Genomic DNA, 51,390 nt, shown 5'->3' with positions numbered 1-51,390 from the left:
CTATCGGTGTTTCGTCCTCCCCCGCCGGGGGAGGTGTCCCGCAGGGACGGAGGGGGATGGTGCAGGATGAAACGCCGAATACCCCCATCGACCCGCGGCTTTGCCGCGGCCCACTTCCCCCGGCGGGGGAAGACGATATTGTCCGAAACAGAATCGCTTTCGTGCACCAATGCCAGAAGGAAACCCGACATGTCCCTTCCCCTTGCCGGAAAACGCGCCCTGATCACCGGATCGAGCCATGGGGTGGGTCTCGCCGCCGCGCACACTTTCGCGGCCCAGGGCGCGGAGGTGATCCTTCACGGCAATCAGAACATGGTCGATGCCGACACAGCGGTGCGGGAAATCGGGCCGAAGGCACTTGGCGCGGTGCAGGCCGACCTGTCGCAGCCCGGTGCCGGCCGCGAGCTCTACGACAAGGCGCTCCATCTGGCCGGCGGACGGCTGGACGTCGTCATCAATAATGCGGGCATTCACTGGGCCAGCCCGCTGAACGCCTCGGACGCGGAGTGGGAACAGGCCTGGGCAAGCGTATTACAGGTCAACCTCATGGCGGTGGCGGACATCTGCCGTGCTGCAATTCCGGAAATGGCGGCCTCGGGCGGCGGCTCCATCATCAATATCGCCAGCCGCGCGGGCTATCGCGGCGAGGACCGCGAACACATGGCCTACGGTGCCTCCAAGGGCGCCGTCCTGTCGCTGACCAAGACGATCGCGCGGCAATGGGGCAATGAAGGCATCTATGCCTATGCCCTCACCCCGGGCTGGATCGACACCCGGATGGGGCCGCAGCACGAGGAAGACCGGGCCCGCGCCAAGGCGGAAATCCCGATCGGCGACCTCGCCCAGCCGGAAGAGATCGCGGCCATGTGCGCCTTCCTCGCCTCCGGCGCCTGCCGCAGCGCGACCGGTTCCTGCATCGACATCAACGGCGCCAGCTACGTCCGCTAGGCGTCCGTTTTTCCGGCATCCAGCATGGAGTCGGGATCAATGCCCATCGCACTCATGCGGTCGCGCCAGCGCTGACGCGCAAGCGCCTGCATGTCCTCGGCCGTGTCGGCTTCATCCGTGATCTCAAGGCCCAGCAGGGTCTCGACCACGTCTTCCATGGTCACGAGACCGCGCAGGGAGCCGTATTCATCCACCACGATGGCCAGATGGCCTTTCGACCGCGTCAGGCGGTCATAGGCGGCAGAGGCGCTGATATCGTCGCGCAGGGTCATGACCTCGCGCCTGAACTCGCCGATGGTGCGGTCGAACTCGTCCCGCGCCTGCGCCAGGAGAAGATCCGACTTGAGAACATAGCCGGTGATCTGGTGCGCATTCTCCGCAAACACCGGCAGCCGCGAGAACGGCACCTGGGCGTGCGTATCGAAGAATTCGCGCACGGTCTCCGCCTCGCCGATCGCCACCATGACGGAGGCCGGCGTCATGATGTCCTCGACCTTGAGCCGGTGCAGGCGCATCAGGTTCGAGACGATGGCAAGTTCCTTGTCTTCAAGGACGCCTTCCCGGGCCCCGATTTCCGCCATGGCGCGCATCTCGTCGCGCGACACCGTGCTGGCGCCCTCATCGGATCGGGCGAGCAGTCGGGTCAGCCGTTCCGAGAGCCAGACGAAAGGCGTCATGGCCCGCGTAAGCCAGAGCACGATCCGCCCCAAAGCCGGAGCCAGGGTCTGCCAGTGCACCGCGCCGAGCGTCTTCGGAATGATCTCCGAAAACACCAGAATCAGGAGGGTCAGGACCGCGGACGCAATGCCGAGATATTCGCTCCCGAAGACGACGGCCGCCTGCGCACCGACACCGGCCGCGCCGACCGTATGAGCCACCGTGTTGAGCGTCAGGATCGCAGCCAGAGGCCGGTCGAGATTGCCCTGCAATATCCGCAATGCCTTCGCCGAACGCGGTCGCTTGCGATGCAGCGCTTCGACATAGGCCGGACGCACCGAGAGGATCACGGCCTCGGCGATCGAACAGAAGAACGAAACGAACAATGCGAGAGCCAGAAAGGCGAGAAGGAGGGTCATCTAGGTCTTTTCAATCAGCACCATGCAGTATCGCAGCCCGGTCTAGCGCGTTTCCCGCCCTATGCCGAGGAAATCCGGACTTTCGGCAATACGCCTGGCCGCCGGCAGCATCAGCAAAGAAACACCGGATTATTCCCCGTCGTGGTCATGATCGCTCTCGCGGTCTTTCTGCATCCGTACGGCCATGAAATCACCTGCGACGATAACCAGGACGAAGACAATGCTGACCAGCGACCGGCCATTCGTCTCCGCCCCGATCCAGCCCGCGGCTTCGGCGATGCGCGTACCGAGGGCGGAGATCAAAAGCGCGCCGCCGCCCACCAATGAGGCACGGACCGCCGCATTGCTGCGCGGTGTTCCCCGCATCCTGACCATGCGGCCGGTGGTCCGGAGGATAAAACCGGCCAGAGGCAGAAAGGCCAGGGCAACCAGTGCGACGGGCCAGCTCGAAGGGTCGAGGAAAAGCAGGACAAGCGCCAGCGCCGTGATCGTCAAGACCACCCAGAGCACGAGCCCGGAGAAAATGCGCATGCCCTACTCCGCCGCGATCTTCGCGTCCTGGCCGGCACGGTATACCCGCCCCGGCATGGCGCCGGTCAGCCTGCCTTCCTCCATCACCACTTCGCCGGAAACGATCGTGGCTACGTAACCGCGCGCGCCCTGCAGCAGTCGCTGCCCGCCCGCCGGCAGGTCCTGCTCCATGTGCGGAGGCTCGGCCTGGAGCCGGTCGAGATCGATTATGTTGATATCGGCCTTGAGGCCTTCGCGCAGATAACCGCGATCACGCATGCCGAGATAATCGGCCTGCGCTCCGGTCAGCATCCGCACCACTTTGGAAAGGTCGAGCTTGCGGCCGCGTTTGCGGTCGCGGGTCCAGTGGGTGAGCATGTAGGTCGGCATGGAGGCGTCGCACACCGTGCCGACATGGGCACCGCCGTCGGACAGGCCGTAAAGCGCCTGGGGATGCTCCATCATCTTGAGCACATTGTCGTAATTGAGCTCGGTATAATTATAAAGCGGCAGATAGATGAGCTCGTGCCCGTCTCGCTCAAGCAGCGTATCGTAGACCATTTCCATCAGGGACACGCCTTTCTCGCGCGCCCTCGCCGCGAGCGAGTTTTCCGGCGGCTGCTCGTAATCCGGCGGATCGCCGAGCTGGAAGAATTTCTCCGCCACGAATTCGATATGCTCCATGAGGAGATCCGCCAGCGGCGGAACGGAGGAACCGGGCCCGGAAAGCTTGTCGGTCTTTTCCGACAGGATCTGCGCCTTGAATTCCGGCGCCTTCATCTTCGCCACACGTTCCTCAAGCGGCAGATGGGCGATGGTCTTGTAGCTCGGATAGCCCATGAAGGGATGGAAGGTGCAGTTAAAGCCGAGGAAGACCCCGATGGCGCGAGGGGCAACCTGCATACGGGCATCCACCCCCTCTTCCTTCAGCTTCTCGGAAAGCCCGATCAGCTTGAGCCATTGATCCGGCGCGAAGTCGCGCTGCATGAGCGAGAAAGAGAATGGCCGTCCGGACGCCTTGGCATAGTCCGCGATGATGTCCCATTCCTCGTCGAAATCCTCCTCGCCGCGCTCCAGGTTAAAATCGGACACGGCCTGGACAACCCCATGGTCGAGGCCATCGAAGGCTTTTGCGATGCCCGTGAGTTCGTCGCGGGTCGCTTCAGAGGAAGGAGTCCAGTCGCCATCGGCCGTCTTGTGGACATCGGACCGTCCGGTCGCGAAGCCGATCGCGCCCGCTTCGAGCGCTTCGCGCGTGAGGCGGCGCATTTCGGCGATATCATCGTCATTGGCCGGCTCGGAATGCACCGCCCGGTCTCCCATCACATAGACCCGCAGCGGATCGTGGGGGAGCATGGCGGCGATATCGATCGTGCGCGGAATCCTCGCCAGCGCGTCGAGATATTCCGGAAAGCTCTCCCACTCCCAGGTCAGCCCTTCATGCAGAGCCGTACCTGGAATGTCCTCGACGCCTTCCATCAGCTTGATCAGCTTTTCATGATCGTTTTCTCGCACGGGCGCAAAGCCGACCCCGCAATTGCCCATCACTGCGGTGGTGACGCCGTGATCGATCGAGGGTCGCAGTTCGCCATCCCAGCTCGCCTGGCCATCGTAATGGGTGTGAATGTCGATGAAGCCCGGCGTCACGAGCTTGCCGCGCGCATCGATTACGCGCGTCGCCTCGCCGAGATCCCTGCCGATCGCAGCAATGCGACCGTCCTTGATGGCAATATCGGCACTCCGCGATGCGCCGCCATCCCCGTCCTGGAGCGTACCGCCGGTAATCTTGAGATCGTACATGGATCGACTCCCCGTGTTCGGGCGCCGGTCCAAGGCGAAGAGCCCCTACTCTCCCGCCGGCACCTCTTTACGGCGCAGTTTCAGCCAATCGAGACCGCGGAACAAGCCAGCCAGTGCGCTCCCGCCGATCAAATGCCAGATACTCCACATGCCGATGATAGCCGCCGCGCCGCCGACGCCGTCGAACTGGCTGAGAAGAAGCAGAAGCCCGAGTCCGGAATTCTGGATGCCGACCTCGAAAGCCAGCGAACGCCGCCGGGCCGCTTCCATGCGCATGGCTCGCCCCGACAAAGATCCGAGAGCGAAAGCGGCTGCATTATGAATCACCACGATCGGGATCACGACACTGCCCGCCGTCAGAATGACGTCCCAGTTCTGCGCTGCGCCGACGATGACGAGCACGGCGATGGAGCCGAGCGAGATCGGCGCCAGCACGCGGCGCATCGCGGCGGCCGAACGCGGAAATCGCGTCGCGACAAACATCCCCGCGGCCAGCGGCAAGGCGAGCAGCACGATCGTCTGCGAGATGAAGGGCAACGGATCCACATCCAGCCGCGTCACGAGTTCGGCGGTCGGCGTGTAGAGCGAGGACCAGAGAAGGATCGAGATCGGAGTGGTGAGCGCGGCCGAAACGCTGGAAATCGTCGTGAGCGATACCGAATAGGCCGTATTGCCTCGCGCGAAATGGGTGAGAAGATTGGAGACATTCCCGCCCGGACAGGAGGCCACGATCAGCATTCCGAGCGCGATACTGGCCGGCGGACCGATCAGAAAAATGAGTATCAATGTGAGAAGCGGAAGGCCGACCAGTTGTGCCAGAACGCCGCCGAGCACCCTGTAAGGCTCCGCTTTCACAGCCCTGAAATCCTCGAATCGGAGCGCCAGAGCGACCGTGAACATCATCACGACGAGCAGGATTGCCATGCCCAGCCGCGTTTGGTCATCAACTATTACCTCGAGGGCGTCGATCGCTGCTGCGTCCATTTTCATTTACCCGTCAAACACTTAAAAACATCACCTTGGCAGCATACGCGATTCTCGAAGCTGCAATTCGCTTTCATTTGTTCAAACGGGCTCGCCAAGGAGTGTGCTTTCTGCAACTAATGCACACCTCACTCGACGAAATTACCACTTGGCCGAGCGGTTCCGTTTGATCGAAGTGGTATGTTGGTTGCAAGACGAACCGAACGGTCGCTGGGACCGTATAAAGGTACGTTCATACGTTTGTAGCATTGGTCACGAGGGCGGTGGCCAATAGTTTGGGGGACCGAGAATGGGTCGGAAACGTTTCGATGAAATGTCTTGCGCGATTGCGCAAACACTCAATCAGGTTGGTGACTGGTGGACCTTGCTCATCGTCCGCGATGCCATGAAAGGTGCGCGCCGGTTCAGCGACTTCCACGAGAGCACCGGTATCGCGAAGAACATCCTTACGGATCGTCTCAACAAGCTTGTCGACAACGGCATCATGGTTCGCGAAGAAGTCGGAGTGCGCGGCCAGCGCCAGGAATACGTTCTCACCGAACGTGGCGAGGCTCTCTTCCCGATTCTCATGGCCATGCAGCAATGGGGCGACAAGTGGATCTATGGCGAGGACGAAGCGCCGGTCGACATGCTCGACGCGCGCACCGGTGTCCCTCTGGCACCGATCTCGGTCGCGAACGAACGCGGTGAAACGGTCACCCACCGCGATGTCGTCACTCGCGAACGCGACGGCAAGACGGTCCGGGAAGCCAGCTAGCGCTTACCCGCACACCTCCAATGCAAGACGGCCGGGGCATGACCGCCCTGGCCGTTTGCGTTTGGACCCGGCTCTACCGCTCGACGGGATGCGGGAGCTTTCCAGTCTCCCCGGAAAATTTCACCTTGCACGCGAAAAAATCGAAATCATGCATTGAGACGCGCGAAGCGTATGGTTAACATCATACCGGGCTTTGGAACGGACCGTATCGCGGTCCGTTTCGTGTGTCTTGCAACAGCCCGATCAAATCTATGGGGGAGACCGAAACCATGATTTCCACGCTTATCGCTGCCATCGTCCTGCAGGCCTCGCCTGTCGACACGCTCGTCGAGAACGCCCTGCAGGTCACGACGTCGCAAGGCAGCTATGTCACTTATTTCAACGCCGACGGCACCTACACGACCAATGTCGGCATCGCCGGAACCTGGACCGTCAATGGCGACCAGATCTGCGTCCAGCGGAGCACCGGCGAAAGCGGTTGCGCACCGATCGCGCAGGACCTTTCGGTGGGCTCGTCCTGGCAAGGCCAGAATGCGGCGACCGGAGAAATGGTGACCTACACCATCGTCTCGCGCTGATCGCGCATCCCTTTTTGTTTTCTGGATGCCCGCGACCACCCGGTCGCGGGCATTTTTCTGTCCGTCAAGCATAAGGCCGGACCCGTCGGGCCCGGCCTTCAAAATCAGCCAGTGCTGGAATGCCTCGGCTCTATTCGCCAAAGGACCCGGCCGGCCCCGGGAAGACAACCGGAGTTTCCGATCCGTCGAGCGCGACCGCGGAGACACCGAAATAGTAATTGTCGATCACGACATTCTCGAGCGTGTAGGTGTCGACCTGCCCGACGAAACGGCTCCATTGCCATTGCGGCTGATCGGTCAGGCGCCAGTAGACGCGATAGCCAGCGAGGTTTTCGGCGGCCTCGCCTTCGGCAGCGGTCCAGCTCAGCGTCGTGGAGGGCTGAACGGCCCCCTCGATCTCCACATTGGCCGGGAAAGGCGGCGCACCGGCAATCTGGGCCATGACGGCGACATTGAGCGAGGTGAGCTTGGCCGCATGATCGAAATCGACACCCTCAAGCGTGTCGCCATAGACGCGCCCGTCCTCTGTTCTCAGATCCTGGTGCTGACGGTCATAGTGTTCATTCGTCTCCATTATGCGGACGCCGGGGATACCGACCTCGTTGAACGGCCGGTGGTGACCGCCGCGTCCGAAACGGTCGAGGCGATAGACCATCATCACGTCGAGATTCGGGACATACCGATCCGCCGTCCGGTCGACGAAGCGCGCCAGATTGCGCGACGGACTGTCGACCTCACCGCCAGTGAAGCGGCGCAGGCGCGCTTCTTCAGCCGTCTCGACATAGCGCGTCCCTTCCGAGAAGACGCGCGCGGTCGTGTTGTCGGTTACGCCGTTGATGCCGGAAATATTGCCGATCATGTCGTTATTGAGGACGGCCTTGATGCGCCAGCCCTCCTCGAGCGCATGGGCCGCGACGATCCGGCCACCGAAGAGACCCTGTTCCTCGCCCGACAAGCCGGCATAGATGATGGAGCCGTCGAAATCGTGCTGGCTGAGAACCCGGGCCGCCTCGATCACGCCGGCCATGCCGGATGCGTTATCATTCGCGCCGGGACTGTCTGAGGTTCCGTCGAGCGGGTCGGTCACGCGGCTGTCGATATCGCCGCTCATCATGACGTAGCGATCGGGGTCGAGCCGGCCGCGCTGGATGGCGATCACCGAGACCACCTCGGTCGGCTCGGGAATGCGGCGCTCACCGGAGATCGTATCGGAAACGTACATCACTTCGAGACAGCCGCCGCAGGCTTCCGAGATGCGTTCGAACTCGTCATGTATCCAGCGCCTCGCCGCGCCGATACCACGCGTATCGCTTTCGGTTTCCGACAGGGTGTGCCGCGTTCCGAACCCGACAAGCGTGCGGATGTCGGCCTCGATGCGATCTGCCGAAACGGCCTCGACATAGTCGTGAACGGCCAGGACTTCGGCAGGCGGTGCCTGCTCCTGGGCCAGCACGCCGGACGTCAGACTGGCGCTCGCCATGAGTGCGGTCGTGACCGCTGCGTTACGAAACATCCTCATCCCCTTTGTCTCCAATTCCTGCAAATATGGTCTCGCGTTTTCCAACGGCAAGCAAATCCGCTCTCCAGTCATGCCGTCAGCTCGAAGCCTTCACGTTTTCCCCATCTTATTTCACCGAAGGATTGAAACACCCGAAGCGTTGGGAAACCCTGTCATGCAACCGAAATCCCGAGGGAGGGGAAAATGGGGTTCATCGAAGCCGTCAGAACATGTTTTTCCAAATATGTGGACTTCCAGGGACGGGCTCGACGTAGCGAGTACTGGTTCTGGGTCCTGTTCGTGATCATCGGTTACGTCATCGCGGTCTCGATCGACCTTATGGTCTTCGGACCGGTAAGCAGTGACGGATTGACCTTCGGTGTCATCACGTCGCTTTTCTGGCTGGCAATCCTACTGCCGAACCTCGCCGTCACCATTCGACGCCTCCACGATTCCGGCAAAAGCGGCTGGTGGATCCTGATCAGCCTTGTCCCGCTGGTCGGTGGTATCGTCCTGCTGATCTTCACCCTGATGCCGAGCGAAGCGGGTGCAAACAAGTACGGCCCCAACCCGATAACGGGCGCGGCCAACCCGGAAGTCTTCAGCTGAAGTCCGCTGGGAGTGTCTCACAAGAAAGGGCAGAGCCGACCGGCTCCGCCCTTTGTCTTTTGCGGCCGGCTCCCGCCCCTACGGCACGAGCACGACCTTGCCGATGGCCTTGCGGCCGGAGAGCTCGTTGAAGGCGTCGAGGAAGTTCGCGAACTTGAAGGTCCCCGCCACGTGCGGCTTGATCTTGCCGGCCTCGAACATGTCGAACAGCTCTTCCATGTTCTGCTTGTGCTCGTCGGGGAAACGGCCCGCCCAGGCCCCCCAGAAGACGCCGACGACATTGGCGCCTTTCAGGAGCGGCAGGTTGAGCGGGAGTTTCGGGATGTCCCCGGCCGCAAAGCCGATCACGAGATGTTTGCCGTCCCAGGCGATGCCCCGGAATGCCGCTTCGGCATAATCGCCACCGACAGGGTCGTAGATCACGTCGACGCCCTGCCCGCCCGTCAATTCCTTGATCCGGGCCTTGAGATCTTCGGTCGAGTAATTGATCAGCTCGTCGGCGCCATGCTCCTTGCAGACCGCCAGCTTCTCATCGCTCGACGCCGCCGCAATCACCTTGGCGCCCATGGCCTTGCCGAGTTCGACCGTTGCGAGACCGACGCCGCCGGCCGCCCCCAGCACGAGCAGGGTCTGACCGGGCTTGAGTTGCGCGCGCTGTTTCAGCGCGTGATAGGACGTGCCGTAGACGACCGTCAGTCCGGCCGCCGCCTCGAAAGGCATGCTCTGCGGGATGGGCGTCACCGAGGCAGCCGGCACGACCGCCTTTTCCGCAAACGCGCCGGTCGGCGCGTTGAACAGGACCTTGACGCCCCTTTTGAGACCTTCGACGCCCTCGCCCACCTCGGCGATCAGTCCGGCACCTTCCGTACCCGGCACGAAGGGCAGTTCAGGCTTGAACTGATACTGGCCTCGCACGCAGAGCAGGTCCGGGAAGTTGAGCCCGCCCGCCTTGACGTCGATCAGAACATGTCCCGGCTTGAGCGCCGGGGCGTCGATCTCGTCGACCGTCATGTTCTCTTCCGGGCCGAATTCGCGGCAAAGAAGCGCTTTCATGGGTATCTCCCCGATCCTGGTTTGACTGCCGCGCCAAAAAGCGCGGCTTTGCTCTAGCCGATCTTCACGCCGAGATGCGTGGCGGCCTTGGTGAGGAATTTGATGGACTGTTCGCCCCCGGCCTTCAGCTCCTTCTGCCCGCTCTCCTCGGCGATCTCGTCGAAACGGGCTGCGACATTCTCCGGCGTCTGCTCTTCCGGAGGCAGATAGATCCCGTCCGTCTCGAAGACCTTGGCGACGGCATAACCGCCGGCGCCAGCGCACAGGATGGTGCGCGACGGCGCTGCGTCGCTGACCAGGAAGACCAGGCCGGTCGAGACCGCTTCCGGCTTTAGAAGGTCGAGCGCCGCAGGCGGCATCAGGCCCTCGGTCATCCGCGTCGCGGCAGTCGGAGCCAGCGAATTGACGTGGATGCCGTATTTCGCGCCTTCCAGGTGCAGCGTGTTCATCAGGCCGACCACACCCATCTTGGCGGCGCCGTAATTGGTCTGGCCAAAATTGCCGTAGAGCCCCGAGGACGAGGTCGTCATGACGATGCGGCCATATTCCTGCTCCCGCATGATCGGCCAGACCGCCTTCGTACACACCGTCGAACCCATGAGGTGAACGTCGACGACGAGACCGAAATCCTCGATCTCCATCTTGGCGAAGCTTTTGTCACGCAAGATGCCGGCATTATTGACCAGAATATCTATCCGGCCCCAGGCGTCCATGGTTTGCTTGACCATGTCCGCGACTTCCTCGGGCTTGGTGACATTGGCCCTGTGTGACAGGGCCTCCCCGCCCGCAGCGCGAATTTCTTCGGCGACGTCCTCGGCGGCGGAGCCGGAGCCCTCACCGGTGACGGACCCGCCGAGATCATTGACCATCACTTTCGCGCCGCGAGCCGCGAGGGCGAGCGCATGACAACGGCCCAGCCCGTGCCCGGCACCGGTTACGATCGCGACACGGCCGTCAAAACGAATTTCACTCATTGCAACTGTCTTTCCTCTTCGGTGCTGCCAGCCGGACCGCCGGGGCCGGTTCAGCCAACGATCTGGAGCGTGAGCCAGTGCGCCATAAGCGCCGGCTTTTCTTCGCCCTCGATTTCCACGGTAACGTCATAGCGCAGCATCCACTGGCCGGGATTACGCTCGACGGCATCGCCCAGCTTGAAGTGCCCGCGAACCTTGCGGCCGGACCGGACCGGCTGCAGGAAGCGCACCTTGTCGAAGCCGTAATTGATGCCCATCGCCAGGCCGTCGAGGCGGAAATCCACCTCGCCGGCCATCTGCGACAGCAGAGACAGCGTCAGGAAACCGTGGGCGATCGTGCCGCCGAACGGCGTTTCCGATTTCGCCCGCTCCGGGTCGATATGGATGAACTGGTGATCGCCGGTGACGTCCGCGAACTGGTTGATCCGCGCCTGATCCACCTCGATCCAGTCGGACAGCCCGATCTCGGAGCCGATATGGCTCGGCAAATCACTGGGTTTGACGGCAGTCATCAGGCGGTCTCCGTGTTCTTGAGCAGCATCTTGCGAAGACCCGGCTTGTCGATCTTGCCGGTGCCGCCGCGCGGCAGAGGACCATCCATCCGCCAATAGGTATCAGGCCGCTTGAAGGCGGCGAGGTGCGGTTCGAGGAAGGCCGTGATGTCCTCGTCTGTCAACGCAGACCCGGGCTTCAGATAAATGGCGGCCCCGACACGCTCACCCAGACGCTCGTCCGGAATGCCGATGACGGCCGCCTCGATGATCTCATCATGCTTGGCCAGCGCACCCTCGACTTCGAGACAGGAAACATTCTCACCACCCCGGATCACCATGTCCTTGATCCGGTCGACGATGAACAGAAAACCGTCCTCGTCGAGAATTCCGACATCACCGGTCTTGAACCAGCGGTCCTCGGTGAGGACCTCCGCGGTCGCGTCCGGCTGATTGAGATAGCCCCGGAACACGGCCGGCGACTTGATCCACACCTCGCCCGGCTCGCCGCGCGGCGTATCATTGCCTTGCGGGTCGACCGTCTTGATGAAGGTCACGGCCGGCAGCGGCAGGCCACAGGAGCCCGGCTTGGACTGGTATTCCGAATAGCCGTTAAAGGTACCCAGCGCGTTCGTCTCGGTCAGTCCGTAGCCAGAAGAGGACCAGGCTTGCGGGAGCACCTCGTTGAGCTTGTCGACATGCGCCTCGGGACGCTTCGCGCCACCCGTGCCCATGCTCTGCAGGCTGTCCAGCTTGACCCCGCGTCGCTCGGCCTCGAGTGCGATCTCGTGCGACATGGTCGGAACGCCAACCACATCCGTGATGTTTTCGGCCTGGATGAGATCCACAGCCGTGCCGGCATCCCATTTGCGCATCAGGACCATTTTCCGACCGGAAAAGAGCGACATCATGAAGACGGCGTGCGAGCCGGTGCAGTGGAAGAGCGGCAGGCAGACCAGAACTGCCGGCTCGCCTTCCGTGAAGTCTTCGTCGCCATTGGCCAAGCGCAGAGCTGCGCCCAGCAATGCAAAGGACAACACGGTCGTGACCGCTCCGCGCTGGGTCAGAACGGCTCCCTTCGGCTTGCCGGTCGATCCCGAAGTGTAGAAGATCGCAAAATCGCTGTCCGGATCGATCGCGATCTCCGGTGCCGGCTTGCCGGCCCCCGCTTGTACAAGGGCATCGAAACTGTCATCGACATTCTCGATCTCGCCGCGGCCGGCGATCAGCGTCAGACCGAGTCGGTTCTTGTGCGGGCGAATGCGCTCGATCTGGCGGGCACCGGCGATTATCAGCTTGGCCTGGCAATCCTCGAGGCCATACGCCATTTCCTCACTCGTCCACCAGCCATTGAGCGGAACGATCACACCGCCCGCTGCGATGACGCCGAGAAAGCAGGCCATCCATTCCGGTGAATTACGCAGCGCCAGCGCTATGCGCGTTCCCGGCGTGACGCCGTGGCGCTCGATCAGACCATTGGCCACGGCAAGCGACTTGCCGACCAGCTCCTGGAAGGTCCAGCGTTGATCCTCGAACACGACGCCGGTTTTCTCGGCATGCTCCATCGCCTTCATGAGCAGGAAGCGAAGGTCGCTGGGCGCGTTCACATAGGCCAGCTGCTCGATGCCGAGCACCTCCGTTTCGCCCACATTGAGGACTTCCTCCTGGGCGGTGATCAGCTTGGCGATCTCTTCGATCTTGGCCCGCGGCGGGGCAGGTTTGCGTTGAGCCATGGACCGTCAGCCCTCCAGACTCTCATTGAGGTATTGCTTGAGCTCCTTGCGCGCGATCACCATGCGGTGCACCGCGTCCGGACCGTCGGCAAAGCGCAGCGTACGCAGGCCGGTCCACATTGAGGCCAGCGGAGTGTCCTGCGAGACGCCGACACCGCCATGCATCTGCATGGCCTCATCGACCGTGTCGAGCGCAACGCGCGGCGCGATGACCTTGATCTGCGAAATCCACGGCGCGGCGGCGCGCGGATCGCCCTGATCCATCATCCAGGCGGCCTTGAGGCAGAGAAGACGCGCCTGCTCGATCGCCATGCGGCGCTCCGCGACGATATCGTAATTGGCGCCCAGCTTGGCCAGCGGCTTGCCGAAAGCGGTCCGGGACACGGCCCGGCGGCACATCAGCTCAAGCGCCCGCTCTGCCTGCCCGATCGCCCGCATGCAGTGATGGATACGGCCCGGCCCGAGGCGCCCCTGGGAAATCTCGAAACCGCGGCCACGACCGAGGATCAGGGCATCCTTGGGAACCCGCACATCGGTGAAACGGATATGCATATGACCGTGCGGGGCATCGTCATGCCCGAACACCATCATCGGACGCAGGATTTCGATACCCGGCGTCTTGGCGTCAATCAGGAATTGGGAGTGACGGCTGTGGCGCGGCGCATCGTCGTCCTCGGTCTTGGCCATGAGGACGTACACAGAGCACCGCGGATCGCCTGCACCGGACGACCAGTATTTCTCGCCATTGAGCACCCACTCATCGCCGTCGAGCTTCGCCTCGAAGGCGATATTCGTCGCGTCCGAGGATGCGACGTCGGGCTCGGTCATCAGGTAGGCGGAGCGGATTTTGCCGTCGAGGAGCGGCTTGAGCCATTTCTCCTTCTGCTCGGCATTTCCGTACCGCTCGATGACTTCCATATTGCCGGTGTCCGGGGCGGCGCAGTTGAAGACTTCCGGCGCCAGCGGAGACCAGCCCATTTCCTCGGCGAGATAGGCGTACTCGACCGTGCTCAGCCCATAGCCGCGCTCGCTGTCGGTCAGCCAGAAATTCCACAGCCCGCGCTTGCGTGCCTCGGACTTGAGGCCTTCCAGGATCTCGGTCTGTCGTTCGGTGTAAGCCCAGCGATTGCCCTCGCGCCCGATTTCGGCGTGATAGGATTCTTCCATCGGCATGATCTCGTCGCGCACCATGGCGCGAACCTGTTCGATCAGCGGTTTGACATTTTCCGTTATTCCAAGATCCATCATACTCCCCATGATGTGTTCGGCTTCACTCTCTCATTTAAATCAATATTTTACAGGCGCCATCAGACGGGCCGACCACGGGCCTCCACCATCTTCCGGCGGAATTTGCGCATTCCGCCCAGCCAGCGATCACGCTGGGTCGCGCGGGCCGCCTCGTAGCCGGCAACGCTGGCATGCGGCAGGGCCAGAAACCGGGACTCGTCAATGGCGGCCAGCGTTTCGTCCGCCACGTCCGACGGCTCCACGATGCCGTCAGCGCCGGCAATTCCCCCATCCTCGCTGTCGCCGATCATGTCCGTCCGGACCGCCTGCGGGCAAACGCAGACGACCTGCAGCCCTTCATCACCATGAGCGACCGCGAGGCTTTCCGCGAAAGAGACCGCCGCGTGCTTGGTCGCCGTGTATGAGGACGCACCGATCTGGGCGAGCAGGCCTGCAGCGGATGCGACGATGACAAAGACACCGCCGCCCCGGGGTTTCATGCGCGGCCAGACCTGGCGGGCACCGCGGACGGCCCCCATCACATTGACCTCGAAACTGTCCTGCCAGTCCGCATCGCTTGCACCGGCCGCATCCCAGCTGGGCGCATCCGTGCGCAGGATACCGGCATTGGACACATAGACATCGACCGGGCCGAGCCGGGTTTCGGTCTCGTCCAGGAATGCGGCGATATCCGCCTCCTTGGTCACATCGACCTTGCGGCCGAAAGCTCTGAGGCGTTTCGCAGCCTCCTCGGCCCCTTCAAGGTCGGCGAGCGCGACCCGCGCACCCTTTGCCTTGAAGGCTTCAGCCATCGCAAATCCGATACCGCGGGCGCCGCCGGTGATGGCGACGACCTTGCCTTTGTAATCCATACGGTCCTCCCCGGAGCCGACGATCAGAACTTGCGCAGACGGGCGTATTTGTCGGCGTGGTAATTGGCGTCGCCGAAAAGCGCTTCGGCGACCCGCACGCGCTTGATGAAGAAGCCGATATCGTACTCGTCCGTCATACCGATGCCACCATGCATCTGAATCGACTCGCGAGCGGCCAGCTGGGCGACCTGGCCGAGCTTGGACTTGGCGGCCGACACCATCAAAGCCGCATGATCCGGTGCCGCATCGAGCGTCTGGAGCGCCTTGAGCACGATCGACTTGCCCAGCTCGACCTCGGAATAGAGGTGTGCAGCCCGGTGCTGCAGTGCCTGAAACGTGCCGATGATCTGGCCGAACTGTTTGCGTTCCTTGAGATAATCGACCGTCGTTTCGAGGCATTGCTGCGCCGAACCGGACATTTCCGCGGACAGCCCCGCGCGTCCAGCGTCCAGCACGGCTTCGAGCGCGCCATAGCCGGCATCCACCTCGCCAAGTACGGCATCGGCAGTCACCTCGACATTATCCAGCGTCACCGATGCGAAATTCCGGCTGTCGACCGAATCCGTCCGCTTGACTGAGACGCCCGCAGCGTCGCGCGGAACGAGGAAGAGCGTCACGCCTGCCTCCTCGGCCTCGCCGCCCGCGGTCCGGGCCGATACGATCATCATGTCCGCCACATGCGCCTCGGCCACGAAGGTTTTGCTGCCGTTCAGCTTGAATCCGTTGCCCGACCGTTCCGCAGTCGTCGACACATCCGCGGGCGCATGCTTGCGGCCCTCGTCCACGGCGATGGCGGTGATCGCCTCGCCGGCGGCGATGCGCGGCAGCCATTCGGACTTCTGACCGTCGGAACCGAAGCGGGACAGCGCGGTCGCGCCCATGATCGCCGTGGACAAATAAGGCGATGCGGTCAGCGTGCGGCCCATCTCCTCTGCGATCACACCAGCGGCGACATGCCCCATCTCGACGCCGCCATGGGCTTCGGGAACCAGGACGCTGGTCCAGCCCATTTCGGCCATCGCCTTCCAGGTGGCGCGGTCGAAACCGTCCTTGTCTTCACTATCGCGCAGCTTGCGTAGCTGACTGATCGGCGCGCTATCCGCCAGGAAACCTCGGGCGGCGTCCTTGAGCATGCCGGCTTCTTCATTGAGCACCATGGCCATGATGTCGTCTCCCCTTCGATGCCCTAGGCGGTCGGCAATTCAAGAATGCGCTTGGCGATCACGTTGAGCTGGACTTCGGACGTCCCGCCTTCGATCGAGTTCGCCTTGGTGCGCAGCCACTGGCGGGCGACGTCTTCGTCGGCGCCCCATTCCAGCGACGTATGACCGGTCGCATCCATCATCAGTTCAAGACGGCGCTTGTTGAGCTCGGTGCCGTAGTATTTGAGCATCGAGGAATTGGCGCCTGTGCCCTGCCCGGCCTTGGCCTCGTCGGCGACGCGCTCCATCGTGCACATGAAGGCGAGCCCATCGATCTCGGCCCGCGCGATGTCCGTCCGCAGCATCGGATCCGCCAGCATGCCACGATCGTCCAGACCGATCGTCTGCACAGCGACATCTCCCATGGGGCGCATACCGCCCGACCCCATGCCGCCGATCATTTCGCGCTCATGGGTGAGCAGATATTTGGCGATCGACCAGCCCTTGTTCATTTCCCCGACGAGATTGTGTTTCTCGCAGCGGGCGTTGTCGAAGAAGGTCTCGCAGAAAGGCGAGCGGCCCGAGATCAGCTTGATCGGTTTCGTCGAGACGCCCGGCTGGTCCATGTCGACAAGCACGAAACTGATGCCCTCATGCTTGGGCGCCTGGAAATCGGTGCGCACGAGCACGAATATCCAGTCGGCCTGATCCGCATAGGAGGTCCAGACTTTCTGACCGTTGATCAGGAAGTGATCGCCCTGGTCTTCGCACTTCGTCATCAGCGAGGCGAGATCGGAACCGGCATTGGGTTCGGAATAGCCCTGCGCCCAGCGAATCTCGCCGCGGGCAATCTTGGGCAGGTGTTCCAGTTTCTGCTCTTCACTGCCGTATTTCAGAAGTGCCGGCCCGAGCATCCAGATGCCGAAGGACTGGAGCGGCGAGCGCGCCTTGATGCGCTGCATCTCCTCGCGGAGAATCTTGGCCTCCAGCTTGGACAGACCGCCCCCGCCATAGGCCTCGGGCCATTCAGGAACCGTCCAGCCTTTTGCGGCCATACGGTCCAGCCACAGTTTTTGCGGTTCGGTGAATTTGAAATTCTTGCCGCCCCAGACAGCGTCTGCCTCGCTCTCCATGGGTTGGCGCATTTCCTCGGGACAATTGGCATCCAGCCACTCCCGGACTTCCGCACGGAAGGCTTCAAGATCGGCCATGGTCTCCCCTTTATCGAACTTTATCGAGCATTCGGTATGATGCACTTGCGAAGACGCTAGCGCCGAACCGGGTCCGGGTCCATGGCCATGTGAAGCGATTTCAGTGAAAAATCGGAATGCAAAAATGTGTGCCCACCGCTGCCGCGGCAGCGGTGTAGCGAGACACACAAAAAACCCCGACCTTTCGGCCGGGGTCTTGTTGCATTGCACTTCTGCGAGACGTCAGGCGAATTGCGGCGCGATCTCGAGATTGCGCGCAAGGCCGAGGCGGCGCGCCACGAGAAGCATGGTCCCGTTATAGTCCACGATCCGGTTCCAGATGCCCTTCTTCGGAAGGTGCAGCGCCGAACGCGGGAAATCATGGTGATGGTCGTGCAGCGCTTCTCCGCCGGTCAGAAGCGCGAGCAGATAATCGAACCAAAGCGGCGTCTTCATGTGCCCGAATACGTTCACGCCGAGCGTCGTCGCATGGAACTGGATGCCGCGTCCGATGATGACGCTGGCATGAATCAGAGCGGTGAAAATCAATGACCCGCCTGCCAGTGCAACGATCAGGTAGATCGCGGCCGGCACGATCAGGTGCATGACGAGAGAGAGGGTGATGTGGAAACGGTCGGCAAAACGGACGACCGGATTTTCCTTCAGCCACATCGGCATCGGACGAGCCAGATCCTTCTCGTCGCGCCAGAGAATCCAACCGACCCAGGCCCAGACCTTGCTCTCGAACGGATTGTGCGGATCGCCCGGCTTGTCGGCGAAACGGTGGTGTTGCGAGTGATAGTTCACCCAGTCCTTCAGCGTTCCCTGCATGGCCAGGATGCAGTTGAACATGATGATGATCTGGGCGGGCCATTTGATCTCGCCGGCGCGGTGCTGCCAAATCCGGTGGAGCGGGCCGATGCCCTGGTTGCAGATGAAAATGGTCAGGGCGGTGACGCCAAGGCAGATCGGCGCGTACCACCAGTGAAGGGTCAACCCGCTCAGGACGAGACCAAGCACGACCATGGCCAGCAGGAGTGCCACCCCCAGTGCGGGATAGATGATCGCGGAGAAGGCGCTCGCCCAGTTGAGCGTTCTCCAGGATTTCAGGATCGCTTCGGAACGCGCAAGAATCCGGTTTTCAAGGGTCATATGGGCCAACTCGCTGCTTTGTCAGAATTTCGGGTACGCACTGCGCGCGACGGGAATCTCCGCGCAATCACTGCACAGGTCAAACGTAAAGTGTAGGTGGTTTCGTCAATCTTGAGCGCCAGTCATAAGTGAATACCGGTCGGCCGGCTCCTTCGGCAGGTCGATATGGAATACGGCCCCCTCCCCCGGCCTGCCCTCAGCCCAGATATGCCCGCCATGCCGCTCGACGATCCGGGTGCACAGCGCGAGCCCCAATCCGGTTCCCGGATAGGCATCCCGTGAATGCAGACGCTTGAACATGTCGAAAATCCGGGTCGCGAATTCCGGCTTGAAGCCGATCCCGTTATCCGCGACCGAAATACGCCAGCTATCATTGCCCGCCGCCGAATCCATCGAAACGACAATTCGCGGCGCAGCGTCTTCGCGTCGGTATTTCAGCGCATTGCCGATCAGATTTGTCATCACCTGCCGCAGAAGCGAGCGATCGCCCGTGATCACCTCCTGGCTTTCGCACGAGATGTCAGCCTCGCACTCGGCGGCGGCGATATCGAACTCCGAAGCCACGTCAGCCACGAGTTCGGCCAGATCGATCTCCGCGAACTTCATGGTCACATTGGAGGCGCGTGAGTAATCGAGCAGGTCCTCGATCAGAGCCCGCATCCTGGCGGCACCGTCGACCATCACATGAATGAAGCGGCGCCCGCGTTCGTCGAGCGCATCGCCATATCCCGCCTCCAGCCGCTCGCCGAACGCTGTGATCTTACGCAATGGTTCCTGGAGGTCGTGCGAGGCGACGTAGGCAAAACTTTCCAGCTCCGCATTCGAGCGCTTGAGCGCTTCGGCCTGATGGCGCAGGCGCAATTCGGCGGCGCGTTGCTCGGTCACGTCCTGCATGACGCCAAAATAACGCCAGCCTCCCTTGATCTCGCCAGGCACACATCGAAGTTTGGAATCGACCAGGCGGACCTCGCCATTGTCGGCCCTGATGATCCGGCGGGTCAGGGATTGGGTCTCGCCAGATTCCTGCGCGGCCTTGACGAAATCGGCAACCTGTTCGCGATCGTCCGGGTGAACGCTTTGCTCCATGAAAGCATCGAGGAGGCCGTCCGCGTCCGGCTCGAGGCCGTAGATCTCGAAGACTTCCTCGCTGCAATTCATTTCGCCGGTCGTCGTGTCGAAACTGAGATAACCCAGCTTCGCCATGTGTCCGGCCATTTCCATCAGATGAAGTCTGTTCCGTTCGCGAATCTCCGACTGCTTGCGCGCATCGATGTCATTGACCGATCCGGCCATGCGAACCGGCTTGCCGTCATCGTCCCAGATTGCCTGACCACGGGCATGAATCCAGATATAGCGGCCCTCGGAGGTCCGCAGACGGCATTCGATCTCATAAGGTTCACGGTATTTCAGATGCCGCTCCACGGCCGCGACCACGCGCGGCCGGTCATCGTCGTGGATGCGGGCCAGAAAGGCATCAAAACCCCGGTTATCCGCTTTCGGACCGACACCGGTGAGTTCGTAGACACGCGGCGACCAGTAGGTTTCGCCCGTCCGGATATTCCAGTCCCAGAGACCGACGCTCGCCCCCTCGACAGCAAGCTGAAAACGCTGATCGGCCTGGCGCAGCGCGATGTGCTGGCTGATCATGACGCCAGCCGTCTCGACCACACTTGTCTCGTCTGGCGAGAACGGCCGCCTGCGCGGCTCCGGCGAGGTCAGGTTGAGCGTACCGTAGAGCTGCTCGCCGAGCATCAGGCGCACGCCGATATAGGTCTCCAGCCCCGTCTCTTCATAACAGGGATGCCCCTTGAACAGACTGTCGCCGGCCCGTTCGACGAAGAGCGGAGACTCCAGCGCGATGACCCGTTCGCAATATGTGTCGGTCAACCGGAAGCGCTTGCCGCTGACCAGTTCTCCGCCCTGGTCGATGACCTGCTCCAAGACATAATCGTCGGCCACGATCCGGCTGACGATGGCGACGGGCAGGTCGAGAAAGGTTCTGACGGCTTCGAGCAGACCGCGAATGGCCGCATCATGGTCGTCGCCATGCTCGGTCGAAATCCGGACCATGTCGATCAGGACATCGTGCGACCGGCCTGCGCTCTTGCGCTCGGGGACGCTGTCGGAGGGCATTTTGTCTGTCATTCACTGGCCCACGGGGCCAGTCGCCAAATCGACCTGCCCCAAGGCTCCGACATTTCCAAATACCAGCGATTCCCACAAGTGCAGACATATCCGGCGACCGTCATGCGCGACAGACGCAAAGCAGGAAACACAACTCAGGCGGATTAGACGCACTTCATTTCTCCCGATTTTCGACCGAAAAAACGGCAATTTATCGACTATCGGGATGGACTGGTGAAGCGCATTACGTTTTCGTAACGATACCATCTACTCGATTCACGGCTGGGGAGGCGTGCATGAAGAATGGCGGACTGATTTTGGCGACCGCATTGGGGCTGAGCTGCTCATTCATCGCGGCGCCGAGTGCGGTAAAGGCGGAAATCGCGGAACGTGTCCCGGTACCCGAGCATGTCTATGTAGAGGCCGAGCGGCAGGTCACCCTGTTCGTGAACTGGGCGCGTAATGGCGACACGCACCACGACCGCGACCTCGACAGCCAAGACGCCCGCCGCTAGCGGGCCGCGGCGTCATTCCGGTCCGGAATCCCCTGTCCCGGTCTCTTCGATCGCAGCGCGGATTCGGGCCTCGACCATAGGCCGGTAGGAAGCATCCTCCGGCGCATCATCGAGCAGCGCTTGCCAGTCGGCGAGCGCTGTTTGCGTTTCGCCATCCTGGAAGCGCGCTTCCGCCATGAAGAAACGGGCTCGCGGATCGGTGGGGTCTATATCCAGCGCCCGGGCGAAGGCTTCGCGCGCCGGCGGGGTCATGTCGCCGCCTTCGCCGAACAGGTAGGCCTGCCCGAGCGAGGCAAAGAGATAGGACGAATCCGGCACTCCATCGATCGCGTTCTCGAATGCGATCGCGGCTTCGGCATAGCGGCCAAGAGCGAGATAGGACTCGCCGAGCACCGCCCAGCCGCGCGGATCGTCCGGATTGGCCATCAGTTCTGCCGCCAGTGAGTCGATCTGGTCGAGAACCTCCCGGACCTCCCGTGGCACCTCGGGCATTTGAGCGGCCTGGCGTTCCGGCGCTGGCCCCGCGAATTGCGGACTGCCAATCACCATGTAGAGCCCGACTGCGACCATCACCGTCACCGACGAGACGATGATGATCGCCTGGCGAAGAAATGGGCTGGCCTCCCCCTCTCCTTCGCTGCGCGCCTCGGCCTGGGCCTGGCGGCGGCGGATTTCCAGCTCGGCGGCGCGCGCCTCCTCCGGTGCGATCAGGCCGAGCTCGCGATCGCGGGACAATTCCTCGAGCTGACCGTCGAAGGCTCCGAGCCCGTCCAGAGAGACGTCGGTCCGACCGCGAATGACGGGCAGGACGAGCGCGGCTGCGACGAGCGTGGCGATGGCGGCGATCAGGACCCAGATCATTGCAGCCCCTCCTCGTCGCTCAGTTCGCCGGCACGAACGGCGTCGCTATCTTCAAGGCCATGGCCGGCTTCAGCCGTCCGTCTTTGTTGTCGAAGGAAAACGAGGATCAGACCGGCTCCGCCGAACAGGATGATGACGGGCATCAGCCACAAGCCCAGCGTATTGGCCTGCAGCGGCGGCATCATCAATACGTAATCGCCGTATCGCGCCTGCATGTAATCGCGAATGGCCGGATCGCTCTCGCCCAGCAAAAGCCGCTCGCGAACCACTTCGCGCATGCGACCGGCGATGAAGGCGTTCGACTCGTCTATGCTCTGGCTCTGGCATTCCACGCAGCGCAGTTCGCGATACAGGCCTCGCGCCCGCTCCTCGAGCACCGGATCGTCCATACGCTCGGACGGTGGCGGTGACGCCAGGGCACTGCCGGCTGTCAGCACGAACAGGACAAGGACGGTCAGGAAACGGATCATGAGCGCTCCAGCTCCTGGATCATCGGACGGATCGTCTCGCGCCAGTCTTCCTCGGTGATAACGCCGACATGGCGATATCGAACCCGGCCGTCGCGGTCGAGCAGGAAGGTTTCCGGTGCTCCGGTAATGCCGAGATCGACGGCAAGGCGGCCATCGGGATCGTCGCCGACCCGCGTATAAGGATTGCCATGACGCTCGAGCCAGGCGGCGCCGGCTCCGGGCGCGTCCCGCCAGTTGATGCCATAGATCGGAACGACCCCCGAGCGCGAGATCTGCATCAGCATGGGATGCTCGATGGCACAAGGCGGACACCAGGAGCCGAAGACGTTGACGAGGCTGACCTGCCCGACGAGATCGGCATTGGACAGACCGTCATACTCCGTGGCGATACCCGGCAGATCGAATTCCGGCATGGGCTGGTCGATCAGCTGCGACGGAATCTCCGAGGGGTCCTCGCGCAGTCCCATCCCGAAATAGACCGCCATGACCGCAAAGACGACGAGTGGCAGGAATAGCAGGAAACGCGGCATTCAGGCCTCCACCGGCTTGCTGCTGGCGTCTGGGTGCGCAGCGGGGGTTTTCTTGCGCGATGTCAGGCTGCGTCGCCCGCGGTCGGCGATCGACAGGATGCCGCCCAAGGCCAGAATGCCCGAACCGACCCAGAGCCACATGGCGAAGGGATAGATATAGACATGCACCGGCCACCCCCGTTCCGGATGGGGCTGCCCGATCGTCACGTAGAGGTCGCCGGTCGCAACGGTGCGAACCGCTGACTCCGTCGTCGACATGCTGCGCACCGGATAGAAGCGGCGCTCGGCGACCAGCTCGCCCAGTTGCTGCTGGTCGCGACTGACGGAAAAGCGGCCCTCCTGGCTGTCGTAATTGGCGCCGTCGAGCTCGCGTACTGTGTCGAGCTCAACCGTATAGCCGGCAATTTCCACGCTCTGGCCGGGAATGAGATAGGTGCTGGTCTCCTGCTTCCACGCACTCACGCCGGTGATGGCGAAAACGGTCACGGCCAGGCCGAAATGCGCGACCAGCATGCCCCAGATTCCCAGCGGCAAATTCGCCGCCCGTCGCATGGAGGTGCCGAAATCCGCGTCGAAAAGCTTGATGCGCTGGGCGAGATCGACCAGCACACCGATCCCGATCCAGACCGCCAAAGCAGCGCCGAGCGCACCCGCAATGCGGACCCGGTCGGCCAGCCAGAACGCCAGCAGCCCGCCGATCAGCGCCGCAATGGCCGCCGGAATCAGCTTCTTCAGCACCGGTTTCAGCTTGCCGCGCTTCCAGGCCAGCATGCCTGAGACGGGTACGAGAATCAGGAGAACGCCCATCAGCGGGTTGAAGGTCGCATTGTAGAAAGGCGCACCGACCGTGATCGTCTCGTCGCTGACCGTGGTGATGAAGAGCGGGTAGAAGGTCCCGAAGAACACCACCGCCGTCGCGGTGGCGATGAAGAGATTGTTCACGAGGAGCGTGCTCTCGCGGCTCACATCCGCGAAGGTCCCCGTCGGCTTGAGCAGGCCGGCCCGCAGCGCGAAGAGGGTGTAGGACCCGCCCACGACGGCAATCAGAATGCCCAGGATAAAAACGCCACGCGCCGGATCGACCGCGAAGGCGTGCACCGAGGTCAGGACGCCGGACCTGACGAGAAAAGCGCCGGCGAGGCTGAGCGAGAAGGTGATCAGCGCCAGTAGCATGGTCCAGGCCTTCAGCGTGTCCCGCTTTTCCATCACACGCAGGGAATGGATGAAGGCCGTACCGGCCAGCCAGGGCATGAGAGACGCGTTCTCGACCGGGTCCCAGGCCCACCAGCCGCCCCAGCCCAGCTCGAAATAGGCCCAGGCCGCGCCCAGTGCGATACCGATGGTCAGGAAGCTCCAGGCCGCCAGCGCCCAGGGCCGCACGATGCGGGCCCAGCGTGCATCCACCCGCCCCTCGATAAGGGCCGCGACCGCGAATGAGAAGGTGATCGAAAAGCCGACATAACCCGCATAGAGCATGGGCGGATGCGAAGCGAGACCGGGGTCCTGAAGCAGCGGGTTGAGGTCCTGCCCGTTCGCTGGCAGCGGAAACAGGCGGGTGAACGGGTTGGAGGTGAAGACGATGAACGCCGTGAAGGCCGCTGTGATGAGCGACTGAACCGCGAAGGTCAGCGTGATCAGCTTTGCCTCGACCGGTTTGGCGGTCCAGGCGAGCGCGCCGGTATAGGCTGTCAGCATCAGGGCCCAGAGCAGCATGGAGCCCTCGTGATTCCCCCACACGCCGGTCAGCTTGTAGATGAAGGGCTTGTCCGTGTGCGAGTTCTCGGCGACCACAAGCGTCGAGAAATCGGAGACGGCGAAGAGCACGGTGAGGCAGGCAAACGCCGCCAGCATCAGCACGAATTGCGCGATGGCGCCGGAGCGCGCCCAGGCATGCACGACCGGGTCGCCGGTGCGCAGGCCGAATATCGTCAGCCCCGCCTGGCTCAGCGCCACCAGGAAGGCAAGGATGAGGGCAAACTGCCCGAGCTCAGCAATCATTCCGCCGACTTGTTACGGGAATGCCCGCAGGTCAAGTCACACACTGTCGCACCTGGCACCGGAGAAGCCGCATGCCCGGGCGGGAGCATCGCCGGGCATGTCCCGAACAATGCTCCGCGCAGCAAGCCTGCTAGTCGGAACTGCTTTCCATGCTGGAAACGCCCTCGCTCGGCAGAGGCAGGCTGAAGTCCGGCGCATACCACATGTCGCGTTCGGACATTTCGCTGATGACGGCATTCGTCCGTGTCATCAGGTCCTGTATGTCATAAGCGGCTTCCACTCGGCCGCGCTCCGCGTGGCCGCGTCGACCGGGTTTTCAGAATAGGCGACCACGTAATAGCCGGGTACGTCGCCGATACCGCGGGAATAGACCCAGTAACCGCGCTCGATACCGGCCGCTTCGTGCGCCTCGCGCCATTCGGCCATGATGCCCTCGAGCTCATCGCCATAGCCCATGCGGGCGCTGATACCGAAGAGCTCCATATAGTTCTCGCCCTCCTCGCGGACATCGTCCGACCGATAGGACAGCTCAGGGTCGAAGGTCACGATCATGGAGCGGACCTCACGCCGCGCGGCACTATAGGTGTCCCAGGCGGTCTCGAAGGCCTCATTCCCCGAAATCGCCTCGCGGCGAGCGGCGAACATCGTGTCGAGACCGGCATAGTCCTCGCCGATCGGTGCCGAATACCAGCGCTCGGCGCCATCCTTGAAAACGTTCAGGGGGGCGTCATACCCGCCTGCCGTCGCTTCACGCATCATGTCCAGCCAGGCCGCATCGGCCTCCGCCATACTGGACGGCTCCAGCACGACCTGCGTCACGAGAAAGCGCGTGCTCGGCGTTTCCGTTTCCTGCGCCCATGCCGGCGCTCCGAAACAGACCGCAACACACAACACACCTGATGAAACCAGAATTCTCATCTCGTCCTCCCTGTCAGAGATCAGGAAGGCTGTGCGCCCCGTGGACAGCCTTCGGAACGACGCTTTCAACTCCGGGGCTTCGGGAGTGTTGCGCAACCTGATGTATATGTCACGGCCTCGTTTATGCATGCCGAAACCGCGGCACGGCATGTCCGCCGGGCGGTAAGGGAGGTGTGCAGGATGCCGGCAGATGCCGGATAACCGGTAGTTTTGAATAGCGTGACATCGGCGACATCCCGCACGCGGAGTTTTCCCGGACGCTCTCGCCCCCGTGTCCAATCCAGAAGGTACAGGCCGTCGGTCGTCTAGTGCAGCCCGGACCCAACTGGACGCCCTGCCAGCGCACGGGATGTCACCCCCTCGCCCGGACAGGCTCCGCTCGTAACCGGGCACAAGTGACTGAGCTCGCGCCTCCCGTCCCGGAAACCGTGGAGAAGTATGCATGGAGTTGAAGGGGTGAGGATAAGTCACCTGCCGCCGGCCCGAAACATCGTCATCCTGACGAAAGTCAGGATCCGGATCGCAAAGCGATATTCGGGATATCGAGGCTCAAACCGGGCCCTTGGGGTCCAGGCTGGATAGCGCAGCGTGGGCCGCCACGGCCGAGCTTTAAAAGCTGGGTTCCGGCATGCGCCGGAATGACGGTTTGAGATGATCAATCTCAACTCCCCGGGGCTTTTTCCGGGGGAATTAGCGATTGAACGACACGCGCGCCCTCACCGCTCGCGCCCGATCCAGAGCACCACCATCGCCGGCAACCAGGGCACAACGCGTTCGAACGGGTCGCCGGGCAGCCGCGCCCAATCGCCCAACACAGTGAAGAGACCGCCCAGATCCTCCGCGGGTATCTGGCCGAGCGCGTTGAACACGACTGTCAGCCCGAAGCCGAGACACATGGCAGTGCCGATCGCCCAGGCTTTCGGTTCGAGCTTCAGCACGCGCATGACCACGACCGGGCCGAAGGCTGCACCGAGGGCCGCCCAGGCGAAGAGAACGCGGGCGAAGATCGTCGACGGCAGGCTGAGCGTCATCCAGACGGCGATCGCAGCAATCCCGGCCATGACGATGCGAGAGACGAGGACCTCATGTCCCGGGAATCGCTTGGATATCCGTAGATCGTGCGCGACCGCCGCAGAGGCGACCAGGAGTATGGAGTCCACGGTCGACATGACGGCAGACAACACGGCAGCAATGACGAGACCGGCCAGAATGGGCGGAAGCAGCTCGCCCGCCAGCTGATAGAAGAGCGCCTCGCCGTCCGAGCCGCCGCCGACCAGCGCGCGTCCTGCAAGCGCAAGCACGGTCATCCCGGTGAAAACGACGACGCCCCAGGTGATGGCGATGGCGAAACCACGCATGCGGGAGGCCTCGTCCTTGACGGCCATGAGACGCGTGAGGAGCTGGGGCTGACCCATGGCGCCGATCCCGACGCCCCAGACACCGAGGACGAAACCGATCAGGATATGAAGGGCAAAGCCGCCGGTCGGATCGAGATAGTCCGCCGGCGCACTGGCCTGGAGACTGTCGGCGATCCCGCCGATACCGCCCGCCGCCATGAAGGCCGCGGCCGGGAGAGCGACGGCTATCACCGCCATGAGCGCGCCCTGCAGCATGTCGGTCACGCTGATCGCCCAGAACCCGCCGAGCAAGGCATAGACCAGCACGACCGCGGCACCGATCAGAACGGATTCGGTGATACCGAGTCCGAACTGGGTCTCGAAGGCCGCGGCGGCCGCGCCGAACTGGGCGGCGATGTAGAAGATGAAACAGAAGATGATGAAGAGCGCTGCCAGGGCCGCGATTGCGGCCGAGGCGCGACCGGACAGTTTCGCCGTGATGAAATCGGCCAGGGTGACATGGCCGCGCTCGGCGGTTTCCTCGCGCAGCTTGCGTCCGAAGAAGAGCCAGACAGCGACATAGCCGCCCCAGATACCCGGCACCATCCAGATGGCCGACAGACCGTTGGCGTAGACGAAGCCGGAAAATCCGAGAAGAACCCAGGCGGAGGAGGTCGAGGCCGCATAGGACAGGCCCGACACCCAGGCGCCGACGCCCTGCCCTGCAATGAAGAAATCGCTCTCGGTCTTGTTCAGGCGCGAGGCCCACACGCCCACGCCGACCAGGAGGAGCTTGTAGGCCACCAGCGTGGCCAGCACGATCATATTGTCCCCGTTCATGCGGCCCTCCCCGGCCAGCCGTGCGGCGCCCCTCGACAGCGGGCTGTCCTGCAGCGTTTCCGCCTTGATGCCCAAGCTTTAATCTGGTTTCCAGCAAAGCACCAACCCGCCCGCCAGCCCGGACAGATCGCCCCGTGTCGCACGCCGCCTCCGAACCGCTACAGCTCCACTACCGGGGCGAGATCGCCGAACTGGTGATCAACCGTCCGGACAAGCGCAATGCCTTCACCGAGGCGATGTGGGCCGCCCTGCCCGTCATGCTTGAGCCGGCGGCCGAGAAATGCCGCGTGCTCGTCGTACGGGGCGAAGGCGAGCATTTCGCCGCTGGAGCCGATATCGGCGAATTCGAGACGATCTACGCCACCAAGGAGCGCGGCGAGGCCTTCTCCGACATTTTCATCGCAGCGATGGATGCGCTGGCGAACTTTCCGCACCCGACCATCGCCATGGTCCGAGGAAGTGCGGTCGGCGGCGGGTGCGGGCTTACGCTGGCCTGCGATCTGCGCTTCGCCGATACGACAACCCGCATGGGGATCACGCCGGCCAAGCTGGGCCTGCTCTACCCGTTCAACGACACCAAGCGTCTGGTCGACACGGTCGGCGCCCCGACTGCCAAGGACCTCATGTTTTCGGCGCGCATCGTGGATGGCGAAGAAGCCCTGCGCGTCGGTCTTGTCGATCGACTGTGCGAACCGGGCGAGCTGGCCGGGCTTGTGCAGGCCTATTGCAACCGCCTGCTGGACATGTCCCCCAACTCGGCCACATACATCAAGCAGATGATCCGGCACGTCATGGACGGGCAGGATCGCGACACGGAAGAGACGCGGGCCCTGTTCGCCAGCGCCTTTTCCAGCGAGGACTTCCAGGAAGGCTATCGCGCCTTCCTCGAAAAACGCACGCCGGACTTTTCGCGCCCGCGTGCCGGAAAAACCAGGACGAGGAAAACAGAGTCATGACTGCCAAGCCGACCCTCAGAGACAAGGACGCCCCGGATCTCGGACGTTTCGACTGGCAGGACCCGTTCCGCCTCGAGGACCAGCTGACCGAGGAAGAGCGCCTGGTGCGGGATACCGCCCGCAATTATGCGCAGAACCATCTCCAGCCGCGCGTCATTGAGGCGTTCCGCGAGGAAAAGACCGATCCGGCCATCTTCCGCGAAATGGGCGATAACGGCCTTCTCGGATCCACCTTGCCGGAAGAGTATGGCGGCGCAGGCCTCGGCTATGTCGCCTACGGTCTGGTGGCCCGGGAAGTCGAGCGCGTCGATAGCGGCTATCGCTCCATGATGTCGGTCCAGTCCTCGCTCGTCATTTATCCGATCTACGCCTACGGCTCGGAGGAGCAGCGCCAGAAATACCTGCCCAAGCTGGCCTCGGGCGAGTGGATCGGCTGTTTCGGCCTGACCGAGCCGGATGCCGGCTCCGACCCGGCCGGCATGAAGACGCGCGCCGAGAAGACCGCCAGCGGCTACAAGCTGACCGGTTCGAAAATGTGGATCTCCAACTCGCCGATCGCCGACGTCTTCGTCGTCTGGGCCAAGTCCGATGCCCATGACGGCAAGATCCGCGGCTTCATCCTGGAAAAGGGCATGAAAGGCCTGTCCGCGCCGAAGATCGGCGGCAAACTCTCCCTGCGCGCCTCGATCACCGGCGAGATCGTGATGGACGGCGTCGAAGTGGGCGAGGACGCCCTCCTTCCCCACGTCTCCGGCCTGAAGGGCCCGTTCGGCTGCCTCAACCGGGCCCGCTACGGCATTTCCTGGGGCGTGATGGGATCGGCGGAATTCTGCTGGCACGCCGCGCGCCAGTACGGTCTCGACCGCAAGCAGTTCGACCGGCCCCTCGCCCAGACCCAGCTCTTCCAGAAGAAACTCGCCGACATGCAGACCGAGATCGCGCTCGGCCTGCAGGGCTCGCTCCAGGTCGGTCGCCTGATGGACCAGGCCAAGGCCGCGCCGGAGATGATCTCCATCGTGAAGCGGAACAATTGCGGCAAGGCCCTCGAGATCGCGCGCCACGCCCGCGACATGCATGGCGGCAACGGCATTTCCGAGGAATTCCAGGTCATCCGGCATATGGTCAATCTGGAAACGGTCAACACCTATGAAGGCGCCCACGACGTGCACGCCCTCATCCTCGGACGTGCCCAGACGGGTCTGCAGGCGTTTTTCTAGACGCCAGAAAATCGCGATACCGAGAGACGTCGGCGCCACCGCGCCGGCGTCTTTTTATTCTTGCGATCTACAACCTCTAGCCGTAATAGGAATTCGGGGAGATTCAGGCATTTCAGGGGGATAAGATGCCAATTCTGTTCGGCGCTCACATTCTGGTTGCACTTGTCTGCGCCGTGCATGTCATACGCACAGAACGCCAGATGTACTGGCTTTTCATTCTGTTCGTATTTCCCGGGCTCGGTTCCGCCGTCTACGTTATCGCCGAACTGCTGCCTTCCGTTTTCGGGTCCGCAACCGCTCGCAAAGCCGGACAGGCCGCACGAAAAGCCCTCGACCCGGGCCGCGAGGCACGCGAAGCCCTGACACAGCTGGAAATCAGCCGAACGCCCGGCAATCTGATGCGGGCAGCCAACGCTCTCGTCGCGATCGACCGGAATGAGGAGGCGCTTGTTCTCGCTCGCGAAGCCGCGACCGGACCTTTCGCCGAGGACGCCGCCATCATGTACGCACTCGCCAGGGCGCAATTCGCGAACGGCCTGTACGACGATGCGCGCCTCCAGCTGGAAGCGATGAAATCCGCCAATCCCGATTTGCGGCACCCGGACGGACACCTGCTCTACGCCCGCGCACTCGAGGCGCTCGGACACCGGAGCGAAGCGCTTGAGACCTACGCGCATGCTGCGGACTACTTTCCAGGACCGGAGGCGCGTGCACGCTGGGCCATCCTGCTCGAGGCCGAAGGCGAACGCGAGGCCGCCCGTGCCCGCTGGCAGGAAATCCTAACCAGTGCGAAACACGCACCGGCATTCGTCAAGCGCACCCATCGCAAATGGCTGGACATGGCCCGCGCCAAGGTCTGAGACAGCGGCACTCACAAAATGGCCGCCCCGAACTACCGGGGCGGCCCTTTTCGTTGGATTTCGTGCGGATCAGCTCTTTTCGATCGCGATCGCGTTGAGCATCCAGGCGGCTTCCTCGTGCACGCCGATGCGGGCGGTCAGAAGGTCGGCCGTGTAGACGTCGCTCGCCTTTTCCGCACGCTTCACCATGTCACGCATCTGGTCGGCCACGGTGAGGTGGTCGGCGGCGAGTTCCCTCACCATCTCGCCCGTCGCCGGGAAGTCCTCGATGTCCTCGACGACACTGGCCTTGGCGTAGGCCGCCAGCCCCATCGGCGCCGGCGCGCCCAGGGCGCGGATGCGCTCGGCGATATCGTCCACAGCCTCAGCGAGGTCCTGGTACTGGTCGTCGGTCAGCTTGTGAACGCTGTAGAAGAGCGGGCCCGTCACATTCCAGTGGAAGCCGTGCGTCTTGTGGTAAAGCACATAAGTGCTGGCAAGCGCTCTGCCGAGATCCTCGGCGATCGCCTTGCGATCGTCATCGCGCAGGCTCGTTTTCATCGGAATGTTTTCGGCACGAGCTTTCAGCGCAGTTGACATTGTTATCACCCTTGTTGCGACCACCGCCAATTGGTGGACGCCCATGACCTAGTGTCCGCATCCGGCGCTTCAAGCTTTCAAGTTGGTGTTTGCAAATATTTTGCAACATTGGTCAAGCAGATTGGATATCGGCAATAATATTGCGCATTAAATTGCGCTCTCCGACATTGCGCACACCATCAACACCGTCTTGCTTTTATTGCTTAAGGGCGCCAAATTCGCTAGCAGCTCTGGACAATCTTCACCCGGGCTCTAGCTGAACACTTGCCGGGAAACACCGGCCCCGCAATCCGGATGACGTTGGCCGTACAGTATCAGCAGAGGACATCATTATGACGACGACCGGGAAAACCACACGGCTCGGCTCCGAGGATGCACGCCAGGCCGAGAAGACAGGTACGCTGCGCTGGACCCTCGGCGTGTCCCTGCCCCTCGCCGTCCTCGCGCTGGGCGTCATCGCCCTCGCATTCATGGCCTGACGCTAACGAAGCGGCGCCGGGCTTTTCCGCTGTGCAATCCGTTGCGGATTAGCCGCAACTGAGACTTGAAGCCCCCGCCGCGCCATTCTAAACCCGCAGGTGGAGAGGTGGCCGAGTGGTCGAAGGCGCTCCCCTGCTAAGGGAGTAGGCGGTGTCCCCGTCTCGTGGGTTCGAATCCCATCCTCTCCGCCACTATCCCAACTCCACCCCACCCCGACTCCAGCAATACGCGCCGGGCGTGACTTCCCTCACCCTTCTGCACTTTTCGTCTGCACGATTGTGCTCGCCGGGCGAGTCTGATCCCATATCGGCCTAAACGCGATCCGGGTGACGGGGGATTGATGTGACGGGCGAGATTTCCAGACGGCAGGTCATGGGCTGGGGGTTGGCCACCGGCATGGCCGTAGCGGCTCCGGCCTGTGGGGCCGAGGCAGATCAATCCCTCAAAGCCCTGGCGCAAGCCCGGGGTTTGCGTTTCGGCAGTTCGATCGGCGCCGGTACGGCGAACAGTTTGGCCGGTTCTTTCCATGACCCCGCCTATCGGGACCTGATGCGCCGCGAATGCGGCGTCCTGGTGCATGAAAACGCACTGAAATGGTATGTGCTGCGCACCGGGCCCACCGGGTTCGACTTCGCCCCCGCCGACCGGATCATGCAGTTTGCCCGCGAGGCCGGTCTGGGCGTTCGCGGCCACACGCTTCTGTGGAACCGGGCCGAATTTACGCCGGCCTGGCTTGAGGAAGCCGACTTCGGATCGCGCCCGGCCAGCGCCGCCGAACAGCTGATCGTCGAACACATCCGAACGGTCGTCGAGCGCTATCGCGGGCAAATCTACTCCTGGGACGTGGTCAATGAGACGGTCGACCCGGAGACGGGCGAACTGCGCGACACCGTCTTCTCGCGCCTGCTGGGCGAACGGGTCACGGACATCGCCTTCCATGCCGCGCGCGAGGCAGATCCTGACGCGCAGCTTGTCTATAACGACTATATGGGCTGGGACACGGGCCAGTCGCGTCATCGCGACGGCGTCATGCGGCTTGTCGACGGCATGGTCGAGCGGGGCGTCCCGATCGATGCGCTGGGCGTGCAGAGCCATATCTGGGCTTCCCCCGGTGAGCGCAGTGACGGTTTCGATCCGGCGCGGGACGCGCGCTGGCACGACTTCCTCACCGCGATCACGCGGCTGGACCTCGATCTCGCGGTGACCGAGTTCGACGTCAACGACACACGTCTTGCCTACGAGATCGCCGAGCGGGACGCGGACATCTCAGCCCTGGCCGAGCACTATCTATCCCTGATGCTGTCCTATCCGCAGACCCGCGATGTGCTCGTCTGGGGTATGGCCGACCCCTATTCCTGGCTGCAGAATCTCTGGCCGCGCCCCGACGGCGAGGCCAAGCGCCCCTCGCCCTATGACGCGAATTTCCGCCCCAAACCGCTGCGCGCAGCAATCGCCCGCGCGTTGCAGAGCGCACCGGCTCGATAGTCGCGCGGCGATAAGCGGCGCGGATTGACGGGGATGCGGCTCCCGGAATTTGGTGTGTGTCCCGTTTTTTCTCAGCCTGTGTATTAGGCAGGAACCATCCCGTGACACTGCGGGATTGGACGCCCCCTTCGATCCGCCGCCGTTCTTTCGGTCCGTGTTTCTCCCGCTCTTCCCTACCGGGGCGTCGAGCACGCGATATCGGTATATGCAGAGACCTGTTCTGCCCTGTAGGCGCGCAAGCGGTAGCAATAGAGCGTTCCCGGCACCAGCCCGTCATCGATATCTGAGCGCGCGCCGGTATTGCGGACCCGGCTCTCGACCCGCTCCTCGCTGGAAAAGACGCGGCGCCAGTCATAGTTCACGCCGCCGCGCGCGCGGACCGGTGTCCCGCGCTCGACATGAACGCCCTGTTCCGAACCGGCATTGTCCTGCCAGCTGATCGCGATACTGGTCGGCGTGACCACGTTCAACACCAGTTCCGAAGGCGCCGGCAATTGCCCGCGCCGGGCAGAGACCGTTTCGCTTCGACGGGGCGGCGTACGCCCCGTGCGGTGGTCGACCGTCGCATCTCTTAGGTCCTCGTCCCCGGACGATCCGCCGAGCAGGTCGCCCAGTCCGTCTTCTATGCCTCCGATCGCATCCCCGATCGCATTGCCGGCCGGTGCCAGAGCATCCTCGATCGGATCGGTGACCGGGCTGACGGGATCGAAATTCGTCGTCTCCGGGGTTCCGCCGGATCCTGAGCCGCGACTGCCCGAGCCTGCGCTTTCAAGCTCCTCCAGCTGACGTTCCATGGCTTCCCGTTCGCGGCGCAATTGCTCGATTTCCCGGTTATCGGCCTCCGATTCCGAAGCCTCCGCCCGGCGCGTGCCGACGGTCCGGTCGGACTGGTCCGGCGCGGTCAGTATCGGTTGCGAGGCCTGGAGCGGCGGCGCGGACGACGTGGCAGGAGTCTGCCCCGCAAAGGCGCTGCCTGCCGGCAAGACCAGCAGCGAGATCAGCGTTGACTTCAACAACATGAGGCTTCCTCCAATAATGGGATCGTGCGCGGCCGGAGCGGCCGTCATCCTGGGGCCGCTTCGAGGGCATCCACCAGGGCCTGGTAGCGCTTGCGGTTCTCCGGCGACCAGGTCGTGGCAAGGTCGTAGAACGCCTCGACTGCGTAATGCTCGGCCGGGATCCGGTACCAGGGCATTTTCGTGGATGTGTAGATATGGACGTCCGGCGGCATCCGGTCCGGTTCATCCAGCGTGCCGACCCGCAGAAATCGCACGCGCTCCCGCAGTCCGCGGAAATCATAGCTGCTCCAGACGGCGACCTTGCAGTCCGGACAGCGTGCGATGACCTGCCCCTTGCCGCTCGGCGAAGGCGTGTCGATCTTCTCGATATCCCCGCGGGTCTGCAGGACGTGTTCCGCCTCGAACAGGGCGTTGATTACGTGCGGTCCGCCGGTTTGCCGCTGACACCAGCGGCAATGGCAGGCGTGAACGATCATCGGCGTGGCGGTGACTTCGTACCGCACCTGGCCGCAAGCGCAGCCTCCGGTGCATTTTTTGATGCTGTCAGTCATGCGCGTTTTCCCTCAAGCAATTTCAGGCTTCCACGATGTCGCGTTTCAGGGAATCGAGGAAGGCCATGACTTCGCCGCCCTCCGTGGCGCCAACACCGAGCTCGCCGGCGGTCCTGGAAACGAGTTCGACGAAACGCGACCAGTCGGCCTGCGTAATACCCATCCCCGTGTGAGCGAGTGCCATGTCGCGCCCGGTGTAGTGCATCTGGCCGCCGGTCTGGCGAACCAGATAATCGATCAGCAGCTGGAGTTCGCGCGCCTTGCGGTCTGTGCCGCGATTGTCCCAGAAGCGGCCCAGCAAATCGTCGGACTGGGCCCGGGCGACGAGACGGGTGGCGAATGTGGCGATCGCATCATAACCGCCCAGACGAGCATAAAGACTTGCGGGCACGAGCACGGCCTCCGTTTGATTTTCTGTTGTCATTCAGGATGCATGCACGCAGGGTTTTGAATATCCGCGCAAAATCGACACCGATTTTGCAGAAATGCACAGGGGCCTGCGAAGCTATGCAATGGGATGATGCGCGCGTATTTCTGGCGTTCGCTCGCGAAGGCTCCTTCACGGCGGCGGCGAGACGGCTGGGCGTGCAGCATTCGACCGTGTCACGCCGGATACATGCGCTCGAGGCCCAGGTGGGCACGCCCCTCGTCGAGCGGTGCGCCGCCGGATACTCGCTCACGCCTGCCGGCGAGGACTTGCGCCTCTCGGCCTACCGGATCGAGCAGGAATTATTGTCCTTCGAGGCGGCGAATGGCGGACAAAGCCAGGACGCAACCGGGGAGCTCCGCGTGAGTGCGATCGCCAATATGGCCTCGACCGTCCTGATGCCCATATTCGCCAGCTTCAGCGCCGCCCAGCCCGGCATAGACCTGCGGATCGAAGTCACCAATGATTCCGTCAGACTGGCCGAGCGCGATGCGGATATCGCGCTGCGCCAAACCAATAATCCTGGCGAAACGCTGATCGGAACCCGCCTCGCGACCATCGCCTCGGCGGTCTATGGCGAGACAGGCTATACAGCAGCCATAAAGGCCGGTGATGCCGAAGAAACATGGATCGGCGTCGACTGCTGCGACTTCCACCGTAGCTGGACGCGCGAAGCCAGGCCGGACGCGAACCATTCCTTCTGGGTTGATGAAACCTCCCTGACGCTTGCGGCGATCAAGGCAGGGCTGGGCGTAGGGTTCCTGCCCTGCTTTCTCGGCGACAGCATGGATGGCATTACCCGCTTCCGGGAGCCGGAAGCGCGCCATGAAATCGGATTATGGCTGCTCTATCATCGCGATCTGAGAAACACGAAGCGTGTCGCCCTGTTTCGCGAGCACATGCAGCGGGAAGTCCCCCGGATCGCCCACCTCTTCGCCGGCCAGCCGGCAGATGACGCCTAAAGCCCCTTTGGTCTGTCCATCAGAGACAGGCCGAAACCGCGACACTCGCGACCAGCTCGCCTTAGATCGCCACAACCCGCCCCCGATTGATCCGCGTCAATGCTCCCCGCGACGCTTCAGGCAAGCTTTCCCGTCAGGCCTACAAGTCCCGGGAGACCGCCATGAGCCATACGACATTCGAGCATTCCGTCCAGGACGCCAATATCTGGCTGAAGGGCATGATGGAAACGCTTCATTTCGGCGAGAAGCGGCATGCCTATTCGGCCCTGCGGGCGACGCTTCATGCGCTGCGCGACCGGCTTCCTCCGGACGGAGCGGTCCATTTCGGCGCCCAGCTGCCCATGCTCATCCGGGGCCTCTATTACGAAGGCTGGCGCATCGCGGGCAAACCGGTGGAAATCCACACCGCCGACGCCTTCGCCGACTATGTCGCGCGCGAACTGCCCCAGCAATTCCCCATGGACCCGCAAGCCGTCGCCCGCCGTACCTTCGCCTTCCTCGAAGGGCACATGGATGCTGGCGAAGTCCGCAAGGTCATCGGCCAGCTCCCCCAGCCCATCAAGGCACTCTGGCCACAATTCGAGACGGCGCTCTGAGACAGCGCCGCATGGGCGCACCTATCGTCGCACCTCCCTCCACAAGTCGCACTGCGAGGCGTAGACTGGGCCGAGAGCATATGCGCTCGGAGACGCCGCTGGAGGTGTGTCATGTCGCGCGTCAATGTGTTTCTGCCCGAACGACCCGTCCCGGCGCCATCCCCCACGGCATGCGCCCGCTGCCAGTCGCGTGCCTGCGCCGTCTGTGCGGATGCCGACACTGACTGCCTGACAGAACTCGACCGCATCGCACACCGGGCTTATCTCGCCGCCGGCGAAAGCTTCGTGCTGGAAGGCGAAGACGCCCGCTTCGCCGCCAATGTCATCAGCGGCGGTCTCAAGGTCCAGAAATCCCTCAGCGACGGCCGGACCCAGTCGGTCTGCTTTCTCTATCCCGGAGAATTCTTCGGGCTGCCCCTGCATCGACGGCAGGCCTTCTCGGCCACGGCTTTCGACGACACGGAACTCTGTCTCCTGCCCCGGCCTGCGCTCAACCGCATCATGGAGCGTCATCCCGATTTCGAGCGCCGGCTGTTTCGGGTCATCGAGGACCAGCTCGCTGCGGCGAGCGAACATCTGCTCCTGCTCGGCCGCAAATCGGCGATCGAGCGCGTGGCCAGCTTCCTGCTGGACCTGCAATTGCGCGCCACACGGCGCGGCGCGACGGACGGGCCGATCGGCCTTCCCCTGACGCGGCTGGAAATCGCGGACTATCTCGGCCTGACCATCGAAACGGTCAGCCGCTGCTTCACACGGCTCCGACAGAACGGCGTGGTGGAAACCCTGCCCGGGCATCCAGCCCGGGTCCATATCCTGGATCTGGCACGGCTGGCCGGCATTGCCAAATCCGAAGCCGGATCGGCCGCCGGCGTCAGCTGATCCCGGCTCATCGAGCCACCTGAATCAGGCAACCAGCTCGCCGTGACCGGCGATGGCGCTGACGACTTCACCCGTTACCAGATCCGGCTTCAGGCGCGCGATGTCGTCGATGGAAATAATGCCTGCAATGGTGTCGTCGGAGTTGAGAACGGGCAGACGATGGACATGATTGTCCATCATGGTGCGCACGACATCGCCGAGCCGGTCGCCTTTGCGGCAGATCATGACATCATCGGTCATGACCGTCCCGATCACGTCGCGCGTGACGTCACGCCCGGTCGCTATGGCCTGAGTGACGATATCGCGGTCCGTGACTGTCCCGAGGAGTCGCTTCCCGGCCACGACAAGCAACACGCCGACATTCGCTTCCCGCATGATCCTCGCCGCCTCGAAGATCGTCGCTTCGGACTGGATGGTCCGCACATTCGGGGTCATTACCTGGTGCACATTCATTTGCGTGTCTCCTAGCAGCTGACGGCCCCGCATCCCCTATCCGCTTCCCGGCCAGGTCGCGTTGATGTGCGTCAAGCTGGCCGCATCACAATCCGAATGGATAAGTGTCGGGCAGGCCGGCGAGCGTTTGCGTATCCAGGGGTGTGACTGCCCGGGTCCGGTCTACCCAGATCATCTCGTCGAACTGGCGCGGAAGCTCGGCTTCGAAATAATGGCTCACGCGTTCCGACTCCGGCCTGTAGATCACGCCGATCGCGCGTTCCAGCCGCGGCCGGGACAGGCATTCCCGAAGCGCTGCGCCGGAATCCCTCAAAGGCAGGAAAAAGCCGGCGCGACGTGTCAGATGGAACCATCTCTCGTAGCTGTCCGGATGCGCCGGCTGCACCGTCTTGATTTCCATCGGGCCGCCCCAGCTGCTGGCCGCCGCGACCTCGCCCCGATCGGTGCCGAAACCGATGGAGTAGACGTCCCTCCCCCATCGTTCGCGCGCCAGCTCGCCGATATTGAACTCGCCCCGGGCAGACATCTCGGTCGCAGCCGCATTCCCCAAGTGCGAATTATGGGCCCAGACCACGCCCCGCGCCCCCTCGCCATAATAATCGAAGAGGCTGGCCAGCGTTTCGAACATATGGGTGTCACGTAAATTCCAGGACGTACGCGAGCCGTAATACATGACACGATAGTATTCCTCCGCGCTGGCCACCAGGCGCGCATTGCGAACGGCATCGAAGACCGCTTCGTCGGTCTCCGCACGGCGCGCCTCGCGGCGCCGGAACAGGTCGACCAGGACCGCAATGACGTCTTCCTCGCACGCCGCATATTGCCCGCTCGCGGTCGCCCGGCCGTAGGAAGACGGGTCGTTTTCCCAGGGCGCGAGACAGGCATAGCGCCGGCGTGCATCAGCCGCCGCCACAGGGTCGGCCTCATCCAGATAGTCGAGCACGCGCCCGACCGAGAGATAAAGGCTGTAGAGATCGAGCCCGTGGAAGCCTGCCCGGCGTTCCCGGGCCCGGCCGCCATTCCAGGATTTCAGCCAGTCGACGAATTCGCGCGTCTCTTCATTGCGCCACATCCAGGTCGGAAAGCGCGCGAAGGCCGTCCAGTCGGCCCGCGGAACGTCGGAATGGCGCACATACTGGTCAATACGAGCCGCGTCTGGCCAGTCGGCCTCGGCCGCCACGAAGCGGAAACCGCACCGTTCGATCAGGGCACGGGTAATGCGGGCACGAAGCCGGTAGAATTCATGCGTCCCGTGACTGGCCTCGCCGATCAGGACAAGCCGCGCCGCACCGATCCGGTCCAGGAGCGGCTCGATATCCGCCTGGTCGATATCGTCGAACGCCTCGGCTTCCAGTGCGATCAAGGCCGCTGCCCCCGCATCCGTCCGGGCCGGGCGCCCCGCCGGCCATGCCGCCTCGAACGCGCTTCCGGCCGCGCCGCCCGCTTTTTCCTTCCAGCCTGCCTTGCCGATCAGAGGCACGAAGCGCACATCGGCGATGTCTTCGCGTTCGAAATTGTCCGGCCCGGTGCGGGTCACCCTGACCAGTTCCTGGGCGTAGACATTCGGGCCGACCGGCATGACCAGGCGGCCACCGACCGCCAATTGGTCGACCAGGACCTGCGGCACGTCGGGGCCGGCGGCGGATACCAGAATGGCATCGAAAGGCGCCTTGCCGGGCAGACCCGTACTGCCGTCGCTGCAATGGACGGTGACATTGCCGATCTCCAGCTTGCCGAACACCTCGACGCTGTGGGCCGCGAGTTCCGGAATGCGCTCGACCGCTTCCACGCTGGCGCAAATCTGGGCAAGGACAGCGGCGGCGTAACCCGAGCCCGATCCGATTTCGAGCGCGCGCTCCCCGCCGTCCAGCCCGAGCGCTTCCACCATGAAGGCGACGATATAGGGCTGTGAAATGGTCTGCCCCTGACCGATGGGTAGCGGCGCGTCCCGATAGGCCTCCTCCTCCATGTCTGCCGGAAGGAAAGCCTCGCGTGGGACCGCGGCCAGCGCCGCAAGCACCGCTTCATCGCGCACACCGCGCGAACGGAGTTGTCGCTCCACCATCCGTGCGCGTTCGCTGGCAAAATCGAGCATTCCTGTCTCCATCCCTGGATGCTGCAGGATTTCACCGGGCTCCCCCGCGAACATTGATTGGTGTCAAAACCTGTTCCTCTTGCAGCGAGGCTGAACCGGGTACTTGCCCGCTTGCACGGGGCTCTGGAATAATTACCAGGGGCGCCCGGTCTGCCCGCGCGCGGCGAGGGGAACCAGCCTTGGAAAACGATGTCAGATCCTTCATTCACGCGGGCAACCGACAGCTCGCGGCCAAAGCCTATGGCCCCGCCTGCGTGGAATATTCCCGAGCGCTCGATCTGCAGCCCGGCCTCGCTGCGGCGCATTACAATATCGGTGCAATTTTCCTGATGGCCGGCCGTCCGGATGACGGCATTCCGGCCCTCCTCACCGCTGCCGAGCTGCAGCCGGGAAATGCCCAGTTTGCGATCGCACTGGCACGTGCCCTGCTTGATAGCGGCGACCGGCAACGCGCTGCCAGTCTGCTTGACGCCACGCACCGACGCATACCCGGAGACGCCTCTCTCGCCGAGGCGGCGCGGCAATTGCCGACCGATCCTGCCGCGTCTGCGTCATATGACGGCGTGCGCGATCAGGTTGATCCGGCGGACGCGACGGACCGCCTCGCACGAGCACTCATGGACGCCGAAAAGGGCGACACGGATGCCGCATTTCATACGGTCAAATCGCTCGTCTGGGCCCTGCCGGGTTCGACTGAGCTCTGGTGCCTGCTTGCCCGTCTCGCTCCCGGGCGCGCATCGGGCGAGTACGCCGAGTTGTGCGCACGGCGCGCAGTCGCTCTTGCCCCCGACAATCCTGCCGGCTGGGTCTGGCTGGCCCGATGCCTGCGCGGATCCGGAAGCCGGGACGAGGACGCCGAGCGCGCGCTTACGACCGCAACACGACTGTGCGGGCATGGCCCCGCCCTCTCGGATGCCCGCATCGAGCTTTTGCTTGCCGCAAACCGCTTCGAGTCGGCTGCGGCGTTCCTCGATCAGCTGAAAGCGGAGACCGACGGAGCCGAGGCGGATATTCTCAGGCTCCGTGCGCGCGTGCACGAGGCCGCCGGTGAGTTCACCGAAGCAGCGCGATGTTTCGATGAAGCCATTGCGATCGCGCCGGAACGTGCTGACCTTGTGCTGGCCGCCGCCGAATTCCACGACAAGCAAGTCGACCCTGTCGGAATGCTGACCGTCATCGAAAAGGGACGGGCGAACGGTCTGGACTTCCAGTCCCACGAATTGCTCGACGCTCATGCGCGCGCCAGCCTCAAGGCCGGGCGTCTCGACGAAGCCCGGGAATCCATAATCGCGGCGATTGCCGCCGGTGGCCAGCCGAACCAGCTCCGCAGCCGCGACTTTACGCTCGGCAGGATCGAGGATCGCCGCGGCGCCCACCGCGACGCCTTTACCGCATTCATGGCCGGAAACAGCCAGCTGGAGGCCATCTGGGAAGATAACGGGCCATGCGATCACACCATGCCGCTTCGACGGCTGGAAAGCCTGCTCGGTCGACTTGATAAGGAGATCGCCGAGGGCGGATCGGTGCCGTTCCCGCCTGACCAACCGGACCGCGCGCCCGAGCAGACTGTACGACTTGCATTTCTGGTGGGTTTTCCGAGATCCGGCACGACCCTTCTGGACACAATTCTGCGGTCGCATTCCAGCACGGAGATCGTGGAAGAAAGACCGGTCCTGATAGACGCCCTGCGTTCCGCGGAGCCGGGAATAGCCGGAGACGAAACCAATTTCACCGAGGACTGGCTGGACAGAATTCATGCCGCACCATCGGAGATCCTGCGGAATCACTACCTTGCCAGACTCGCCAACGAAGTCGGAACTTCTCTTTCAAGTCAAACAACTTATATCGACAAGCTGCCGCTCAACATGAATTGGGCGCCGCTGATCCACAGGGTATTTCCGGACGCAGTGTTCATTCTCGCGCGGCGGCATCCATTCGATGTCGCCATCTCCAACCTGTTCCAGGATTTCAGTCCGAACAATGCCATGATGAACATGACGCGGCTCGAACGGATCGACGCCTTGTACGATTTGAGCTTCACCCTCTGGGAGCGTTTCGCCGGCTGGCGCAAGCCGCGAATTGCGGAGGTCCGTTACGAAGCTCTTGTGAGCGATCTGGAAAGCACTGTCGCACCTGTCATGGACGCACTCGGCCTGGAGTGGGAAGCCGCCCAGTCGCGCTTCTTCGAAACCGCGCGCCAACGTGGACGGATCAACACGCCGAGCGCGCAGCAGGTTATCCGGCCGCTCTATTCGACCTCCAGGGAACGCTGGCGAAATTATGCCTTCGCGTTGGAGGGGGATGATACCGACCGTCTGCGCAGCTGGGCCGGACGAGCGGGCTACAGCACAAGCGCGGGCGAGTAGCGGCGATCGGTTTCGATCGTGAAGTCCTGACCGGGCAGACGTCCGCCGTCGGTCAGATGATGGCGCATCAGCCGCTCGAAATGCTGCAGGAAGCGATCGATACCGGCATTGCTCATCATGTGACGGGCCGTTTCGCCCGACCGTCGCGGACGCGCCCGCAATCGTGCTTCCTGCTAGCGGCGCCAGCGCCAGGTATCGCCGATATCGCCCGCAAGCAGATGAACGAACCGGTCCACACGCGCATATAGCCGGCTGCCATACGCCGCCAGGCACTCGTTCGCATGGGTTCGCCAGACGGCATCCCCATCCTCCTCACGCTCCAGTGCGTTGACCGGCTCGACGAGATCGACCGGGCACTGCGGATTCGTCCCCACGCACCAGCCTTCGAAAATCAGCAGGTCGATCGGTGCATCGATAAGGGACCATTCCGAGACCGGCCGGAGATCGTCATTCGCCTTGTCGAAGCGCGGCAAGCGGAGTGACCGGCCAGCTGCGACATCGTCCAGCACTCGCTCGCCCAAGTCCACATCATGCGTGCCGGGCACGCCGCGCGTGCGGAAAAGCGGATGGATATCCCGTGCCGTTCGCTCCCGGCCCGATCGCGACAGATAGAGGTCATCCAGTGATAGCCGCGCCGCGTTGAGGCCATGATAGCGAAGGGAGAGCTTCAGGAGACGGGCCGCCGTCGACTTTCCGGACCCCGGACTGCCGCTCACTCCCAGGACAAGGGGGCGTTCCGCAATACGGCAATCTTCTGCCAGTCGCTTCGCCAACGGGGCGATCACGCTGACGGCGTTGTGCACGAGCGGAGTCACCGGTGCCTCGTCCATTGGTTCCCGTTTGTCACCGCACTTGTTCCCATCCGGCGCTTAAACCTGCAGCCGGCACTTCCTATCTGCTCGCCATGAAACAAGGAGGCAGCGATGCGCTGGGCCGGACTGATCATTTCTGCAGCGATTCTCGTCACGATCGGCGTCATGATGACGACCGCCGGTGGCCCGGGCGTAACCTTCCGCACGGCTCCCGCACAGACGCTCGACATGACCGCGAGCTGAAAACGCCCGTCAGCGCTCCGCCAGCATCTCGCGCACGGCCTCGACCGGCAGCGCCTCGATCGTGCGCGCGATCCCGTCGGGCCCCTCGTAACGGACAGTTTCGGCCATGAGGAGAGAATTGTAGATCGCCTCTTCCGTCGACTCGATAACGGCCTGGAAGAGCGGCGACATGCGGGCATTCGACAGCTCCACCATCTGCGCCTCGCCGGCCCGGCGCTCCGGCGTGCGGCGCACGCCCGGGTGCGTGGAGAACGCGATGGCGTAGTCGCCCGACCCGTTGGTCATGGAGGCCCCGGTGCGCGCCAGTCCCGCGAAGGCCCGGTTCGCCAGGCGTTCCAGATTACGATCAGAAAGCGGGGCATCGGTCGCGATGACGATCATGATCGAGCCGTCGGCCCGATCGTCCGCGACATGGTCGTCGAGATAGAACTGTCCGAGCCTCTCGCCGACAGGCATGCCGTCGATCTGCAGCACACCGCCATAATTGGTCTGCACGAGCACGCCGAGCGTATAGCCGCCCAGGCTTTCCGGGAGAACGCGCGAACTCGTGCCGATCCCGCCTTTCCAGCCGAAGGCCACCGTGCCGGTCCCCGCCCCGACATTGCCTTCCGCCACTGCTCCTCCGGTCGCGGTCTCGATGGCCTGAACCGCATGCTCCGGCATCACGACGCGGGCGCGGATATCGTTCAGACGGCCGTCATTGGTCTCGCCGACGACCATGTTGAGCGAGCGGATTTCCTCGTGCCCGGGCCGGGCGAGGCTCCAGTCGAGGATGCCGTCCGCCACCCGCGGCACGGACATGGTGTTGGTGAGAAGAATGGGCGTCTCGATCTCGCCGAGCTCGACGATCTGGGTCGCGCCCATCAGCTTGCCATAACCGTTTCCGACCGCCAGACCGGCAGGAACCTTGTCGGAATAGATATCGCCGCCATGGGGCAGGATGGCCGTAACGCCGGTGTGGATGGCAGGCTCTTCGATCAGGGTGACGTGGCCGACGCGTACGCCGGCGACATCGGTGATCGAATTATGCTCGCCCGGTTCGAGAATGCCCGGTGCAATACCGAGATCGCGTGCGCGAACCTGATCCTGTGCCGTGCCCATACCGCTTACCATCCCGATTGCCAAAATGGCGGTCGCCAGCGTGCGAACCATGCTGCATCCCTCCCCGCCTGATTCCGTTCGGACCATCATAGGCGGGAGGCGGACAAAGACGAAAACGCCTAGCCGGCCTTGCCCGGCTTGGGTTTGCGTTTCACGCGCTTGAGTGCGGCGCCCTTGCCCTCGCCAGCCGGCTTGTCCTTGCGGCGAACGGGATAATCGGAACCGCCAGGCGCCTTTCCGGGCTTGGGTTTCTTCGAGAATTTGCGCTTGGGAGCATCGCCCTTCGGCTTGCCCTTGAAAGCCTTTTTCGGTCGGGGCGTTGCGTCGTCCTGGTCGAAAGCCGGCGCCTCGTCCAGAGCATCGTCACGTCGCGGCTTCGCCTTGAAAGCTTTCTTCGGGCGATCGCCGTCAAAACTGGCCTTGCCATATTTGCCCTTGTCATCCCGAGGTTTGTCGAAACGGGGCTTGTCGAATTTGCGCGGCTTGCGGTCGGGACGGCGGCCTTCGAAGGGCGCCGGTGCCGCCTCGACGAAATCATCGCCCTCCCCCGGCTCGACCGGCAGGATACGGATCGACTTTTCACCGCCGCCATTCTCTACAACCGAGGCCATGAAGGCTTCGGCCTTGTTCGCGGCGATCTCGAAACGCGTCTCGGCCTCACCAATGCGAATTGAGCCGACTTCGCGCTTGGTGACATGGCCGAGGCGGCAGATCAGCGGCAGTAGCCAGCGCGGCTCGGCGCGCTCCTTGCGGCCAGCGGTCAGCTTGAACCAGACGCCGTCCTTGAAATTCTCCCTAGGTTCGCGTGGCTTGTCCTCACGCGGACCGGAGGCGATCAGCTCCTCGGCTGCAGGCATGGCCGCCCGCCGGCGTGCCATGAAGGCGGCGGCGATCTGCTCCGCACCGAATTTCTCGATCAGGGCACGCGCATCCTCCAGCGCGTCCTCTTCATAGGTTTCGCTCAGCACCGGATCGTTGAAGAGACGCTCGCGATCCTTCGCCTCGACGGCTTCGGCATCAGGGGCCTCCGCCCACTCCGCCTGGATTCGGGCATCGCGCAGGAGACGGTTCGCCCGCCCCTTGCGGGAATAGGGAACGATCAGGGCGCACACGCCCTTCTGTCCGGCCCGGCCGGTCCGGCCCGAGCGGTGCAGGAGGGTTTCGGCATTGGTGGGCAGGTCGGCATGGATGACGAGTTCCAGCCCGGGAAGGTCGATACCCCGTGCAGCCACGTCGGTCGCGATACAGACCCGGGCGCGGCCATCGCGGATGGCCTGCAGGGCATGAGTTCTCTCGTTCTGGCTCAATTCGCCGGACAGGGCGACGGCCTGGAAGCCGCGATTGCCGAAACGGCTGGCGAGACGGTTCACTTCCTCGCGCGTGCGGCAGAAGACGATGGCGCGGGCGGCATCGTAGAAACGCAGCGTATTGATGATGGCATTCTCGCGATCGCTCGGCGCGACGGAGAGCACGCGATACGCGATATCGACATGCTGTTCGCGCTCGCTGACCGTCTTGATGCGCACCGCATCGCGCTGGAACCGGCGGGCGATATCGGCGATCTCCTTCGGCACGGTGGCCGAGAAGAGCAGCGTGCGGCGGTCTGCCGGAGCGGAGTCGAGGATGAACTCCAGATCTTCGCGGAAGCCGAAATCGAGCATCTCGTCCGCTTCGTCGAGCACGACGGCGCGCAGGGCCGACATGTCCAGCGCACCGCGCTCGATATGGTCGCGCAGACGGCCCGGCGTCCCGACCACGACATGACAACCACGCTGCAGGGCCCGGCGTTCCGTGCGCGGGTCCATGCCGCCGACGCAGGACGCGATGCGGCCATAGGCTTCGCCGTACAGCCATTCCAGCTCGCGCTGGACCTGAAGCGCAAGTTCGCGGGTCGGGGCGACGACCAGCGCCAGCGGCGCAGCGGCAAAGTCGAACGAATCCCCCTCGCCCAGAATAGTCGAGGCGATGGCCATGCCGAAGGCTGCGGTCTTGCCCGATCCCGTCTGTGCAGAGACCAGGAGGTCCGCATCGCTCAGCCCGTCGGCCAGTACCGCGGTCTGAACTTCGGTCAGGCTTTCATAGCCCTTCTTTTCGAGGGCTCGCGCCAGCGGCGCGGGAATCGTCGTGGGGAGAGTCATTACGGGGTCCTGTCAGGCTCTGGCGCCAATCGCGCATATCGCGCCAACCATCGAACCCCGTGCCAATCCAGAAGGGTCATCGCAGACGCGAGGCCCGCCTCTATCACGTCGCCGACTAAAAAGCTTCACGAAAGGCGCAGCCGGGCCGCGGCATCGCGGCATGGCGGCCATGCGCACCACGAAGCGCTGTCTTTCCGGAAAGGCTCTTATCCGCAGGAACGCGGTGTCATACAGATGCGAAGAGCAGACGAGGCAAGGAGGCGGGCTTGAGCCGTGACATCACGATCACCCTCGAGGAGAACGGCAGCAAGGGGCGTTATATCGCCGCCGTTTCCGGGCAAGACGAGACCGGCGAAATGACATTCTCCCGCCTGTCGCCGTCCCGCATCATCGTCGACCACACCGGCGTACCCGACAGCCTCAAGGGCAAGGGCATCGGCAGCGCCCTCGCCCGCCATGTCGTGGACGAGGCGCGCGTAAAGGGCTTCACCATTGTTCCGCTCTGCCCGTTCCTGAAGGCACAGGCGGAGCGGCATCCCGAATGGGGCGATGTGATCGAGGGTCTTGGCTGAAGCCTCAGCCTTCCTCGCCCGGCTCAGCGGCGACCACGACGAGACCGTCTTCGCCATTCGTCACCGTGACGGTCAGGGACGCACCCGGCTGGAAGAGATCGAAATCCACGTCGTCGGCGACCTGGAATTCCATCACCATTCCCGGCATGCCGAGTTCGTCGAGCGGACCGTGACGCATCATCGTCGTGCGGTGCTCGGCATCGGCCATGCGAACATCAGCCCAGGTCGTGGACATCATGCCGTGTTCGCCATGGTCCATCATGCCGTCTTCGCTCATGCCTTCATGCTGCATGTCTCCATGCTGCATGTCCTGCATGTCGCCATGCTGGCTCTGGCCGTGATGGTCGGCGCCCGCGAGCAGCGTCGTCGACATAATCATTGCGGTGAAAAGCGTTATCATTTTCGTCTCCTTCGCCGATCTTTCCGGCCCTAGATATCGATACCGTCGCGTGCGAGCTCGGCGGCTTCGGCCGGACGTGCCTGTCCTTCCGGATTGGAGTACCAGCCCGGATCGCCATTGCCGTCGAGATGTTCGCGCACTTTGAGAATGGTGAACATGCCACCCATCGTAATATAGTCGTGAGGTCCGCGGGCGCCGATCATGGGGAGGCTGTTCTCCGGAATTTCCATGTGCCCCATCTCCAGATGCTGGCCCATCTCGCCCATCCCGTCCTGGCCCATCGTCATATAGGCCGGCAGGAAGGCACCGACAGCACGATCGATCCGGCGCGCGTTCACGCCCGTCATGTTCGGCAGTCCATGCCCCATCTGGTTCATGACATGGTGCGTCATGTGGCAGTGCATCGCCCAGTCGCCCGGATTGTCGGCGATGAACTCGACGGTCCGCGTCGAACCGGTCGGCACGAGCACCGTGGTCTCGGGCATCTGTCCGGCTTCCGGTATCGTCCCGCCATCGGTCTCGATCAGCCGGAAGGCGTAGCCGTGCAGGTGAATCGGGTGGTGATCCATGGCCGAGAGATTGCCGAAGCGCAGGCGCACGCGCTCGCCGCGCTCGGCCACCAGCGGCGAGGTCCCCGGATAGCATTTCGCGTTCATGGTCAGGATGTTGAAGTCCGACATGACGTTCGGATCGGGCCGCGAAGCGCCCGGATGGAGCGCCCATTCCGACAGCATGATGGCGTAGTCGCGGTCCGGACGCGGGCCCTGCGGCCGGCGCGGATGCACCACGATCATCCCCATCAGACCGAGGGCCATCTGGGTCATCTCGTCATGGTGCGAGTGGTACATGAAGGTTCCGTGCTGGCGGAAGGTCCACTCATAGACGAAAGTTTCGCCCTGGTGGATGGAGCGCTGATTGAGACCGCCGACACCGTCCATGCCCGAGGGCAGGATCACGCCGTGCCAGTGCACCGTGGTCGGCGCCGGCAGGCGGTTGGTGACATAGATGCGGACCCGGTCGCCCTCGACCGCCTCGATGGTCGGTCCGTGCGTGCGGCCGTTATAACCCCAGGTCTTCGCCTCGAGGCCGGGCGCGAATTCGTGATCGACTTCCTCGGCCACGAGGTGGAACACCTTCACACCGTCGACGATGCGGAACGGCAGGGTCGCGCCGTCGGGCGTGACGACCGGTGTGTAGTCGCGACCGGGACGGCCCGGCTCGTAGCGCTGACCGTGCTCGACACTGGTCGCGTGCGCGGGCCAGCCGGCGGACTGGGCGCTGGCGCCGCCGGTTGCGAGCGGGACTGCCGCCAGCCCTGCGGTTCCGACAAGAAGCGCGTCGCGTCTGGAAACACCCATCAATGGCCTCCTTCACGGCCGGCCGCGCCTTCGGGGGCGCCGGCCGCATCACTCATGGACAGCATGCCGGCCGACCCGCCCGCGGCGAGGCGGTCGATAGCGATATTCGCCTGCCAGGCCTGTTCGAGCGCGGCGAGATACGCCTCCCCTGCACCGATCCGGGCCTCGAAGGCCGAGATCAGCTCGAACACGCCGAGCTGCATTGCATTGTAATGCTGCATGGTTTCATCCAGCAGCCGCTCGCTCTGCGGAAGTTGCGTCTCCCGCGCAAAGGCCAGCTGGTCCGCCGCCATCTCGGCTGCCTGCCGGGCGGTCCTTGCCCCCTCGCGGACGGAAGCTGCGCGTGCCGCGTGACGGTCCAGCGCCTGTTCGGCCCTGATCTGCGCAGCCGCGCGGCGGGCCTGCCCCCAATCGAAAAGCGGGACGACCGTCTCGACGGAGGCTGCCTCGTGCCAGTCTCCGTCCTCACGTTCGAATACGCCTCCGATCTCGGCATGCTCGAGCAGGCTGGCGAAATTCTCGATACCGGCACGGCGCCCCATCGCGTCGGCCTCCAGCCGGGATTGTTGCAGCGGCAGGCTCGCAGCGATCGCAGCGCGCTCGATGCCGGACAGATCCCGCATCTCCGGCTCGTCCAGCCGATCAGGCAATGTCCATTCGACAGCGGGGTCCGCGGCGATCAGCAGGGCCAGCGCATTGCGCGCTCGCTCGGCCTCGTAGGCAGCCTGCATGCGCCCCAGTAACGCGGCGGATGCAAAGGTCCGCTCCCGTTCCAGCTCGATCAGGGGAATGTTTCCGGCGGCCCGCAATTCCTCGGCAATGAGGACAGCGGCATTCGCGGCGCGTTCGACCTCTTCCATCATGCCCAGCCTCTGCCGGGCTGCGACCGCGGCGACCCAGGCGCTGCGCACTTCGGCGGTAAAGTCGATGACCCGGGCTATCGCCGCAGCCTGGGCGGCGTCGTACTCGGCCCGCGCCGCACGCGCTCGCCAGGGCGTGCCTAGCATACCCATAACCGAAGCGGTCAGATCGATATCGAGAAAGTCCTCTCCCCCCTCCTCCGGCCGCCAGATCACGCCGAGCAAAGGGTTCTCCGGCAGACGCGCTCCGGCCCAGGCGGCACGTGCAAGTCCCGCTTCCGCGAGCTCGGCCCGGAGAGACGGATTCGCCGCGAGCGCGCGGGCGATCGCCGCATTCTGGGTCACCTGGTCGTCCGCCCGCAGCGGCACGACCGCCTGTGAGTCCGGGAGCCCGGCCGGAGCTGCCAGCGGCTGCCGCTGCACGGCAGCATCGAAAATGCGCGACCTTTCGTCGGCAGGATCGAGATTGGCACAGCCCGCGAGGAGCGAGCCGGACAGGATCAGGAGCGTCAGCTTGCGTGTCATGGGGCAACCGCCTAACATACCCCCATAGGGTATACAATAGAGTGCCGGATGACCGATACCGCAACGATTTCTCCATGCCACACCAAGAGCCTCACGCGTCTGAAACGCATTGAGGGACAGGTGCGCGGGATTGCCCGCATGATCGAGGAAGAGCGCTATTGCATCGACATCCTCACGCAATTGTCAGCGGTGAAATCGGCCCTTGCGGGCGTCGAGCGCGAAGTCCTGAAGAGTCACACGGATCATTGCGTCGCCGATGCCGTCCGCTC

The 51,390-nt window shown here is 63.5% G+C and carries 52 protein-coding genes and 1 tRNA gene (1 of these 53 cut by a window edge); 18 read left to right on the top strand and 35 right to left on the bottom strand.

Going from position 1 to position 51,390, the window contains the following annotated elements:
• Nucleotides 1-191: hypothetical protein (locus AC13HB_RS03565; protein ID WP_482948348.1), on the bottom strand; the 191-nt coding region annotated here is incomplete at its 3' end.
• Here AC13HB_RS03565 and AC13HB_RS03560 point away from each other — a divergent pair.
• The gene (locus AC13HB_RS03560) at nucleotides 190-948 is read left to right on the top strand and encodes an SDR family NAD(P)-dependent oxidoreductase (RefSeq protein ID WP_482948347.1); all 759 of its coding nucleotides are present in this window, start codon (nucleotides 190-192) and stop codon (nucleotides 946-948) included. The two genes, AC13HB_RS03565 and AC13HB_RS03560, sit on opposite strands and share 2 nt — an antisense overlap.
• Here the strand turns inward: AC13HB_RS03560 and AC13HB_RS03555 are convergent.
• The 4 genes from AC13HB_RS03555 to AC13HB_RS03540 form a co-directional block, all read right to left on the bottom strand.
• A complete protein-coding gene (locus AC13HB_RS03555) occupies nucleotides 945-2,024 on the bottom strand; it encodes a CNNM domain-containing protein (protein WP_482948346.1) in 1,080 nt (359 codons plus the stop codon). The genes AC13HB_RS03560 and AC13HB_RS03555 overlap by 4 nt on opposite strands.
• Before the next feature lie 129 nt (nucleotides 2,025-2,153).
• The gene (locus AC13HB_RS03550) at nucleotides 2,154-2,555 is read right to left on the bottom strand and encodes a hypothetical protein (protein ID WP_482948345.1); all 402 of its coding nucleotides are present in this window, start codon (nucleotides 2,553-2,555) and stop codon (nucleotides 2,154-2,156) included.
• 3 nt (nucleotides 2,556-2,558) lie between these two features.
• Nucleotides 2,559-4,334: an N-acyl-D-amino-acid deacylase family protein gene (locus tag AC13HB_RS03545; RefSeq protein WP_482948344.1), complete on the bottom strand. Its 1,776-nt coding sequence runs from the start codon at nucleotides 4,332-4,334 to the stop codon at nucleotides 2,559-2,561.
• A gap of 45 nt (nucleotides 4,335-4,379) precedes the next feature.
• The gene (locus AC13HB_RS03540; protein ID WP_482948343.1) at nucleotides 4,380-5,318 is read right to left on the bottom strand and encodes a bile acid:sodium symporter family protein; all 939 of its coding nucleotides are present in this window, start codon (nucleotides 5,316-5,318) and stop codon (nucleotides 4,380-4,382) included.
• A 289-nt stretch (nucleotides 5,319-5,607) separates the two neighbouring features.
• Here AC13HB_RS03540 and AC13HB_RS03535 point away from each other — a divergent pair, with 289 nt between their 5' ends.
• Both AC13HB_RS03535 and AC13HB_RS03530 read left to right on the top strand, forming a co-directional pair.
• Nucleotides 5,608-6,075, top strand: a complete 468-nt coding sequence (locus AC13HB_RS03535; protein WP_482948342.1) for a winged helix-turn-helix transcriptional regulator — start codon at nucleotides 5,608-5,610, stop codon at nucleotides 6,073-6,075.
• A gap of 269 nt (nucleotides 6,076-6,344) precedes the next feature.
• Nucleotides 6,345-6,653 carry a hypothetical protein gene (locus tag AC13HB_RS03530; protein WP_482948341.1) on the top strand — a complete coding sequence of 103 codons (309 nt, stop codon included), beginning with the start codon at nucleotides 6,345-6,347 and terminating at the stop codon, nucleotides 6,651-6,653.
• A gap of 130 nt (nucleotides 6,654-6,783) precedes the next feature.
• Here the strand turns inward: AC13HB_RS03530 and AC13HB_RS03525 are convergent, their stop codons facing one another.
• The gene (locus tag AC13HB_RS03525) at nucleotides 6,784-8,172 is read right to left on the bottom strand and encodes a M28 family metallopeptidase (protein ID WP_482948340.1); all 1,389 of its coding nucleotides are present in this window, start codon (nucleotides 8,170-8,172) and stop codon (nucleotides 6,784-6,786) included.
• A gap of 183 nt (nucleotides 8,173-8,355) precedes the next feature.
• On the opposite strand from AC13HB_RS03525, the gene AC13HB_RS03520 reads away from it, so the two are divergent.
• Nucleotides 8,356-8,760 (top strand): DUF805 domain-containing protein, encoded by a 405-nt coding sequence (locus AC13HB_RS03520; protein ID WP_482948339.1) that lies wholly within the window; start codon nucleotides 8,356-8,358, stop codon nucleotides 8,758-8,760.
• Between the two features lie 78 nt (nucleotides 8,761-8,838).
• On the opposite strand, the gene AC13HB_RS03515 is transcribed toward AC13HB_RS03520, so the two are convergent.
• The 10 genes from AC13HB_RS03515 to AC13HB_RS03470 form a co-directional block, all read right to left on the bottom strand.
• Nucleotides 8,839-9,813, bottom strand: coding sequence for an NADPH:quinone oxidoreductase family protein (locus tag AC13HB_RS03515; protein WP_482948338.1), 975 nt, complete (start codon nucleotides 9,811-9,813; stop codon nucleotides 8,839-8,841).
• A gap of 53 nt (nucleotides 9,814-9,866) precedes the next feature.
• Nucleotides 9,867-10,787 carry an SDR family NAD(P)-dependent oxidoreductase gene (locus AC13HB_RS03510; protein ID WP_482948337.1) on the bottom strand — a complete coding sequence of 307 codons (921 nt, stop codon included), beginning with the start codon at nucleotides 10,785-10,787 and terminating at the stop codon, nucleotides 9,867-9,869.
• A gap of 50 nt (nucleotides 10,788-10,837) precedes the next feature.
• The gene (locus AC13HB_RS03505; protein ID WP_482948336.1) at nucleotides 10,838-11,299 is read right to left on the bottom strand and encodes a MaoC family dehydratase; all 462 of its coding nucleotides are present in this window, start codon (nucleotides 11,297-11,299) and stop codon (nucleotides 10,838-10,840) included.
• Nucleotides 11,299-13,011, bottom strand: coding sequence for a class I adenylate-forming enzyme family protein (locus AC13HB_RS03500; protein ID WP_482948335.1), 1,713 nt, complete (start codon nucleotides 13,009-13,011; stop codon nucleotides 11,299-11,301). The genes AC13HB_RS03505 and AC13HB_RS03500 overlap by 1 nt, the downstream gene beginning before the upstream one ends.
• Nucleotides 13,012-13,017: 6 nt before the next feature.
• Nucleotides 13,018-14,256 carry an acyl-CoA dehydrogenase family protein gene (locus tag AC13HB_RS03495; RefSeq protein ID WP_482948334.1) on the bottom strand — a complete coding sequence of 413 codons (1,239 nt, stop codon included), beginning with the start codon at nucleotides 14,254-14,256 and terminating at the stop codon, nucleotides 13,018-13,020.
• A 62-nt stretch (nucleotides 14,257-14,318) separates the two neighbouring features.
• Nucleotides 14,319-15,110 (bottom strand): SDR family oxidoreductase, encoded by a 792-nt coding sequence (locus AC13HB_RS03490; protein WP_482948333.1) that lies wholly within the window; start codon nucleotides 15,108-15,110, stop codon nucleotides 14,319-14,321.
• Nucleotides 15,111-15,133: 23 nt separating this feature from the next.
• Entirely contained in the window at nucleotides 15,134-16,273 is a 1,140-nt protein-coding gene (locus AC13HB_RS03485; protein ID WP_482948332.1) for an acyl-CoA dehydrogenase family protein, read from the bottom strand.
• A 23-nt stretch (nucleotides 16,274-16,296) separates the two neighbouring features.
• Nucleotides 16,297-17,463, bottom strand: a complete 1,167-nt coding sequence (locus AC13HB_RS03480) for an acyl-CoA dehydrogenase family protein (RefSeq protein ID WP_482948331.1) — start codon at nucleotides 17,461-17,463, stop codon at nucleotides 16,297-16,299.
• Nucleotides 17,464-17,685: 222 nt separating this feature from the next.
• Complete coding sequence (locus tag AC13HB_RS03475; RefSeq protein ID WP_482948330.1) at nucleotides 17,686-18,594, bottom strand: acyl-CoA desaturase; 909 nt, start codon at nucleotides 18,592-18,594, stop codon at nucleotides 17,686-17,688.
• A gap of 105 nt (nucleotides 18,595-18,699) precedes the next feature.
• Nucleotides 18,700-20,739: a PAS domain-containing protein gene (locus tag AC13HB_RS03470; protein WP_482948329.1), complete on the bottom strand. Its 2,040-nt coding sequence runs from the start codon at nucleotides 20,737-20,739 to the stop codon at nucleotides 18,700-18,702.
• A gap of 275 nt (nucleotides 20,740-21,014) precedes the next feature.
• Between AC13HB_RS03470 and AC13HB_RS03465 the strand changes: the two genes are divergently transcribed.
• Complete coding sequence (locus tag AC13HB_RS03465; protein ID WP_482948328.1) at nucleotides 21,015-21,233, top strand: hypothetical protein; 219 nt, start codon at nucleotides 21,015-21,017, stop codon at nucleotides 21,231-21,233.
• A 12-nt stretch (nucleotides 21,234-21,245) separates the two neighbouring features.
• Here AC13HB_RS03465 and ccmI read toward each other — a convergent pair whose 3' ends face one another.
• From ccmI to AC13HB_RS03435, 6 genes are all read right to left on the bottom strand, one after another.
• A complete protein-coding gene (gene ccmI, locus AC13HB_RS03460; protein ID WP_482948327.1) occupies nucleotides 21,246-22,094 on the bottom strand; it encodes a c-type cytochrome biogenesis protein CcmI in 849 nt (282 codons plus the stop codon).
• Nucleotides 22,091-22,564 (bottom strand): cytochrome c-type biogenesis protein, encoded by a 474-nt coding sequence (locus tag AC13HB_RS03455; protein WP_482948326.1) that lies wholly within the window; start codon nucleotides 22,562-22,564, stop codon nucleotides 22,091-22,093. Before AC13HB_RS03455 ends, ccmI begins: the two co-directional genes overlap by 4 nt.
• Nucleotides 22,561-23,094 carry a DsbE family thiol:disulfide interchange protein gene (locus tag AC13HB_RS03450; protein WP_482948325.1) on the bottom strand — a complete coding sequence of 178 codons (534 nt, stop codon included), beginning with the start codon at nucleotides 23,092-23,094 and terminating at the stop codon, nucleotides 22,561-22,563. The genes AC13HB_RS03455 and AC13HB_RS03450 overlap by 4 nt, the downstream gene beginning before the upstream one ends.
• Entirely contained in the window at nucleotides 23,095-25,092 is a 1,998-nt protein-coding gene (locus tag AC13HB_RS03445) for a heme lyase CcmF/NrfE family subunit (RefSeq protein WP_482948324.1), read from the bottom strand.
• A 249-nt stretch (nucleotides 25,093-25,341) separates the two neighbouring features.
• Entirely contained in the window at nucleotides 25,342-26,010 is a 669-nt protein-coding gene (locus tag AC13HB_RS03440; RefSeq protein WP_482948323.1) for a hypothetical protein, read from the bottom strand.
• Between the two features lie 716 nt (nucleotides 26,011-26,726).
• The gene (locus tag AC13HB_RS03435) at nucleotides 26,727-28,187 is read right to left on the bottom strand and encodes a sodium/proline symporter (protein ID WP_482948322.1); all 1,461 of its coding nucleotides are present in this window, start codon (nucleotides 28,185-28,187) and stop codon (nucleotides 26,727-26,729) included.
• A 134-nt stretch (nucleotides 28,188-28,321) separates the two neighbouring features.
• On the opposite strand from AC13HB_RS03435, the gene AC13HB_RS03430 reads away from it, so the two are divergent.
• The 3 genes from AC13HB_RS03430 (at nucleotide 28,322) to AC13HB_RS03420 (ending at nucleotide 31,220) form a co-directional block, all read left to right on the top strand.
• Nucleotides 28,322-29,143, top strand: coding sequence for an enoyl-CoA hydratase/isomerase family protein (locus AC13HB_RS03430; protein ID WP_482948321.1), 822 nt, complete (start codon nucleotides 28,322-28,324; stop codon nucleotides 29,141-29,143).
• Complete coding sequence (locus tag AC13HB_RS03425; protein WP_482948320.1) at nucleotides 29,140-30,360, top strand: acyl-CoA dehydrogenase; 1,221 nt, start codon at nucleotides 29,140-29,142, stop codon at nucleotides 30,358-30,360. The genes AC13HB_RS03430 and AC13HB_RS03425 overlap by 4 nt, the downstream gene beginning before the upstream one ends.
• A gap of 125 nt (nucleotides 30,361-30,485) precedes the next feature.
• On the top strand, nucleotides 30,486-31,220 hold the full coding sequence (locus AC13HB_RS03420; protein ID WP_482948319.1) for a hypothetical protein: 735 nt from the start codon (nucleotides 30,486-30,488) through the stop codon (nucleotides 31,218-31,220).
• A gap of 69 nt (nucleotides 31,221-31,289) precedes the next feature.
• Here the strand turns inward: AC13HB_RS03420 and AC13HB_RS03415 are convergent, their stop codons facing one another.
• A complete protein-coding gene (locus AC13HB_RS03415) occupies nucleotides 31,290-31,760 on the bottom strand; it encodes a Dps family protein (protein WP_482948318.1) in 471 nt (156 codons plus the stop codon).
• 371 nt (nucleotides 31,761-32,131) lie between these two features.
• On the opposite strand from AC13HB_RS03415, the gene AC13HB_RS03410 reads away from it, so the two are divergent.
• The 3 genes from AC13HB_RS03410 to AC13HB_RS03400 all read left to right on the top strand — a co-directional run bounded on the left by AC13HB_RS03410 (nucleotide 32,132) and on the right by AC13HB_RS03400 (nucleotide 33,764).
• Nucleotides 32,132-32,278 carry a hypothetical protein gene (locus AC13HB_RS03410; RefSeq protein ID WP_482948317.1) on the top strand — a complete coding sequence of 49 codons (147 nt, stop codon included), beginning with the start codon at nucleotides 32,132-32,134 and terminating at the stop codon, nucleotides 32,276-32,278.
• 101 nt (nucleotides 32,279-32,379) lie between these two features.
• Nucleotides 32,380-32,470 (top strand) — tRNA-Ser (locus AC13HB_RS03405).
• A 151-nt stretch (nucleotides 32,471-32,621) separates the two neighbouring features.
• A complete protein-coding gene (locus AC13HB_RS03400; RefSeq protein WP_482948316.1) occupies nucleotides 32,622-33,764 on the top strand; it encodes an endo-1,4-beta-xylanase in 1,143 nt (380 codons plus the stop codon).
• A gap of 173 nt (nucleotides 33,765-33,937) precedes the next feature.
• On the opposite strand, the gene AC13HB_RS03395 is transcribed toward AC13HB_RS03400, so the two are convergent.
• From AC13HB_RS03395 to AC13HB_RS03385, 3 genes are read right to left on the bottom strand one after another with little or no spacing between them, the layout of a single operon-like run.
• Nucleotides 33,938-34,783, bottom strand: coding sequence for a fibronectin type III domain-containing protein (locus AC13HB_RS03395; RefSeq protein ID WP_482948314.1), 846 nt, complete (start codon nucleotides 34,781-34,783; stop codon nucleotides 33,938-33,940).
• 44 nt (nucleotides 34,784-34,827) lie between these two features.
• Complete coding sequence (locus tag AC13HB_RS03390; protein WP_482948313.1) at nucleotides 34,828-35,334, bottom strand: GFA family protein; 507 nt, start codon at nucleotides 35,332-35,334, stop codon at nucleotides 34,828-34,830.
• A 22-nt stretch (nucleotides 35,335-35,356) separates the two neighbouring features.
• A complete protein-coding gene (locus AC13HB_RS03385; protein WP_482948312.1) occupies nucleotides 35,357-35,758 on the bottom strand; it encodes a group I truncated hemoglobin in 402 nt (133 codons plus the stop codon).
• Nucleotides 35,759-35,841: 83 nt separating this feature from the next.
• On the opposite strand from AC13HB_RS03385, the gene AC13HB_RS03380 reads away from it, so the two are divergent.
• The 3 genes from AC13HB_RS03380 to AC13HB_RS03370 all read left to right on the top strand — a co-directional run bounded on the left by AC13HB_RS03380 (nucleotide 35,842) and on the right by AC13HB_RS03370 (nucleotide 38,198).
• Complete coding sequence (locus tag AC13HB_RS03380) at nucleotides 35,842-36,723, top strand: LysR family transcriptional regulator (protein WP_482948311.1); 882 nt, start codon at nucleotides 35,842-35,844, stop codon at nucleotides 36,721-36,723.
• Between the two features lie 161 nt (nucleotides 36,724-36,884).
• Nucleotides 36,885-37,319 carry a DUF2267 domain-containing protein gene (locus AC13HB_RS03375; protein WP_482948310.1) on the top strand — a complete coding sequence of 145 codons (435 nt, stop codon included), beginning with the start codon at nucleotides 36,885-36,887 and terminating at the stop codon, nucleotides 37,317-37,319.
• A gap of 111 nt (nucleotides 37,320-37,430) precedes the next feature.
• Entirely contained in the window at nucleotides 37,431-38,198 is a 768-nt protein-coding gene (locus tag AC13HB_RS03370) for a Crp/Fnr family transcriptional regulator (protein WP_482948309.1), read from the top strand.
• A 24-nt stretch (nucleotides 38,199-38,222) separates the two neighbouring features.
• Here AC13HB_RS03370 and AC13HB_RS03365 read toward each other — a convergent pair whose 3' ends face one another.
• Together AC13HB_RS03365 and AC13HB_RS03360 are read right to left on the bottom strand one after the other, a co-directional pair.
• Nucleotides 38,223-38,651 (bottom strand): CBS domain-containing protein, encoded by a 429-nt coding sequence (locus AC13HB_RS03365; RefSeq protein WP_482948308.1) that lies wholly within the window; start codon nucleotides 38,649-38,651, stop codon nucleotides 38,223-38,225.
• An 85-nt stretch (nucleotides 38,652-38,736) separates the two neighbouring features.
• Nucleotides 38,737-40,746 (bottom strand): protein-L-isoaspartate(D-aspartate) O-methyltransferase, encoded by a 2,010-nt coding sequence (locus tag AC13HB_RS03360; protein WP_482948307.1) that lies wholly within the window; start codon nucleotides 40,744-40,746, stop codon nucleotides 38,737-38,739.
• Between the two features lie 179 nt (nucleotides 40,747-40,925).
• Here AC13HB_RS03360 and AC13HB_RS03355 point away from each other — a divergent pair, with 179 nt between their 5' ends.
• Complete coding sequence (locus AC13HB_RS03355) at nucleotides 40,926-43,112, top strand: tetratricopeptide repeat-containing sulfotransferase family protein (RefSeq protein ID WP_482948306.1); 2,187 nt, start codon at nucleotides 40,926-40,928, stop codon at nucleotides 43,110-43,112.
• Here the strand turns inward: AC13HB_RS03355 and AC13HB_RS03350 are convergent.
• The gene (locus AC13HB_RS03350) at nucleotides 43,088-43,273 is read right to left on the bottom strand and encodes a hypothetical protein (RefSeq protein ID WP_482948305.1); all 186 of its coding nucleotides are present in this window, start codon (nucleotides 43,271-43,273) and stop codon (nucleotides 43,088-43,090) included. The genes AC13HB_RS03355 and AC13HB_RS03350 overlap by 25 nt on opposite strands.
• 12 nt (nucleotides 43,274-43,285) lie before the next feature.
• Nucleotides 43,286-43,942 (bottom strand): zeta toxin family protein, encoded by a 657-nt coding sequence (locus AC13HB_RS03345; RefSeq protein WP_482948304.1) that lies wholly within the window; start codon nucleotides 43,940-43,942, stop codon nucleotides 43,286-43,288.
• A 93-nt stretch (nucleotides 43,943-44,035) separates the two neighbouring features.
• On the opposite strand from AC13HB_RS03345, the gene AC13HB_RS03340 reads away from it, so the two are divergent.
• The gene (locus AC13HB_RS03340; RefSeq protein ID WP_482948303.1) at nucleotides 44,036-44,167 is read left to right on the top strand and encodes a hypothetical protein; all 132 of its coding nucleotides are present in this window, start codon (nucleotides 44,036-44,038) and stop codon (nucleotides 44,165-44,167) included.
• A gap of 9 nt (nucleotides 44,168-44,176) precedes the next feature.
• Here the strand turns inward: AC13HB_RS03340 and AC13HB_RS03335 are convergent, their stop codons facing one another.
• Both AC13HB_RS03335 and AC13HB_RS03330 read right to left on the bottom strand, forming a co-directional pair.
• Nucleotides 44,177-45,319: a P1 family peptidase gene (locus tag AC13HB_RS03335; protein WP_482948302.1), complete on the bottom strand. Its 1,143-nt coding sequence runs from the start codon at nucleotides 45,317-45,319 to the stop codon at nucleotides 44,177-44,179.
• A gap of 68 nt (nucleotides 45,320-45,387) precedes the next feature.
• Nucleotides 45,388-47,406, bottom strand: a complete 2,019-nt coding sequence (locus AC13HB_RS03330) for a DEAD/DEAH box helicase (RefSeq protein WP_482948301.1) — start codon at nucleotides 47,404-47,406, stop codon at nucleotides 45,388-45,390.
• 278 nt (nucleotides 47,407-47,684) lie between these two features.
• Here AC13HB_RS03330 and AC13HB_RS03325 point away from each other — a divergent pair, with 278 nt between their 5' ends.
• On the top strand, nucleotides 47,685-47,978 hold the full coding sequence (locus tag AC13HB_RS03325) for a GNAT family N-acetyltransferase (protein ID WP_482948350.1): 294 nt from the start codon (nucleotides 47,685-47,687) through the stop codon (nucleotides 47,976-47,978).
• 4 nt (nucleotides 47,979-47,982) lie between these two features.
• Here AC13HB_RS03325 and AC13HB_RS03320 read toward each other — a convergent pair whose 3' ends face one another.
• From AC13HB_RS03320 to AC13HB_RS03310, 3 genes are read right to left on the bottom strand one after another with little or no spacing between them, the layout of a single operon-like run.
• A complete protein-coding gene (locus AC13HB_RS03320; RefSeq protein ID WP_482948300.1) occupies nucleotides 47,983-48,378 on the bottom strand; it encodes a copper-binding protein in 396 nt (131 codons plus the stop codon).
• Between the two features lie 29 nt (nucleotides 48,379-48,407).
• The gene (locus tag AC13HB_RS03315; RefSeq protein ID WP_482948299.1) at nucleotides 48,408-49,736 is read right to left on the bottom strand and encodes a multicopper oxidase family protein; all 1,329 of its coding nucleotides are present in this window, start codon (nucleotides 49,734-49,736) and stop codon (nucleotides 48,408-48,410) included.
• Entirely contained in the window at nucleotides 49,736-51,121 is a 1,386-nt protein-coding gene (locus AC13HB_RS03310; RefSeq protein ID WP_482948298.1) for a TolC family protein, read from the bottom strand. The genes AC13HB_RS03315 and AC13HB_RS03310 overlap by 1 nt, the downstream gene beginning before the upstream one ends.
• Before the next feature lie 48 nt (nucleotides 51,122-51,169).
• Here AC13HB_RS03310 and AC13HB_RS03305 point away from each other — a divergent pair, with 48 nt between their 5' ends.
• Nucleotides 51,170-51,390: the 5' portion of a metal-sensitive transcriptional regulator gene (locus tag AC13HB_RS03305; protein ID WP_482948297.1), read on the top strand. Its footprint extends 73 nt past the window's final position; the window shows 221 of its 294 coding nt (coding positions 1-221); its start codon is at nucleotides 51,170-51,172; its stop codon lies off the right edge, out of view.

The sequence above is a fragment of the Maricaulis sp. B-26 genome (assembly GCF_056857855.1).
Note: the sequence above shows the minus strand (reverse complement) of the source record. Positions and strands in the feature narration are given on the sequence as shown.

Bases quoted from the DNA above. Each gene is read 5' to 3' on its own strand.
- AC13HB_RS03450 (WP_482948325.1), bottom strand. From the start codon at position 23,094: ATGCCGCGTTTCCTGCTATTCCTGCCACTCGTCGTCTTTGCGGTCATG.
- AC13HB_RS03425 (WP_482948320.1), top strand. From the start codon at position 29,140: ATGACTGCCAAGCCGACCCTCAGAGACAAGGACGCCCCGGATCTCGGA.
- AC13HB_RS03440 (WP_482948323.1), bottom strand. From the start codon at position 26,010: ATGAGAATTCTGGTTTCATCAGGTGTGTTGTGTGTTGCGGTCTGTTTC.
- AC13HB_RS03505 (WP_482948336.1), bottom strand. From the start codon at position 11,299: ATGACTGCCGTCAAACCCAGTGATTTGCCGAGCCATATCGGCTCCGAG.
- AC13HB_RS03475 (WP_482948330.1), bottom strand. From the start codon at position 18,594: ATGACCCTTGAAAACCGGATTCTTGCGCGTTCCGAAGCGATCCTGAAA.
- AC13HB_RS03560 (WP_482948347.1), top strand. From the start codon at position 190: ATGTCCCTTCCCCTTGCCGGAAAACGCGCCCTGATCACCGGATCGAGC.
- AC13HB_RS03415 (WP_482948318.1), bottom strand. From the start codon at position 31,760: ATGAAAACGAGCCTGCGCGATGACGATCGCAAGGCGATCGCCGAGGAT.
- AC13HB_RS03385 (WP_482948312.1), bottom strand. From the start codon at position 35,758: ATGACAACAGAAAATCAAACGGAGGCCGTGCTCGTGCCCGCAAGTCTT.
- AC13HB_RS03445 (WP_482948324.1), bottom strand. From the start codon at position 25,092: ATGATTGCTGAGCTCGGGCAGTTTGCCCTCATCCTTGCCTTCCTGGTG.
- AC13HB_RS03540 (WP_482948343.1), bottom strand. From the start codon at position 5,318: ATGGACGCAGCAGCGATCGACGCCCTCGAGGTAATAGTTGATGACCAA.
- AC13HB_RS03375 (WP_482948310.1), top strand. From the start codon at position 36,885: ATGAGCCATACGACATTCGAGCATTCCGTCCAGGACGCCAATATCTGG.
- AC13HB_RS03335 (WP_482948302.1), bottom strand. From the start codon at position 45,319: ATGGTTCGCACGCTGGCGACCGCCATTTTGGCAATCGGGATGGTAAGC.
- AC13HB_RS03500 (WP_482948335.1), bottom strand. From the start codon at position 13,011: ATGGCTCAACGCAAACCTGCCCCGCCGCGGGCCAAGATCGAAGAGATC.
- AC13HB_RS03390 (WP_482948313.1), bottom strand. From the start codon at position 35,334: ATGACTGACAGCATCAAAAAATGCACCGGAGGCTGCGCTTGCGGCCAG.
- AC13HB_RS03435 (WP_482948322.1), bottom strand. From the start codon at position 28,187: ATGAACGGGGACAATATGATCGTGCTGGCCACGCTGGTGGCCTACAAG.
- AC13HB_RS03320 (WP_482948300.1), bottom strand. From the start codon at position 48,378: ATGATAACGCTTTTCACCGCAATGATTATGTCGACGACGCTGCTCGCG.
- AC13HB_RS03520 (WP_482948339.1), top strand. From the start codon at position 8,356: ATGGGGTTCATCGAAGCCGTCAGAACATGTTTTTCCAAATATGTGGAC.
- AC13HB_RS03490 (WP_482948333.1), bottom strand. From the start codon at position 15,110: ATGGATTACAAAGGCAAGGTCGTCGCCATCACCGGCGGCGCCCGCGGT.
- AC13HB_RS03370 (WP_482948309.1), top strand. From the start codon at position 37,431: ATGTCGCGCGTCAATGTGTTTCTGCCCGAACGACCCGTCCCGGCGCCA.
- AC13HB_RS03315 (WP_482948299.1), bottom strand. From the start codon at position 49,736: ATGGGTGTTTCCAGACGCGACGCGCTTCTTGTCGGAACCGCAGGGCTG.
- AC13HB_RS03455 (WP_482948326.1), bottom strand. From the start codon at position 22,564: ATGATCCGTTTCCTGACCGTCCTTGTCCTGTTCGTGCTGACAGCCGGC.
- AC13HB_RS03465 (WP_482948328.1), top strand. From the start codon at position 21,015: ATGAAGAATGGCGGACTGATTTTGGCGACCGCATTGGGGCTGAGCTGC.
- AC13HB_RS03525 (WP_482948340.1), bottom strand. From the start codon at position 8,172: ATGAGGATGTTTCGTAACGCAGCGGTCACGACCGCACTCATGGCGAGC.
- AC13HB_RS03530 (WP_482948341.1), top strand. From the start codon at position 6,345: ATGATTTCCACGCTTATCGCTGCCATCGTCCTGCAGGCCTCGCCTGTC.
- AC13HB_RS03310 (WP_482948298.1), bottom strand. From the start codon at position 51,121: ATGACACGCAAGCTGACGCTCCTGATCCTGTCCGGCTCGCTCCTCGCG.
- AC13HB_RS03360 (WP_482948307.1), bottom strand. From the start codon at position 40,746: ATGCTCGATTTTGCCAGCGAACGCGCACGGATGGTGGAGCGACAACTC.
- AC13HB_RS03550 (WP_482948345.1), bottom strand. From the start codon at position 2,555: ATGCGCATTTTCTCCGGGCTCGTGCTCTGGGTGGTCTTGACGATCACG.
- AC13HB_RS03515 (WP_482948338.1), bottom strand. From the start codon at position 9,813: ATGAAAGCGCTTCTTTGCCGCGAATTCGGCCCGGAAGAGAACATGACG.
- AC13HB_RS03345 (WP_482948304.1), bottom strand. From the start codon at position 43,942: ATGGACGAGGCACCGGTGACTCCGCTCGTGCACAACGCCGTCAGCGTG.
- ccmI (WP_482948327.1), bottom strand. From the start codon at position 22,094: ATGATCTGGGTCCTGATCGCCGCCATCGCCACGCTCGTCGCAGCCGCG.
- AC13HB_RS03470 (WP_482948329.1), bottom strand. From the start codon at position 20,739: ATGACAGACAAAATGCCCTCCGACAGCGTCCCCGAGCGCAAGAGCGCA.
- AC13HB_RS03395 (WP_482948314.1), bottom strand. From the start codon at position 34,783: ATGTTGTTGAAGTCAACGCTGATCTCGCTGCTGGTCTTGCCGGCAGGC.
- AC13HB_RS03545 (WP_482948344.1), bottom strand. From the start codon at position 4,334: ATGTACGATCTCAAGATTACCGGCGGTACGCTCCAGGACGGGGATGGC.
- AC13HB_RS03340 (WP_482948303.1), top strand. From the start codon at position 44,036: ATGCGCTGGGCCGGACTGATCATTTCTGCAGCGATTCTCGTCACGATC.
- AC13HB_RS03555 (WP_482948346.1), bottom strand. From the start codon at position 2,024: ATGACCCTCCTTCTCGCCTTTCTGGCTCTCGCATTGTTCGTTTCGTTC.
- AC13HB_RS03365 (WP_482948308.1), bottom strand. From the start codon at position 38,651: ATGAATGTGCACCAGGTAATGACCCCGAATGTGCGGACCATCCAGTCC.
- AC13HB_RS03495 (WP_482948334.1), bottom strand. From the start codon at position 14,256: ATGGATCTTGGAATAACGGAAAATGTCAAACCGCTGATCGAACAGGTT.
- AC13HB_RS03510 (WP_482948337.1), bottom strand. From the start codon at position 10,787: ATGAGTGAAATTCGTTTTGACGGCCGTGTCGCGATCGTAACCGGTGCC.
- AC13HB_RS03330 (WP_482948301.1), bottom strand. From the start codon at position 47,406: ATGACTCTCCCCACGACGATTCCCGCGCCGCTGGCGCGAGCCCTCGAA.
- AC13HB_RS03410 (WP_482948317.1), top strand. From the start codon at position 32,132: ATGACGACGACCGGGAAAACCACACGGCTCGGCTCCGAGGATGCACGC.
- AC13HB_RS03420 (WP_482948319.1), top strand. From the start codon at position 30,486: ATGCCAATTCTGTTCGGCGCTCACATTCTGGTTGCACTTGTCTGCGCC.
- AC13HB_RS03380 (WP_482948311.1), top strand. From the start codon at position 35,842: ATGCAATGGGATGATGCGCGCGTATTTCTGGCGTTCGCTCGCGAAGGC.
- AC13HB_RS03485 (WP_482948332.1), bottom strand. From the start codon at position 16,273: ATGGCCATGGTGCTCAATGAAGAAGCCGGCATGCTCAAGGACGCCGCC.
- AC13HB_RS03480 (WP_482948331.1), bottom strand. From the start codon at position 17,463: ATGGCCGATCTTGAAGCCTTCCGTGCGGAAGTCCGGGAGTGGCTGGAT.
- AC13HB_RS03535 (WP_482948342.1), top strand. From the start codon at position 5,608: ATGGGTCGGAAACGTTTCGATGAAATGTCTTGCGCGATTGCGCAAACA.